Raw genomic sequence first — 57,671 nt, 5'->3', positions numbered from 1 at the left:
CATGCCCAGCATCATAATTCTTTTTATCTCTCTCATATAGTATCAAATATTCTATGAACGAAAACCGTTAATATTTATTCCTACAACAACAGTTGCATAAACAATCTTTTATCATGGGCACAAAAATAATCTTCTTTCACAGAATCAACAAGAGTTTAAAGATATTAGTTTTCCATATTTACTATTTTTTAATATTTGCATTCATTTCGCATCATATCATAAAAACCGGCACAGCTACAATAATGCTCTTTTATCACTGTCCATCCGCAAATTAATACACAAAAACAGCTTTATCAAATTTATTTTTTTATTGAACCTCTACCCTATATCTTTTTCCCTTAAAAATATTTTAATAATACAAACCTTATCTAAATCATTTTTATACTTATATTAACATTAAAACCATAAAAAATGTTTTATCTACATACAAACATAAAATATAATATATTACTAATTAACAAAATATTAATTGCATTCTATTTAAAATATCTTGCCAATTTATCATTTTCAAGAATGTTAATATAATAAAATATCTTGATTCTCTGTTTTGATTAGTATATATTTGTTTCAATTAAAAAAATATACCAACAATAGTAAAAATAATACTAACAAAAATACCGGCATTTATATTTTGCTTAACAAAAAATCATTTTAAACCTATCTATAATTAATTATTTTATTAATTAAATTACAAACGAAAATGAAAAAACTAATGCTTGTTTTAGTAGTTTGCCTGTTCGCATCTACTTATTCTTTTGCACAGTACCAACCTGAAGAAGGAACAGTAACAACAGAACTTAAATTTGCTCCTTTTAAAACAGACAAAAACACTTTTGCCGTTGACGGTCTTCGTCTCCGCTATTTCTTAAATGAAAAACACGCTCTTCGTCTGGATCTCGATCTGGGCTATAGAAATGGAAAATTAAGCGACGAAACAACAGATGAAACACCGAATACAAAAGAGGAAGGCAAATGGAATACATTCAACTTCGGCCTTAACTTAGGTTATGAATATCATATCAATATCGCTCCCCGTTTATCTGTTTATGTAGGTGGTGCTGCCGGTTTCGGAATTGTAAGCGCAAAAACAAAATACACAATAGAAACTATCAATAGCTCAACTACCAACAAATCAGAAATAGAAATTAGCGGTGTAGCTGTAGATGATATCGAGAATCCTGATAATATTCTGGGCCGTTCGGCTACGACGTTCAATGTAAAAGCATTTACCGGTCTTGACTTTTATGTTTACAAAGGTCTTTATGTAGGAACTGAATTCAGTTTCGGTTTGAACTCCATCAGTTATGGCAAACTTAAAACCACTACGACTACCGATAATAAGAAAGAAGAAGTTAAGAGCAACTTTAAAGAATCATATTTGAATTTATTATTCGAAGCTACTCCTGAAATACGTTTAGGCTGGAGATTCTAATAAATAAAAATTTTATAAAGAAATAGCGGATAAAATGATTTTTATCCGCTATTTCTTTATCATATAAATTGTGATGACATAGCAAACATCTATTATTCTTTCGTAATAGAATAAATTTACCGAGAAAAGATTAATTCCTCCATGGAGAACATTCCCTACTCCCATACAAAGGAGAGTTCCATCATCTCTTCAAGAGTTATTACCGGAAATTTTATTTTTTCAAATTAAAAGAACGAGAACCTATACGATAGTTATCTGCAAATATCTCGACACGATAATCGCCCGGGTAAAGAAATTCTTCCACATTCCAATATAATGTTACATCGTTCAATTCTTCTCCCTCATATTCTATAAGTTTACGACAAGAATAATTAATCTCCTGGCCTTCGAAAGGAAATACGTCTGCTCTATTTTTTACCAATACATCATCATCGGGTTTCACGATCCTGACATAGATATATTTTTCTCCCACCTGTGCCGTGACATTCTTTGCAATTGAAAATGAGATTTTAAATTTATCGATCTTATTTATTTTTTTTGCAACTTTTCCTCTGGAATCAATAGGAGTAACTGTAATGCCCACCGCATCAAGTTTAGATGCCAAAGTTACTTTCTCGGATAATTCTTCTTTTTCTTTTTTCAGCATGCTTGCTGTTGCAGAAACCTCACTGTATTTCCGGCTTACCTGCTCATTCTCCGCTCTCAATTTCTGATTTGCCGCATTTAAAGAATCTATTTGTATAATATAAGAACGCATTACTCCACGTAATGTAGCCAATTCTTTCTTTAATTCATTTATACGTGCCGAACTGGTCGATTTCACGGTACGCAACTCTTCCAGCAAGCGCTGTGTCTTTATTCTTTCGGCATCTAATTTTTCTATAAGAGAATCATTATTAAAAATCATCTTCTGGCCCTCTATCTGGTCATATTGCAAAGCCAAATCGGAATACTCCTTTTCCAGGGCATCCCGTTCTTTCTCGATCTCGACCTGAGCCTTAAAATCGGACATTTCTCGGCTCTGCCTGTAAATAAAAAATGCGGCCACCGATAATGCAATTAGCAGAATAGCAATTACTATCCAAATAATATTTTTCTTCATTAAGTTGAAAATTTAAACACAAACATACTTTGCAGTCAATATATAATATGCTTCTAATTACGCGCAAATGTACATTTTTAGCCCGTACAAATCAATATTAATTAGATTTTTTAAGTTATGAATGTTAAACCGAAGTACATACCAGATTGTCTATTAATAATTTAAATCTTGTTTCCCGGATTTAACAAGGATAAAGCGGAGTGTTTAAAGTCTCATATACGTTATAAATATGTTTAAGTTAATTGTTTAACGAATCATTTTCACTATCTTTGCTTACTAAAAACATATTTTTCTTAGAGATCAAAGTGAAAAAAATATTGGATTTCATAAAGAACCACCGTATTATCAAGACATTATTGCTGATAGGAGTGACGGCAATAGTCCTGATAACTGTCCTTATGTACGGACTTGACGTTTACACCCATCATGGTGAGGGTATACCGGTTCCTAATGTAAAAAATCTTCAATTAAGTGATGCCGAAAGAATATTATCACGGCAAAATTTACGATATGAAGTTATCGATTCTGTTTATATATCCGGTGCCAGACCGGGAGCTATCGTCGAACAAATTCCGGAAGAAAGCTCGAAAGTAAAACAGAACCGGATTATATTTCTTACTTTGAATGCTTATAGTCCCCGGATGATTACCTGCCCGGAAGTAAGAGATATGTCTCAGAGACAGGCTACTGCTATTCTGGAAGGATTGGGATTCGAGTCTGTAGTAATAAACTATATAAATTCAGAATTTAAAGACCTCGTCATGGGCATGAGCTACCAGGGACGGGAAATATATAAAGGAGATAAGATCCCTGCCAGTTCCACTGTTGTTCTAAGTGTAGGAAACGGAGAAACGACTATCGAAAACGACAGCCTGTTCCTGAATACGGTAAATAATCCTGAAGAATCCGAAACATCTTGGTTTGAATGATAGAAAAAATTAAAGAATATCCGGAAGATGAAGATATCATCGTATCGGACGAAGGAGAAAGGGAATTATACGAACATTTCAGATTCGTCGCCGACAAAGGTCAAAGCTTGTTAAGGGTCGATAAATTTCTAGTCAGCCGCCTGGAAAATGCATCCAGAAACCGGATACAACAAGCAGCGGAAGCAGGATGTATATTAGTAAACGGAGTTGCCGTAAAATCCAATTATCGTGTAAAACCCCTTGATGTGGTTGCCGTGGTAATGGACAGGCCCAGATATGAATTTGAAATTATTCCCCAGGACATCCCGTTAAATGTAGTTTATGAAGACGAAGATGTACTGGTCGTTAATAAACAACCCGGACTGGTAGTGCATCCGGGACACGGGAATTATAGCGGAACTTTGGTAAATGCGTTAGCATATCATTTCCGAAATGTTCCCCAATACGATGTGAGTGATCCGCGGTTAGGATTGGTTCACCGCATCGATAAAGATACTTCAGGATTATTGGTAATAGCCAAAACGCCTGAAGCTAAAACAAATTTAGGATTACAATTCTTCCATAAAACAACTCAGAGAAAATACGTAGCTCTGGTATGGGGAACTATGGAAGAAAACGACGGACGTATAGAAGGGAATATAGGACGCAGCCTGAAAGACAGACTACAAATGACCGTATTCCCTGACGGAGACTATGGCAAGAGTGCCGTTACTCATTATACGACTCTTGAAAGACTGGGATATGTATCGGTAGTGGAATGCCGCCTGGAAACTGGACGCACTCATCAGATCAGAGTCCATATGAAATATATCGGCCATACTCTGTTCAACGACGCCCGCTATGGAGGAGACCAGATATTAAAAGGGACCACTTTTACAAAATACAAACAATTTGTACAGAATTGTTTTGAAGTATGTCCCCGGCAGGCTTTACATGCCAAGACACTGGGATTCAAGCATCCCCGCACCGGAGAAAGCATGTTCTTCGACTCGGAGATACCGGAAGATATAACTAATGTAATAGCCAAATGGCGTAACTACATGCAAAACCGGGAAGTATAAACCGCTAATGCATGAGTAACTTAAACAAGAAATAAACATTTACTATGTAGTGGTAATAAATGGATAGAACTATGGAAAAATCGTTAGAATTTGAAGACATCCGGCCTTTCTATGACGAGGAATTTCAGGAAAAAATGAAATCATTAGTCAAGGAAGATAAATTTGAACATGCAGTCAAATATGTCCTACACGATGTAGATTATAATCTTTTCAGCCAGAAGCTCTTATCTTTAAAGACAAAAAGAGATTTCCAGCTGACGGTCATGGTTCCTTTTCTGGAACACCTGGCAAAAACCACTTCGTCAGGAGTAGATGGCGGAGGATTTGAAAACATATCGCACAGCGGTAGCTATGTGTTCATGTCAAATCACCGTGACATAGTTCTGGATGCGTCTTTCCTGAACTTGCTGCTTATCAAGAAAGGTTTTGAATCCAGCGAAGTTGCTATCGGAGATAACCTGTTGATTTTTGACTGGATATCGGATCTGGTAAGGCTCAACAAAAGTTTCATCGTAAAACGGGATGTAGGTAAACGCAAAACACTGGAAGCGGCCTGCCAGCTATCAGCTTATATACATTATACCATACGGGAAAAAAAACAGTCGCTATGGATCGCCCAACGAGAAGGAAGGGCAAAAGACTCGAACGACCGTACACAGGAAAGTTTGCTCAAAATGCTCGGTCTCGCAGGCGACCGTGATCTGTTATCCAATCTGAAAGAATTAAATATCATACCCGTAACCATATCGTATGAATATGATCCCTGCGATTACCTGAAAGCAAAAGAATTTCTTTTGAAACGTGACAACCCCGAATATAAGAAAACACAGGAGGATGACCTGCACAGTATGGAAATAGGGTTATTGGGCTACAAAGGGCATATTCATTTCGAATTATCACCTTGCATCAATAAAAGCCTGGAAAGCATCTGTCCCAACGATAATAAGCCGGAAATACTGGAAGCTGCCATAAAGGTAATGGATCAGTCGATACATTCCAATTACCGGATATACCCGGGAAATTACGTCGCTTATGACCTTCTGCATGAGGGAAACTTATTCGCAAATAAATATACACGAGAAGACCATGAAACCTTCGTGACTTATATCAACAACCAATTGGCTAAAATTACCGATGTTCCCAACCGCGATGAGGAATTCCTGAGAAAAATGATGCTGACAATGTATTCCAATCCATTGAAAAATAAACTTACAGCACTCGAAACATAATCCAAATAAAATAAATCGCTCCATAAAAAAGGTATTTCTGCTTGCGCGGAAATACCTTTTTTATTTTTTAATCTTCACTTTATTATTTAGCTTCCCATCCCAATGCACTTGCACCCAGAACGGCAGCATCACTTTCTTTCAGTTCCGAAAGCAATACCTGTACCTTGCCTTTATAAATGGTAAGCAGATTTTTTTCAAGAGCTTCACGTATGGGGCGCATAATCAGTTCGCCCGACTTTGATAACCCTCCGAATAGTATAATCGCTTTAGGACTGGAAAATGCCACAAAATCGGCAAAAGTCTCTCCCAAAATAGTACCGGTATATTCAAAAATTTCCTGAGCCAGTTTATCTCCGGACGTAGCGGCGTCATACACGTCTTTGGACGTAATATCCTGAATCGGGATTTGCCGGAGAACAGACGAATCATTACGCAACTCCAGAAATTCTCTTGCCGTACGTGCCACACCAGTCGCCGAAGCATAAGCCTCCAGGCATCCCGTACGGCCACAACCACATAACCGTCCGTTATTCCGGCGCACGATAACGTGTCCAAGTTCACCGGCATTACCGTCATGTCCATAAACCAGCTGGCCGTTTATAACGATACCGCTACCCACTCCGGTACCCAAAGTTATCATTATAAAATCTTTGATACCTCGTGCAGCCCCATAAGTCATTTCACCTATCGCCGCCGCATTTGCATCGTTGGTAATAGACACCGGAATGCCAAATTTATCTCTCAGCATCTGCGCAAACGGTATAACGCCTTTCCACGGCAAATTTGCAGCTGCTTCTATATTCCCGGTAAAATAATTGGCATTTGGAGCTCCCACTCCGATTCCGGCTATCTGATCAGCTACATTCTCCTGTTCCAGCAAACGAGTCAGTTCGTTATATAAATCATTGACATAATCGCCTATGGCCGCATATTTCTGCGTTTTTATAGAACCGCTGGCCAGAACGTTTCCTCTGGCATCAACAATCCCGAATACCGTATTGGTTCCCCCAATATCAATTCCTACTACATATGGTTTGCTCATGATAATTTCTTTTTGTTTTTATTCTTATTACTACGCAAATATAAGAAACATTTCATTATTACGAATGTATTGCAATTATAAAACACAGGAAAGGAATATTCTTTTAGATAGTATTTATATCTGTTTCGAAAAATAAATAATTCCCCTAAATTGCAATATAGAGATTACAAAATAAGAAAAAATATTGTTACGTTAAAAAATAGTTGTATATTTGCCAGCCAAAAATAACACAATGTGCACAAATATGTGCAATCAAATTGAAAACTAAAAAGCTTGTATATGGCGAACAATTTATTAAAAGGTAAAAGAGGTATCATCTTTGGTGCATTGAACGATATGTCCATTGCATGGAAAGTTGCCGAAAAAGCAGTAGAAGAAGGTGCTATCATTACACTTACAAACACTCCCGTGGCGGTACGTATGGGTCAGGTATCGGAATTAGGAGAAAAACTTCATGCCGAGATTATCCCAGCGGATGCAACAAATATCGAAGATCTGGAAATGGTATTTTCCAAATCTATGGAGATTATGGGAGGTAAAATAGATTTTGTTTTACATTCCATCGGTATGTCTCCGAACGTACGAAAAAAACGCCCATACGACGATCTGGATTACGACCTGCTCGATAAAACACTCGACATATCCGCCGTTTCGTTTCATAAGATGATACAAGTTGCTAAAAAACTGGACGCCATCAACGAATATGGTTCCATCGTAGCATTGTCGTACGTTGCAGCTCAACGCACGCTTTTCGGATATAATGACATGGCCGATGCAAAAGCGTTGCTGGAATCTATTGCCCGCAGCTTCGGTTATATTTACGGACGAGAAAAGAACGTACGTATCAATACCATTTCCCAGTCTCCTACGATGACTACAGCAGGTAGCGGTGTCAAAGGCATAGACTCCCTGATGGATTTTGCCAACCGTATGTCCCCTCTGGGAAATGCCACGGCAGACGAATGCGCAGACTATTGTGTCATGATGTTCTCAGATTACACCCGCAAAGTAACCATGCAGAATTTATATCACGACGGAGGATTCTCCAGCATGGGTATGAGCTTACGCGCAATGAACCAATACAACAAAAGTTTTGACGAATTCCGCAATGAAAACGGAGATATTTGTTACGGATAACCCGGACAATTCCAAAAGATATGAAAAGGGAGAATCAATGATATCTCCCTTTTTTATATCCTTTCATTGTATAATGCTGGCGTAGCGTTACATTAAAACCGTAAGATAATGTAAAATTTAATCATCGACAGTAAATATATTCATCAGGAAAATAAAAAAGGAATTAAGCTTTCACTTAATTCCTTCTATTTGAACAGTCGGGGTGACAAGATTCGAACTTGCGACCACACGCCCCCCAGACGCGTACTCTAAACCGGGCTGAGCTACACCCCGTTCAAATGTGATGCAAAAGTACTGTTTTTTACTTTACCGGCAAAATTTTTCAGATACTTTTTTGTCCTTAAAAATGCATTTTATACTTGTCAGGAACTTAACGTTCTCAAAGTCTGGCTATAACCGGAACAAGTCCCTGTACAGGTCAAAAGCAATAAATACCGTTTCCTTATCGGCCGTTTGATTGATAACAGGTTTTCCCACTTCCGAAAGCAACGTAAAGTTAATCACTCCGGCTTCGTTTTTCTTATCATGGGTCATTAAATCATACAAATGCTCATAGTCATCGCAACTAAACGGAAATGCCCCGTAATTATCATATACATATCTGGAGAAAACAGATATTACAGCAGAAGGGAATTGTAATTTTTGGTGTGAAATCAGTAATTCGCAGACTAATCCCCAGGCCACTGCAAATCCGTGAGGAACCGGAGAGTTTTGTTCATGAGATAAACTTTCAAAGGCATGACCTACCGTATGCCCCAGATTCAGGGCTTTACGGACACCCTTCTCACAAGGATCGATTTTTACTATATGTTCTTTCACTTTCACCGATTCTTCCAGCAACCTCAGCATTTCGGTTAAAGATAAATATTCAAAATCATATGCCAAAAGCTTTTGATATACATCCTTGTTACTGATAAGTCCGTGCTTCAGCATCTCGGCATATCCCGATAAAAGTTCATGACGGGACAAGGAAGAAAAAAACTGGGTGGAGATCAATACACCTTCTGCAGGATTAAAAACGCCTATTTCATTCTTCAATCCGTTAAAATTAATTCCCGTTTTACCGCCTACCGCCGCATCTACCGCACCCAATAATGTAGTAGGAATATTGACAAACCGTATACCGCGCTTGAAGGCAGATGCCGCAAATCCTCCCAAGTCGGTAATCATTCCGCCACCCAGATTTACCAGTAAAGATTTACGGGTCGCCCCATTCCGGCTCAAAACCTGCCATACCGCAACTAAAGAATCCATATTCTTATGTACATCGCCTGCTCCGATTGTTATCTGATCAGCCAGATTCAACAAATGGGAAGAAGGAAACAACGGCAACGCGAGATTCCGGGTATGTTCGTCGGTAAGAACAAAAAGCCGGTCATAATCGCATGCATTAAGAAAATCTTGAGAAGTATTTACAATATCTTCGGTAAATAGAATCGCTTGTTCCATGAACTTCAAATTCTTATGATTTTACAATCGTATTCTTAAAAGCTTCCGATAATTCGCCGAAATGGTCGGCCAGATCCTGCATGGAATGATATAATACATCAGAGCCGGAAGCCCATAACTCTTCATCCGGCATAGGTCCTGTATTTGCTGCTATGGTAAATGCGCCGGAAGCAACACCGGCTTCCACGCCCAACGGAGCGTTTTCCACGACTATCGCTTCCCAGGGTTTCGCATGACTTTTCTTCATACCTATAAGATAAGGTTCCGGATGAGGTTTCCCGTACTTCACGTCAAAAGCCGTAACCATATATTCCGGAGCAAATACTCCCGGATAATCTTTATTCAAACTTTCCAGCAAAGATTTTTGTCCCGATCCTGTTACCAATACGGGGCGTAATCCTTCAGCAATTATTTTCTCCAGTAAAACATCTGCACCCGGCATGGGCTGAATGGGGGGCAACTCATGAAAATGACGGACTTTTTCAGCATATAATCTCTTCACATCCTCTTCTGTCGCATCACGGCCGAATTGCCTCTGAAATAATAACTTAATCGTACTGGCGCCTGTTCTACCCTCATACAAATAAAATTCCTCTTCGGTACAATCCACACCTATAGCTGTCATCGTAAGATACCAGGCCCGCACATGATTTTTCATGGAGTCGTACAAAACTCCGTCCATATCGATAAGTACGGACTTAAGCATTATCTGTCCATATCCGTTTTTACGTAAATATTTTTCAATAGAAGCAGTCAACATACACACAATCTTTTTCACTTTATAAATTACAAACTTACAAAGTATTTACGTGAAATACTTATTTTTTTCAGGAAAAAGGTTAGCTTTGTAACAAAACATACCTGTAGTTCTAATTAATTTGTCCGAAAATGAAAAGAGTACAACAATTATTTTCCGCTACTGTTTGCATGACGATTATATTTTCCTCTTGCGGCGGAGTTGCCGATGGTGATTATAAAGGAGCTTTTAATGCGCATGTAAAATCCCAGGTAAAAAATAAAACACTCACACTGCCTGTACAAGGCAAAACGGTAAAGCCGGCCAGAGCAGACGATGTGGAATATCTTTCCGATATAGAAATTAAAATAATAACGGCACAAGACAGTCTGGATTATTATAAAGAGCAAGCCGGAAAAGCATACGATGCCCTGCTGGAGTCTTATACAAAAGATGCTGAGGAAAAAAATTATGCGGCACAACTGGACGAGAAAAACCAAATAATGCGGCACAGTGAATACCTGAAAAAATATAAAGAGGCCCAAAGGAAATACGGGAATGACATGCGGCACGCCGAGACTCTGAAAAATTACCGGGATATCCTCAATGAAACTCCGAACGATCATGAATCGTATGTCAAGTTCGATAAAGAACGTTCATTCTCCTATACCAAGCAAGCAGAAGAAGCACAAAAGATTCTTGACACCCATATAGAAACCGGCAAAGATAAATATATTGCGACGAACCGTTATGTAAAACAGTATGAAACAAGAGATCTGCAACAGCCTCTTGTTTCTTTACGCAAAGTAGAATACAAAGTTTCGGGACAAACAGGCTCCGATACGTTGGCATTCCGCATACACCCAACCGAGGTTATTCAATAAATAACGAATAAAATATTCAAAAGAAAGACGGATATCTTGAAATACCCGTCTTTTTTATTTCCATCTTAATATGTTATCTCCTATTCACAACAAGTAATAGACAAACTGCCATAAAAACAAAAAAGGCTGTTTCACAACAGCCCAATTTTGTAAACCTTAAATCTAATACTATGAAAAAACATAGTACAAATGTAATCCTTCAAGAGGTCTTCTCCAAATAATTATGTGAAAATACTTCTTGATTTAACATCATTTGTGTAAAAACGCCCTTTCTGTTAACATATAAATTTAGATTTACTATTTACGGGCGTTTTCGAAATACTTTTTAAAGAATACAATCTGATAATCAATGGAATTATTCCAGTATTTCGAAGTATGTCCTCCGGGGCGAACAATAAAATCGTGCATGATGCCTCTATTCAACAATTCATTGTGCATATTATTATTTACTTTAAAAAAGAAATCGTCATATCCGCAATCGATAATCATAGCCAGGTCTCCGTTTTTCAGCGTAGGGACAAGATTAATTACCGTATGCTTTTCCCAAACTTCAGGATTCTTATTCTTTTCGCCCAATTGTACGCTCATTTTCCATTTTTCAGGGAACGGGCGTATATCTACGCCTCCGCTCATACTTCCGGCTGCACCGAATGTGTCCCGATGGCGGATAGATAACCACAAAGCACCGTGTCCGCCCATACTCAATCCGGCAATAGCACGTCCCGAACGATCGGCAACAGTACGATAATGAGCGTCCATATATCCGACAAGGTCCTTGGATACGTAGGTTTCGAATTGCATATCTTTATTGACAGGGCTATCCCAATACCAACTGCTCAATCCGTCGGGACAAACAAAGATTACTTGCTTTTCCGTTGCCAGCTGCGGCAAATCAGGTTTAATTTTAAGCCAGGAACTATAATCACCTCCGTAACCATGTAACAAATAGATAACCGGATAGAGTGCCGATTCATTATAATCCGCCGGCAAAATAACGACATTCTTCACTTCCCTGTTCATACGGCTTGCTCTCACAACGACCGTATCTACCTGTACTGCGGCAAACAAAGGCATTGCCCATAACAGGAACAATAAAAAAACTGATAACTTCTGTTTCATGGCATTTACATATTAGCGTTTTACATAGTCCAGTATAAACCTTATATTATCCTGCATAAGGTTATTTTCATCGTTAAAGAAATTCAGGGCAGGTATATCACCGGACTCATAACGTTTAAGAAAATACTCTTTCCCTATTTCATCATTCAGCACAGCCTGCCAGGCCGCATCTTCTTCACTTATCGCATCGTCACCTTCCCCCAAATCAGCCAGTACATCGTTAAGGATAATTTCCTGTTCCTCTTCCGGTAGTTCTGCCTCCGGTTCGAACAAGTTATACTCATCTTCATTCCCCGAAATTTCATCAAGCAATTCTTCGTTCTTTTCATAACTTCTCACCTGCCCGACAAACCACCAGCCAGCCGACCAGCGTATAAATCCGGCAAATAAGATCACGTCTTCGCTTTTCATCTCTTTCGGGAACCCTTTCAGTGACAACTTATTCACCTCCAATTCCGTACCTGTGGCAATATGACGAAAATAAGTATAATCGTTTTCTTCCCTTTCATACAGGAAATAACCGGAATACTTCTTTCCCAGGCTCGTCAGTCCCTTATAAGCGACATGTTCTTTTCCCAGTATTTCGGCCAGCCAACGAGGAGCGGAGAAAGAAAAGAACTCCGTAATATTGTTATAGGCAAAATCATTACAGGACATATTCACCAGATCGGGCAACTGCTCTTCCATACCGTTGGATTTAGCTTCTTCGGCAAGTTCCTCTACACTATCCTGCAACAAAAGTCCGTCACCGCAAAACAGATAAGACTCTGTCCCCAACCAGAAAAACTTACTATGTAAAGCATATATATCGGAAGCTTCTTTATCATCTACATGGAAAAAAGCCTGTAATTTATCATTCTCAGGCGCGGTCTCGTACTCCGGCTCCAGCAAAGCCATAACATCCTCCGCCATATCGGAGAAAAGAGGAGTAAGGGGAGAAAACGGAAAATCCAGATTATTCAGCTGCATATAATAATGCCATATCAGAAACTGCAGGTCTTCTTTATTTATTTCCCCTTTTACATAATCTTCCGTAATCCGGAAAAAAGGCAGAGGAGTGCCGAAACGTTCTTCATGTATGCGGACCAAAGCTGCGAACATACCCGCTTGTGATATTATATCTTCGAAATAACAAAGCAACATGCAGCTTAATTCCTTGCGTTCTTCAGAACTCAGATACAATACATCTTCTTCATATATCCCGCCCATACGGTTCGAAATAGATTCGCATGCTTTATTCGCCAGTGTCGTATAGTAAAAATCGGTCCTGGCAGAACTCTGGTAAGGATGCATAGCCAACCAATCCCGGCTATATATGACCTGTTTCATTTTACCCATTATTCTTATTTTTTATTGTTTTACAAAAATAGATATAAAAGATGAAAGATAACACCGCTTTACCTCCTTTTTACTAATTTTGCAGATATGTACGAAAACAAAGACAACGATTCACCTATAGCCCCGGAACTTATACAATGGTACCGGATACACAAAAGGGATTTACCCTGGAGGCATACGGCCGACCCGTACCGGATATGGATATCAGAGATTATTTTGCAACAAACCCGCGTAGCACAAGGACTGGATTATTATATCCGTTTTATAAGCCGGTTTCCCGATATCGTATCCCTGGCCGAAGCCGATAACGACGAGGTTATGAAATACTGGCAGGGACTGGGATATTACAGCCGTGCGCGTAATCTCCATGCCGCCGCCCGGTTCATGGCCGAAAAATATGCAGGCCGTTTCCCGAAAACATACAAAGAAGTACTCGGGCTAAAAGGTATCGGAGAATACACTGCAGCCGCTATTTGTTCTTTCTCCTACGGACTTCCTTATGCTACGGTAGACGGGAATGTTTATCGCGTACTGTCCCGGCTTTTTGCCATAGATACACCTATCGACTCCACCCAGGGAAAAAAACTGTTCTCCGGCCTGGCAAACGAATTACTCGACCGGAAAAATCCGGGTGAATACAACCAGGCCCTGATGGAGTTCGGCGCGCTCCATTGCCTTCCCCGTTCTCCCAAATGCAACGAGTGTCCCCTATCAGGCAAGTGTCTGGCTTATGCAGAAGGACAAACAGAAAAATATCCTCTAAAACAAACGAAGGCTATTGTCAAACCCCGTTATTTCAATTATTTCCATATCATCCTTGAAGACAAGACATGGATACATCGCCGCAACGGAAACGATATCTGGAGAAACCTTTATGAATTTCCCCTCATTGAAACCGACCGGGAAATGAATCTGGACGAAATTCAAAAAACACCCGGATACAAAGAATTATTCACCGGCATAAACACGCTTTACATTCAAAGTATTCCTTACGTCTGCAGACATGTCCTTTCACACCGCATCATAAACGCAAAATTCTACACAATATATATTTCATGTTCCGGTGAACACTTGGACGCTTATAAATGTATTGAGAACAGTTCCATTGGAGATTACGCAGTAGCCCGCCTCACGGAAAGCTACCTCGAAAAAGTATGGCAGGATATTTTATCTAAAAAATAATGACAGCAGGATCGCTTATCCTGACATATTTATTACCTTTGTAACATAAATATATACCTAAACCGTGTGATGCGGCGGTTTTCGTTTTTCTTTCTCAATATTAACAATGAAAAAAAGTTTCTTCATTATTGCATGATAGAAAGAGTAATCATTTTAGACAACATCGATCCGGTTGTATTTTACGGTGTAAACAACAGCAATATACAACTTATCAAAAATCTTTTCCCTAAATTACGTCTGGCAGCCCGGGGTAATGTTTTAAAAGTTATCGGCGACGAAAAAGAAACTGCAGCTTTCGAAACCAAGATCAAAGAACTGGAAGATTATTGTTCCCGGTACAACCAGCTTACAGAGGAGATCATTATCGACATCATAAGAGGTGCCGCACCTGTAGAAGTAAAACAAGACCATCTTATCATATACGGAGTAAACGGCAAACCCATCGTAGGGCGTACCCCGAATCAGCAGAAACTGGTAACGGCTTTCGGGACTAACGACCTCGTATTCGCCCTGGGACCTGCCGGATCGGGCAAAACCTACGTAGCTATCGCACTCGCCGTACGTGCGCTTAAGAACAAGGAAGTAAAGAAAATCATTCTCAGCCGCCCTGCCGTAGAAGCGGGAGAAAAATTAGGCTTCCTGCCGGGCGATATGAAAGATAAAATAGACCCTTATCTCCAGCCGCTTTACGATGCGCTGCAGGACATGATTCCGGCGGCCAAACTGAAAGAATATATGGAAAGCAATGTCATTCAAATAGCCCCGCTCGCCTTTATGAGGGGACGTACCTTGAGCGATGCTGTGATTATTCTCGACGAGGCCCAGAATACGACCACCCACCAGATAAAGATGTTCCTGACACGTCTGGGTATGAATGCCAAGATGATAATCACGGGAGATATGACACAGATAGACCTGCCGCCTACCCAGACGTCCGGCCTGATACAGGCCATACGCATACTGAAAGGCATACAAGGCATAGGAAAAGTAGAATTCAACAAAAAAGACATCGTTCGTCACAAGCTGGTTCAGCGTATCGTGGAAGCTTACGAAAAATATGACGAAAAGCAAAAAAACGAACGTGCTGAAAAGAAAAAAGAAGAAAAACAAGAATAACATTCTTCACTAAACAATAAACACATAAGTATTACAGAAATGAAAAATGCTTTAGTAAAAACAGATTTTACCTTCCCGGGTCAACAGGGAGTGTATCACGGAAAAGTACGTGATGTGTACAGTATCGACAACGATTTACTGGTCATGGTGGCCAGCGACCGTATTTCGGCTTTCGATGTCATACTTCCCGAAGGCATACCCTACAAAGGGCAGGTATTGAACCAGATTGCCGCCAAGTTCCTGGACGCGACGACAGACATTCTCCCTAACTGGAAAATCGCCACTCCCGACCCTATGGTCACGGTAGGATTACGTTGCGAACCGTTCAAAGTAGAAATGGTCGTGAGAGGTTATCTCACAGGACACGCCTGGCGGGAATACAAAGAAGGAAAAAGGAGCCTCTGCGGAGAAAAAATGCCCGAAGGAATGAAAGAGAACCAGAAGTTTCCTCACCCGATCATCACCCCTACTACTAAAGCCGAAGCCGGACACGATGAAGATATTTCGAAAAAAGAAATCATCGCACAAGGCATCGTTTCAAAAGAAGACTACGAACAACTGGAAAAATATACTCTCGCACTATATCAAAGAGGATGTGAGATGGCCGCGCAAAAAGGCCTCATCCTGGTAGACACAAAATACGAATTCGGTAAAATAGGCGACAAAATTATTCTGATGGACGAAATACACACGCCGGACTCTTCCCGTTATTTCTATGCCGACGGCTACGAAGATCGTCTCGCCAAAAGAGAAGAGCAACGTCAGTTATCCAAAGAGTTTGTGCGCCAATGGCTGATACAAAACGGTTTCCAGGGTCAAACAGGACAAAAAGTACCTGAAATGACCGAAGAATACTGCAACAGCGTATCCGGTCGTTATATAGAACTTTACGAGCATATAACCGGAGAAAAATTTGTGAAAGCGAATCTCTCCGACGTAGCCGCACGTATCGAAAAGAACGTAACCCAATTCCTCAAAGAACGCAGGAAATAAGGGTTGTTTAACTTGTGTGCCGATATGACAAAATATAAAGCGGAGGAAATTCTCCCGTACGACAAACAGAAAGAGAAGACCGAGCAGGTAAGAGACATGTTCGACTCCATCGCCCCGGCTTACGACTTCATGAACCGTGCCATGACCTTCGGGATAGACAAATGGTGGAGGAACGTAGCCGTTAAGATGCTGGCTCCTTATTCGCCGAAACGCATCCTGGACGTTGCAACAGGAACCGGAGACCTCGCCATACTATTGAACCGCCAGTTATCTCCCGACTATATCCTGGGCATAGACCTTTCCGACGGCATGCTGTCCATCGCCCGGCAAAAAGCGTCGGCAGAGGGACTGAGCGATAAAATAAAATTCGAAGTACAGGATTGCCTGGAACTGAAACCGGAAGACGACAGCTTCGACGCCGTCACCGTAGCTTATGGTGTACGTAATTTCGAACACCTTGAACAGGGATTCGCCGAAATGTACCGCGTGCTTCGTCCCGGAGGTGTACTTTCCGTCATAGAACTGTCCACCCCGGAGAAAACACCTTACAAACAACTGTACAAGTTTTACTCGTTCACTCTTATTCCTGCCGTAGGACGGCTTGTATCGAAAGACAAAGGAGCCTACAGCTACTTGCCCCGCTCTATCGCCGCCGTTCCCCAGGGAGACGCCATGCTCGGAATATTCAAGCGTGCCGGGTTTACCCGCACGCGTTGCCGCAAGCTCACGTTCGGTGCTTGCTCCATATATATGGGAGAAAAAGATTAACAACAAACCTTTTTTAGAACGCTATAAAACAGGCTGTCCGGAATACCCGACAGCCTGTTTTTTTGTTTATTATACATTTCTTTAGTTACATTATTTTAAAATTTAAATTATATACATTATTTTTGTTTTAAAAAATTACATTATTCTATACGGAATATGGGTATAACAATATTATAAGGACATTACATTACTTAAATTTTTCATGAAAAAACTATTTTTACTTCTTTTTCTGACAGAGATATGTATCTCTACCGGTCTTCAGGCTGAAACTGCTTCCGAAACGACTGTTCAACCCACGGCAGGACAGTATCCTTGTGTACTTCCTCCGTCGCCCGAAGCGTCCACTTTATGCAAATATACCGAATTTCCGGTCAGCTATTTTTACGGTTTGCCACAAATCAATATACCGTTGTACGAATTGACATATAACGACCTGACCGTTCCTATATCTATCAGCTATCACGGTGGAGGCATCAAAGCAACAGAATTATCCGGACGCGTTGGGCTGGGATGGGCACTAAACGCCGGCGGTTGTATTTCCCGCTCGGTATGCGGATATCCGGATGAGGTTCTCATTAATGTAGGCAACAGCGCCCCTCCCGCAAACCCGGAAATGCTTGATATAAGAATCCGGGGATACCATCGCCTGACAAATAGAGATTTTGAATTGCTGGAATTTATTCAAAATAAAAAATACAGTTATGAGCCCAACTTTCATAGCACCGACCATATCCTAAACGTACTACATCCGCAAAACCGCTTTTATCAGGAGTATGAAGGCGGCTATCTCGATGCGACTCCGGACAGGTACAGTTTTAACTTCCTGGGATACTCCGGAGTATTCATATTGACAGATGAACACCATGCCGTTCTGCAAACCGACAGCCCGGTGGAACTGGTCGACATCCGTTTTCCTTCCTATTTTTCCATGCGCGATAAAAAAGGAATATTATATTACTTTGATGAACCGGAATATTCGTATCATCCCTATAAAAGTTGCAGTCCGGATATAGGACCAACCGATATCCAGAATGACACTATTAAATACGTATCCTCCTGGCATTTAAGCAAAATAGTAACACCCCAAAACGATATTATCCGTTTTACTTATACCGAAAACAAGAAATACGATATAGAGTCGGGCGTTTTCGCCAGCAGAACCCGGGCCGATATCAGCGTTCCTGATTATGATAACTATTATTCATCCTATTTGAATACCAACAATATTCCCTACCGAAAAATCTCCGTGTCGCCCAAAAGACTGGACCGGATTATTGCCGAAGACGCCGTCGTGACGTTCATAACCGACAATACCGTCTCCCGGGAAGATATCCCGGAAGACCATACCCGGCTCGATAAACTCTATGTTCAGAATATGCAGGAAGAATATATCAAACGCTACAATTTCACTTATTCCTATTTCCGGTCATTTAAGAACAAAACTAAATTCGCCCTTTGTCTCGACCGTATCGACGAAGAAGCATTAGATGAAAATGGAAACGGACGGCAGCGATTATACGAATTCGGTTATTACGGCAATCACGATATGCCCTGGTATAAAGACTATTCGGCAGGTATCGACCATTGGGGATATAACAACGAATATCCTGCGACAATCCATATTCCCAAATTCAGCCATCCGGGATATAACCAAGGTAAAGGAGAAGGGGCAAACCGGGAACCGAGCCCTTCATATCCTTTGTACGGGACTCTCACAGACATTACCTATCCGACAGGAGGATCGGTTCATTTCACATGGGAACCGCACACTTATTCTTCGGAATCGTTTACTCCTATAAAACCTTACATGACTGAAGCCGTGTACGATACCATACTCACTACATTATGCGGATTAGGAAATTTCGGCCCTAACGATGTTATTTCTTCTTCTATTCATGTGGACGAATCCGAAAAAACGCCTAAAATATCTATAGACTTAAGTAAATATTATTACCTTTATATTGATGAAATTAAAACGACAAACGGATGTGAACTTAAGAACGACCACAATTTTACAGCACCGGGCACATATGACAATTCTAATGTTCCTTTTATTTCCATAAAAAAGAACGGAATCGAAACAAACAGGGTATATGTAGACTTACCTGCCGTTGAAAAGAAACCGAACGGATTTGATATCGAACTTAAGGAAGGAGGATATTATACACTGGAACTCCATAATCCGCACGCCGATTTTCCCGAAAGGCTTCGACAGGATTATAACCGGGAATGTTCCCCTTATATATTGTACGGAAAAATACATATTTCATATATCAAACAGATCAAAGCTCCTCAAAAAATGCATATGAAGCAGGGTGGAGGCCTGCGGATTAAAAAAATAAATGCGAATTTCTTCGACCGCACCGTCACCAAAAATTTTATTTACGAAGACGGGCTATATTCCCGAGGCAATTTACCCGCCTACATCGATTATTTCTCAGAATCTTTCGCCCTGATTTTATCGGTAGAGGGAGAGCAGGTTCCCGAGGTCTGTTATAGGCTTGCCACTCAATCCACTTCAGGATTATACAATACAATACAGGGAGAGCCCAAGATAGAATATCAAAAGGTAGACGAAGTATACGGGGATATCGGAAATAAAGATTTCCGGACATTACCCCGTATAACTCATTATTTTAATAGCGGGCGCGATACGGAAGACGAAGGAGAAAACGGAACTTTCTATTTAAATCCCCTGCAACCCGCAGCCAACCGTTTCTTTACGTCAAATGCGCATAAACGGGGAAATCTGGTCAAACAGGAATACTGGGATCCGCAACAACCCGACTCCATCGTAAAAACAGTAGAATATGAATATTCCGTTAAAGAAGACCCGGTAGCCCACTGGTTCTCGGCCGGTATGTTCGCAACAGCCGATTTCCGGTTAGCGGGATTGGGGGTCATTGTAGAAGAAACTGTAAAAGACGAAAATGGAAAAGACAAAGTAATAAATGTCAAAAAATCTCCTACGAAGGATTATTTTTCTTCCAACTTCAAGCTGCAGCCCTATAAAAAACTGCTAAAAATGAAAAGGGAGACGGAATACAGAGGGGGTGATAACCCCATAACCAATACGGTACGTTATACCTATCCGTATGAAAACCTTGAAAGAGACTATAACTTATATCTTATGAAGCTTCCGTTAAGTGAAGAGCGGGAGCGCTCCGACAGGAACTATGAGGTCGTTTATTATTCCTACCTGATGCCGGCGAACGGTTCTTTCTGCGATAAAGTGGAAACAGAAGTAAGAACCGTCAACGGATATATCGTGGAGGCAAAACGCATGGTTTATGATCCGCAGACCTTATTATTGCTCCGGACTTATACGGCCGACATTTCCTCTCCCGTTCCCGCATCGGGTTTCGACCTGGGAAAAACGCCGCGCGCTTCCGATGCTTTAACAGCATTTATCAATGTCCCCGAATTCGAATACCAGTATTTCCAGAACAAAATATCCCAGATATCTTACAAAGGAGAAATACTCGCCTCTTTCCTCTGGGCATATAAAGGAGCGCATCCGGTCGCCGAGATCAAAAGAAAAAGCGCACAGGAAACAGACAACATACTGGAGGCGATAGGAACGAGCCGGAACCGGCTTTTCTACCTGTCCGATATCGGGAACTGGCTGAACAAATTGCGGGACAGATTACCGGAAAACGAAATGACGACTCTTCTTTATTATCCGTCCATAGGGCCGATTTCCGAAACCGATGTAAGAGGTATCACCACGACTTACGAATACGATCCGTACGGACGGCTTAAAAATATAAGGGATTATAATTCCTACTTTATTAAAAAATACGAATATAATCTTAAACCTTAGCAGCTTAATATATTATGAAACAGTTTTATATACGATCCCTCATCCTGTATATTTCTATCCTGTACATATTCCAGGCTATAGGACAGGACAGGGGCCATAATTACATCAAAGCCATAGAACCCCTGCAGCCTTTTGCTGAGGAGAGTGCCATCGATGAGAACAAGTCGCTCGTCACCATTCAGTATTTCGACGGGTTGGGAATGCCGCGGGAAACGGTACGGAAAAATTTTACCGGAGGAAACACCGACCTTATCACCTACACCGAGTATAACGAGCGTGGACTGCCCTGCCGCGAATGGAACCCGGCTCCGGTAAGCGGAAATAACGGAAATTTCGTCACCGTACAACATTTACAAAATGTACTGTCGGGGGTTTATCCGAACGAAACACATCCCTTTTCCGAAACATTCTACGAAAATGCCATGCTTAACCGCCCCCGGGAAGAATACGGACCGGGAAAAGACTGGAGGGTGAACGGAGGCCACGCCCGCAGGACGGAATACCTGACGAATACTTCGGCCGGGGAGCTGGCGGCTCCTTATTATTATGAAGAGAACGGAGTCCTCTACAAACAGGGGAATTATGCTCCGGGAACTTTATACGTGACCCTCTCCGCCGACGAGGACGGGAATCCCTCCTACTCTTTTACCGACAAGCAGGGGCGGCTGGTGATGTTCCGGCAAATGAACGGAACGACAGCCTCCAGCACCTGCCACGTGTACGATAAAAAAGGAAACCGGGTTTTCGTGCTGTCTCCGAAGGCTTCGGATATGCTAAGGACGAACAGTAGCTGGGATGCAGACTTTGAAGTCCTTCGGGAATCGGCCTACGTGTACCGGTTCGACGGGCTGGGACGTTGTGTGGAAAGAAGGTTCCCGGGAACCGACTGGGTAAAGACAGTATATGATAAAATGTCCTATCCCGTCTTTTCCCAGGACGGAAATCAGCGCGCCAAGGGGGAATGGACCTTTAATATTCCGGACCGGATGAACCGCCAGGTCTTGTCGGGAATATGCAGGAACACCACGTTACCCGATATCGCCGGCAAAGCGGTATATGCGGAATGGAACGGAAGCGAAAACAGCTTCCAGGGTACGGGATATCTGCTCCCGGCTGATATTTCCCTGACCGGCGTGCAACTGCTCACCGTCAGTTTTTACGACGGTTATTCATTTAAAAAACTTATGGCGGACAGGACCGCTTATGCTTATAATATACCTGAAGGCATTCCGGATACCCGCCACGGAACAGACGGGAGTACCGGCGAACACCTGGGAATGCTCACCGGAAAATGGGACAGGATACTGGACAGCGAAAGCGGAGGGTTCCTGAAAACGGTATTCTATTACGACTACGAAGGTAGAGTGATACAGTCCGCCGCCAATAATCATCTGGGGGGAATGGATATCGAAAGTACGGAATATAACTTCAGGGGACAGCCCGTAAAAAAGATACACACGCAGAACATAACATCCATGATACTCCGGAATGCCCCTCAGACATCCGGAAAACAATCCCATACCGAAGTATACACCTACGAATACGACGGGGCGGGAAGACCCACGATAACGAAACATTCCATCGACGGACAACCCGAGAGGACGATCTCCTCCCTCACCTACGATAATCTGGGACGTCTCAGCCAGAGGAAACCGGGAAATCTGGCGGCCGAAACTTACTCTTACAACATAAGAGGATGGATATACAGCATACGGGCAGGGAATCACTTCTGGCAGGTAAATGCCTATACGTCCAACCCGTTCTGCAGCGACGGGCCGGTATATTATAACGGGAATATCACAGCGAGTACCATAATCAGCTTTACCCGAAACAGTTCAGGGAAAGCACAGGCCGTTACCAAACAGATGACATACCGGTACGATGGGCTCAACCGGATGACAAAGGCGGAACTAACCAATCCCAGAAGCGTTTTTTCATACTTCGACGAAGAATTCTTTTACGACCTGAACGGAAATATCACCCGCATCAACAGGCATTGGAAAGATTCCAGAGAAGACGCCATCGTATTCACCTACAAGGGGAACCAGATAAACTGGGTGAGGGACGAAGGAAACGACAGGTACCTGTCGGAACTACCGCAGATTACACAGGGAGTCTATATGCCGGGGCTGGCATACGATGCCAACGGGAATCGCATAAAAGATCTGTCCAGAGGAATACAGTCCGTATCTTTCAATCTGTTGAATCTTCCTTCCGAATTCTCTTTCGGGGGACATGACCGCATCGGTATCAGCTATGCGGCGGACGGACGAAAACTGGCGGTTTCGAAATCCTGGAGAAACACCCGCCTGCTCAGTCCCGTTCTGGACAGAGACAGCTTGCAGGAATTCCCGGGAGAACTGGAAAAGGACAGCCTGGAAACAACTCCCGTCATAGGATCGGAATCGCTGCATTACGTAAACAATTTCACGTACAAACCGTTCTCTGTTCTGGACAGGATATGTTTCGACGGAGGCTTTATCACCTACGACGAGGGGACGAAGGCGTATGTATATCACTATTACTATCGCGACCATCTGGGCAGTAATGTAATGATACTGAACGAGAACGGGACGCGCGAGCAGGTGACAGACTACTATCCGTCGGGAATCCCCACCAGCCTGTACGGACCGCTTGCTACAGACAACCGGCTGCACCTGAACATGGAGTTCGAGAGCATACTGGGCTTGCACCTCTACGACAACGGGGCGCGGTGGAGAGACCCGCTATACAACCGCTTTATCTCTATCGACCCCCTTTGCGAACAATATTACCATCTGTCGCCTTACGCTTATGCGGCGAATAATCCGCTTAAGTTTGCCGACAGGAACGGCAAATGGTTTGAATCCGCCTGGGACTTTACCAGTCTCTCCATAGGGGTAAACAGCCTGATAGATAATATCAAGACTAAAAATATAGGGGGAGCTATTGTCGATGGCATAGGAATAATGGCCGATGCCATGGCTCTGGCTTTACCGGGAATACCGGGAGGAGCCGGTGCCGGGATTAAAGCACTCAGAGGTGCTGACAAGGCGGTCGACACTGCTAAAACCATAAATAAAACATCTCAAAACTCCCAAAAAGCTAGATTCATTGGAGATACTGACGGCAAAATTATTGATACAAAAACTACACAAAAAGGATCATATACTCATCCAGATGGCAGCCGTACCGATATTTTACAGGATAAAACACATTTCGATAAAAAGACTCAAATCAATCACGGAACTAGTCATACCCATAAATCATACTCAAATAAACTACCAGATGGAACGGTTAAAACCGGAATATCAAATAAAGACACCCATGTTCCAACTTATGAAGAAATTGAAAGAATTAAAAATGGTACTGCTATAAAAACGAAATAATTATGAAAAAACTCATTTACAAAAATGAAGAAATTGATAAAATAGTACTGGAAGAGTCTGGTATTAAAGGAATAAAATGGATAGAAGATACTAATACCCATCCTGTTAACATAGAGATAGAAATAGATTGGAATGGTCAACAAGATTTAGTTGAATCTTTCGATTTTATGAATATAAGAACAAAACTTTTCTTTTCTTTGGTTCATAATGCAAGGTTCGATTTTGAATTTAAAAATCCATATACAATCGGAAAAATAGAAATAACAAACTTTTCATATATTAAAAAAGAACATGTATATACAATAGAATTTAAATTTGACTCTTCTCCTGTAGGTTTTATTAAATTCAATTGTGTTGATTTTTATTTTGAAATTATCGAGTAAATATTTTGATTATATGACATAAACTAATATTTTAGTTATGCCAGATATTTAATTTTTCATATGATAACGTTTCTCAGAATCCATAAAAATAGGTACCTTTTAGTCCCACCTTCAAAAACTGGTAATGCTCCAACATTTAAAAAAATAGTACTACTGTTGAAATTCACCATGATGGACAGAACTAAAATGTTCTTTTTAAAGAAATGCATAAAAAGGATCATCGAAGGGTGGGAAACGATAAAGTAAATCATCCTAATAAAAAATTCGAGTGGTATTGACAGAAATGAGTTTAACAAAGCAAAAAAAAGAATATTGGAGAAATGAATACAAAGACCATCTTAATAAATAAGGTACTTGAGGAACTAATGTCCTTTTCTGATAAAATAATATCATATTTCCCCGCAGCCCAAAAAGAAGGCATTAGTCTTTTTGAGAAGAAATATAAATTAGAATTTCTTGAAGTTATAAATATTTTTATTCAAGACAAATGGATTATCAATGATGGGAGATATTATTTTAGGAATTCATAATATTCTAACAGATAAAAAATATACAGAAATAAATCTAGAAAATACCTGTATATTTGAACATTTTGAAGCAAATAATCCTATGCCTCTTCACTTAGTTCCATTCTGCCCAAATGGTTATGGAAATCATTATTGTTTTGATCTTCACAATCATAATATTGTATTTTGAGAATGGGATTGTGATTATACAAAAAGTACCCCTGAAATAATCTATCATTCTTTAGGAGAATTAATACAAGAAATTTTTATTACTTGGACTTTGGAAAATTACAATTACGATGAAAGCTTAAAATAGGACGGAGATATACACCAACCAAATTCTTATAATATACAATTACACTAATAAGATCAATGTTGTTTCAAAACGATTATAAACATTATCAATCATTTCGAAAAAAGAGGACCGAAACATCAAGGGGAAAATTAAAGAAATGGAAATAAAATTAAAAGACAAAGGATTTGATGTTACCAATGAAAAATACATTCAGACACCCAATGGAAAGAAACGGGGAAGGTTCGTGGATGTTTTCGGTAAACACCCTGAAACAAAAGAAGAACGGTATATACAAGTAGGTAAAGAGAACAAGAACGGCACACCTGTAATAAGGGAAAGAGATGCCATAAAAGACATAGAACAGGAAGTAAAAAACGTAAAAGTGGAATTCGTTCCCTATAACAAATAAATTTTTAAGATTATGAGCTCACAGGTAAATTTTTATGCACTGCCCGAAGACAGACCGGCATTCAAACAATGGTTGGAAGAAAGAGAGATATTAGTTATTGGAAAACGCACAAAGAATATCAACCCGATTCCTTTTTTGGACATTAACGATTCGGATAATAGACAAGTATATTTATTATTAAAAAAATGGTTGCCTGAAATAAAATATAAATATATAAGTGAATTAAACTGCTTTTTTTTAGAATCATTTGGTAATCAAGCCGTTGAATTCAGCTTGCCCTGGATTCTTGAACAAGAATTAATGCAATGCCGTCTATATTATCAAAAAGGGGATTTCAATAAAGCTGGGCAATGGGTAGATTTCGATGAGGATTTCCTTAAATGGGCGGCGAAACTTTTCAGGGATTTTAAAAAAAATTTCCTGGTCAAATACAAGACGAGACAAGCCGATTATGCTACAAGACTTTTTGTAGAACAATATGAGAACCATAAACTAGATCACATCAAATTAGGATTATAATTATGAGCTCACAGATAAATTTTTATGCACTGCCCGAAGACAGACCGGCATTCAAACAATGGTTGGAAGAAAGAGAGATATTAGTTATTGGAAGCCGTACAAAGAATATCAACCCGATTCCTTTTTTGGACATAGCCGATGAAGAAAATTGGCAAGTACATCTTTTATTAAAAAAATGGCTACCCGTTTTACATTTTCGATATGAAAAAGATTTAAATTGTTTTTTCTTAAAAAACTATGGTAATCAAACCGTTGAATTCAACCTACCTCATTTTTTGGGAGATAAATTAATGCAATGCCGTCTATATTATCAAAAAGGGGATTTCAATAAAGCCGGGCAATGGGTAGATTTCGATGAGGATTTCCTTAAATGGGCGGCGAAACTTTTCAGAGATTTTAAAAAAGAATTCCTTATAAGATTCGAGAATCGAGGTTATAAGAATTACGCGACACGGGAGTTTCTTAGAAAATTCGAAAACCATGAATTGGGTAAGGTGGAATTTTTACTTTAAGTATCCAGAATATTAAAAACAAGCTATATTGGTATGATACCGGTACTCGATTTACAACCGCTTTATCTCTATCGACACACTTTGCGAACAGTATTACCATCTGTCGCCTTACGCTTATGTGGCGAATAACCCTATGAAGTTCGTCGATATGGACGGAAAAGTTGTTAGACAATATAATGTAACTCATTCCAATAATAGTAGTAAACTAATATCACAGCCAGGACTCTCTCCTAAAACGGAAGAGGCGATGACAGACTATATGAAGACAAAAGAAGGACGAGCCTTTATCTCTCAATTTGCTAAAGAAGGAGACGTAGTAGGAGGATACAAATTTACCGAAAATGGAGCATTAAATGATCATACATTGAATATCTGGGATTACTCATATTCCAGTGAAACAGCAAATGTTCCTGCAGAATCAGGAACAGGGAGTTATGAAGTCAGCAAAGATAAAACAAGCAAAACAGCTACAGTAACTATTAAAGTAGTTTCTTATGCGTCTTATAAAGCAGAGATAGGAGAAACTCTTGCACACGAAATGCAAATCCATGGTTATAAAGTGGCGGACCAAATTAACGGTAAAAAAGTTAACTCTCAAAATAAGGATCACCAGGCTTTGAAGAACAAAGATACCGGTCATAAAGGATATCTAAAATATAAATCCGTACAAGAGCAGTTGCTGACAATCGATAAAGACTATAAACAGGCTTTTGAACAGGCACAAAAAGAAGCAAACATTTTGTATAAATAATTATATTATGAAAACTTATATCAAAACTCTGTTCTTTGTCATGATAGGACTATTTGCTCTATCTTGCAATAACAAATTAAGCAAAGAAACATCTTATGTGTTATATTACGAACCGGATAGTTCTCATGTTACTGAAAAAAGAATGATCGGAGATAGCATAGTTATTAAAAAAATTTCTCAAGACAGTATATTAATCTCAACCCATATATCGAATATGACAGTTTACGAAAGCCTTTATTTCAGAATTGGCAATAATTTATGGGAAAAGCGATATAGATATAATGATTTCGGGGAGTTTCTCAAAATAGATTCCATTCCAACATTCTTTTTAAATGACACTTCTTTTATTTATAAATCCGCAAGAGAAATTTTTCCGGTTGTACGAACTTATTCCTACGCCGACTGCCGTTATATTATTAAGAAACAAGGAGAAGAGTATGTAACTGTAAAACAAAGTACTATTGACACAACTTATAAAGAAATCTTTTTTTACGACAAAGATTTTAATATACATAAATATATCAATACGTATAAGGATAATTACTGCGTATATATAAGAAAAGAATAAAACAAGAACGGCACCCCTGTAATCAGGGAAAGAGATGCCATAAAAGACATAGAACAGGAAGTAAAAAACGTAAAAGTGGAATTCGTTCCCTATAACAAATAAATTTTTAAGATTATGAGCTCACAGGTAAATTTTTATGCGCTGCCCGAAGACAGACCGGCATTCAAACAATGGTTGGAAGAAAGAGAGATATTAGTTATTGGAAGCCGTACAAAGAATATCAACCCGATTCCTTTTTTGGACATAGCCGATGAAGAAAATTGGCAAGTACATCTTTTATTAAAAAAATGGCTACCCGTTTTACATTTTCGATATGAAAAAGATTTAAATTGTTTTTTCTTAAAAAACTATGGTAATCAAACCGTTGAATTCAACCTACCTCATTTTTTGGGAGATGAATTAATGCAATGCCGTCTATATTATCAAAAAGGGGATTTCAATAAAGCCGGGCAATGGGTAGATTTCGATGAGGATTTCCTTAAATGGGCGGCGAAACTTTTCAGGGATTTTAAAAAAAATTTCCTGGTCAAATACGAGACAAGGCAATCCGATTATGCTACAAGACTTTTTATAGAACAATATGAGAACCATAAACTAGATCACATCGAATTAGGATTATAATTATGAGCTCACAGGTAAATTTTTATGCACTGCCCGAAGACAGACCGGCATTCAAACAATGGTTGGAAGAAAGAGAGATATTAGTTATTGGAAGCCGTACAAAGAATATCAATCCGATTCCTTTTTGCGACATTAACGATTCGGATAATTGGCAAGTATATCTTTTATTAAAAAAATGGTTGCCTGAAATAAAATATGAATATACAAGTAAATCAAACTGTTTTTTTTTAGAATCATTTGGTAATCAAACCGTTGAATTCAGCTTACCTCATTTTTTGGGAGACAAATTAATGCGATGCCGTTTATATTATAAAAAAGGATTTTTTATTGAAACAGGAGAATGGGTAGACTTCGATGAGGATTTCCTTAAATGGGCGGCGAAACTTTTCAGGGATTTTAAAAAAAATTTCCTGGTCAAATACGAGACGAGACAAGCCGATTATGCTACAAGACTTTTTGTAGAACAATATGAGAACCATAAACTAGATCACATCGAATTAGGATTATAATTATGAGCTCACAGGTAAATTTTTATGCGCTGCCCGAAGACAGACCGGCATTCAAACAATGGTTGGAAGAAAGAGAGATATTAGTTATTGAAGAACGCACAAAGAATATCAACCCGATTCCTTTTTTGGACATTAACGATTCGGATAATAGACAAGTATATTTATTATTAAAAAAATGGTTGCCTGAAATAAAATATAAATATATAAGTGAATTAAACTGCTTTTTTTTAGAATCATTTGGTAATCAAGCCGTTGAATTCAGCTTACCCTGGATTCTTGAACAAGAATTAATGCAATGCCGTTTATATTATCAAAAAGGGGATTTCAATAAAGCCGGGCAATGGGTAGACTTCGATGAGGATTTCCTTAAATGGGCGGCGAAACTTTTCAGGGATTTTAAAAAAAATTTCCTGGTCAAATACAAGACGAGACAAGCCGATTATGCTACAAGACTTTTTGTAGAACAATATGAGAACCATAAACTAGATCACATCAAATTAGGATTATAATTATGAGCTCACAGGTAAATTTTTATGCGCTGCCCGAAGACAGACCGGCATTCAAACAATGGTTGGGAGAAAGAGAGATGGCACAAAAAGAAGCAAACATTTTGTATAAATAATTATATCATGAAAACTTATAATAATATTATTTTATCTATTATCGTTGCTCTTTTGTTATTATGTTGTAATAACAGCTTAAGAAAAAAAGAATCTTTTTTATTATCTTTTAATGAAGATAGTTCTTTTGTTTCTGACAATCTATTTCCCAGAGATAGTATAATAATCGAATATTATCAAAAAGACAGCATGTTGTTTTTAAAATATTCAAATGGTGATTATAAAGAAAATTTATTCTTTTTGCATAATGGTAATTTGGTCGAACGGCATTACAGAGGTAATGATTTCGGAGAAATATTAGGAATCGATTCGATAATAACTTTTTCTACAAAAGACACTTCTTTTTTCTACAAATCTGCATTAGAATTTATTCCTATTGTTCTAGCATATTCATTTGCCGACTGCCGTTATATTATTAAGAAACAAGGAGAAGAGTATGTAACTGTAAAACAAAGTATTATTGACACAACTTATAAAGAAATCTTCTTTTACGACAAAGATTTTAATATACATAAATATATCAATACGTATAAGGATAATTACTGCGTATATATAAGAAAAGAATAAAACAAGAACGGCACACATGTAATCAGGGAAAGAGATGCCATAAAAGACATAGAACAAGGAAGTAGAAAACGTAAAAGTGGAATTCGTTTCCTATAACAAATAAATTTTTAAGATTATGAGCTCACAGGTAAATTTTTATGCGCTGCCCGAAGACAGACCGGCATTCAAACAATGGTTGGGAGAAAGAGAGATGGCACAAAAAGAAGCAAACATTTTGTATAAATAATTATATTATGAAAACTTATATCAAAACTCTGTTCTTCGTCATGATAGGACTATTTGCTCTATCTTGCAATAACAAATTAAGCAAAGAAACATCTTATGTATTATATTACGAACCGGATAGTTCTCATGTTACTGAAAAAAGAATGATCGGAGATAGCATAGTTATTAAAAAAATTTCTCAAGACAGTATATTAATCTCAACCCATATATCGAATATGACAGTTTACGAAAGCCTTTATTTCAGAATTGGCAATAATTTATGGGAAAAACGACATAGGAGTAATGACTTCGGGGAATTTCTCAAAATAGATTCCATTCCAACATTCTTTTTAAATGACACTTCTTTTATTTATAAATCCGCAAGAGAAATTTTTCCGGTTGTACGAATTTATTCATACGCCGACTGCCGTTATATTATTAAGAAACAAGGAGAAGAGTATGTAACTGTAAAACAAAGTACTATTGACACAACTTATAAAGAAATCTTTTTTTACGACAAAGATTTTAATATACATAAATATATCAATACGTATAAGGATAATTACTGCGTATATATAAGAAAAGAATAAAATATAATTGCCACCGTTTATCTCACAAGAATAATCTGTATAAACTTAACCTTAGCAGAACAAACCCTGAGCTTTCATTTATCATAAGCAAGTCCACTTTATATATAATAACGTTTGCGACCATATTATTAGTTGCATGCATAATACCGATACTTCCCAGCGCAAAATAAGAAAAACATCATATTCCCGATTATATTACGAACAAATGTCATTAAATAATTACATTGATATGGAAGATTGCCAGCCATAGGACGGTATGAAACAGCACATTTCAAATGGCTGAAATTATATTAAAACGAATATATGGAAATGATATAATTGAAAAAGAAAAACCTTTCTCACTAAATCAGAAGAACGACATTTGAATCATAGAAGGGTATCTACCTAAAAAACATTCAAGAGGAACTGCATATATGTAAATAAAAAAAGTAACGGAGAGGTATTAAAGGTTATACATACCAAATAAATTTTCTTATCTTTTCCAACCAATAAACCGCCGTTACGGAAAATTCCGTAACGGCGGTTTATTTATTTGTCCGAAGTAATCGGAACCTGTTTTTATTTCAACGCCAGATTAACATGCTGCGCTACTTCCTGATAAGCCATTACACCGGCTTGTGAAAGTTCTACGATCATATCTTCTCCGGCAGGATTATACATCTTAACATGATTATCGTCAACAAAAGTCATGAACTTGGTAGTTTCACCGTTTGCATTCAGCGACCAGGAATTATCGGCCTTGTCGAATACAAAACTGATGGTGGTATTATCGGCTTCGTTGGTAATCGTATAGCCGTTTTCATCCGTAACGACCAGATATTGTCCGTTTTCTCCTTGTATATATTTCGTATTGGCAGCAACGGGACTAGAACCGGTCCAGAACTCTATGCTGTTAAGAACCAATATGTCCGCCAGAACAGAAACTTCATATACAGGAACGATATGGAAAGCAACGAATACCAGCTCGTTAACAAATTTACTGCTTACATTTCCATTCCATCCCAACAATTTGTTAGTCAGTGAAAAAGACCCTATACACGACGAGAACATCAGGCTGCAACTAAGGATAACAGCAGCTACGGTAAGTTTACTTTTTTTCATAATGCAAATTTTTTAAAATGTTTATTTCTCAGGTTTAAATGTTTACAATCGTAAGTACAAATTTAGTGAATTATTCCAGAGAAACAATCCTGGAATGTATTTTCTCAACGATTTATCCAAGATATCGCCGATGCAAAATTATTCATCCACAAGAAACAACACTAATAAGGGATTTTTTGTTTATACATGTCGTAATAACGAAGGACCTCGGAAACATACGTTGTCGTCTGCCGTCCTTTAAAATATCCGAACTTACACACTTCGTCGTTGAAATATTCCGGATTGCTCTTCAACAGAATGAATTCTCTTACATTTCCATCCCATACATAAGGATTCTTTCCGTATTTTTCCGCCAACGCCATGGCATCGTACACGTGCCCGATACCTCCGTTATAGGCTGCCAGTATGAATTTTATCCTTTCCTGGGGATCGCTGATCTTCGAGAAACTTTTATCGAGCACTTTCATACTCCTTACCGCAGCTTTTATATTCTTCTCCGGATTCGTTATCTCCGCAGGCGAAACCCCGAATGCAGCCGCTGTCCTGGGCATCAGTTGCATAAGTCCGCGTGCCCCGGCCCAGGAAACTGCCGTAGTATCGAAATGGGATTCGTTGTATGCCTGAGATGCTATCAGCCTCCAATCCCACCCTATATCTCCGGCATATTTTTTAAATAGATGATCATAAACAGATATCTGTCCTTTCCCGAATGATAAAACGGCATTGTGAGGAAGGTTCTTGCTTAATTCGAAATAACGTTTCGTTATCGCTTTATACGAATCGGACTTATTATTCTCTTTCACCCATTCGTTTACGGCGCCGGCCAGTCCGTGAGAATTTTTTCTTACAGCCCAGGAAGAACGCTGGGGAAAGCTGACTTTAAGATGAATATCTATATTGTTGTAATAAGTTTTATTCAGGCGTGCCAGATTATTGTCGGCAAGTGTGTACGGTATCTTTCCGTCTGCCACCATTTCAATAAGCTCTTCGGTAACGACAGAGTCTTTGTCTATATGATGTATCCTGATACCTCCTCCGAGCTCGTCATTGAGGTTATTTATACGGTCTTCATATTTCGAATCTTTCTCGACATATACATCCTTACCTACCAGTTCCACTACATTATCTACGAGCTTCACTCCTTTTCCAGCGGGTTGCACCAACACCTGATGCGTGATCATCTCCTGCCCGCAGTGCATTACCACATCTTTCGTATCGCCCGTGATGGGGACATCATAAGCGATAATATCTCCTTCCCCGCGGTTCAGCATATCTATCATATTGCTCATATTACGGGCAATAACCATATTCAGTACCAAATCGTGGTCTTGTGCAAATTTTCGGATAAGCTCGTATTCGTAACCCATTTCCTCGCCTTTATACAGGAAATAAGATGTTGAACTGTAAAGTGTAAGTACATTCAGGGTATCTTTAGCCCGTATGGAATCGAAATCATCGGCTTTAGCTCCGGGAACGCTTTTATTTCCTCCGCAGGAGAAAAAAAAAGAGACCAGTAATACCAGAAAGATAGAGCATGCTTCCCTATGCTTCATAGGCAGGAGAGGATTATTTATTTAATTTATGAGAGATAAAATTAGTCATAATATCTATAGCGACCGTATTATTTCCTCCTTGCGGAATAATAAGATCGGCATACCGTTTGGTAGGTTCTATATGCTGCAAATGCATCGGCTTGAGGACTTTCTCGTAACGATCTATCACCATTTCCACAGTACGCCCCCGCTCAATAATATCCCGGTTCATTACACGAATAAGGCGGTCGTCACCGTCGGCGTCTACAAAGACTTTCATATCCATCATATTTCTCAGTTCGGGATCGCACAGGATAAGAATTCCTTCGACAATGATCACATCGCGCGGTTCTATCGTAATGGTTTCGATAGAACGGGTACAGGTAAGATAGGAATAAATCGGTTGTTCCACAGGCCGCCCGGCTTTCAGTTCTTTAAGATGTTTTACCAGCAACTCGAACTCTATTGCCGCCGGTTCGTCGAAATTGAGTTTAAGCCTGTTTTCCAATGGCATATGGCTATTATCCCTGTAATAAGAATCCTGGGGAATAACCGTTACCTCGCCTTCGGGCAGGCTCTGAATGATTTTACGTACTACTGTTGTTTTTCCCGAACCGGTACCACCGGCTATTCCAATAATAATCATATCGTTAAAATATTATTCCTTATAAGGTTATTTTCTGCAGACAACTGATTTGCGAAAACGATAATACAAATATAATAATTTTTTACGGTGACGAACTATATAGGTAAAAATATAGGGTTCTGCGGTCAATAAACGAAACGCCCTTCTTCCGACTCAATGACGAGTATATTCCTGTCGGACTCTTCCACGAATCCTACAACTTGTGAATCTATGCCGAAAGAACGGGCGACGTCTATGACGGATTGTGCATCTTCCGGAGAAACATATACTTCCATACGATGTCCCATATTGAATACTTTATACATTTCTTGCCAGTCGGTACCCGATTGTTCCCGGATCATACGGAACAACGGAGGAACCGGAAAAAGATTGTTTTTCGTGATCTTCAGGTTTTTCACAAAATGCATGACCTTGGTCTGCGCCCCTCCGGAACAATGTACCATACCATGAATACGGGGACGCATAATGTCCAGAAGTTTCTTAATAACAGGAGCATAAGTACGCGTAGGAGAAAGCACCAGCTTACCGGCATCGATATCCAGGCCTTCGATTGCGTCCGTCAATTTCATTCCGCCGGAATAAACGAGCTCGCCGGGTACGGCGGCGTCATAACTTTCGGGGTACTTAACGGCCAGATATTTAGAGAATACATCATGACGGGCCGAAGTCAGTCCGTTGCTTCCCATACCTCCGTTATATTCTTTCTCATAAGTTGCCCGTCCATAAGAAGACATTCCCACAATTACGTCTCCGGCAGCAATACGATGGTTCGAAACGACTTCGTCACGGCGCATGCGGCACGTTACCGTACTATCTACTATAATGGTACGTACAAGGTCTCCCACATCGGCTGTTTCCCCTCCGGTTCCGTAGGCATTTACTCCCAGCCCGCGAAGCTCCGCCAAAAGTTCTTCGGTTCCGTTGATGATAGAGGAAATCACTTCTCCTGGAATCAGGAGTTTATTACGTCCTATGGTAGATGATACCAGTATATTGTCCGTAGCACCTACACATAAAAGATCGTCGATGTTCATGATAAGAGCGTCTTGTGCTATGCCTTTCCATACGGAAAGGTCGCCCGTCTCCCGCCAGTACATATAAGCTAACGAAGATTTCGTACCAGCCCCGTCCGCATGCATAATATTGCAATATTCGGGATCACCACCCAATATATCGGGTATTATTTTACAAAACGCATGTGGAAAAATACCTTTGTCGATATGCCGGATTGCATTATGCACGTCTTCTTTCGAAGCGGAAACCCCGCGAAGGTTGTAACGTTGGTCGCTCATGATGAAGTATAGTTGTTATTTTCTGCAAAAATAGTGCAAATTTCAGAGTCATGCAATAAAACAAATCCATAATTCCGCCCGAAAGCGGTACAAAATAGAAGTAAGATTTATTCGGCATTTTACAGGAGCCGGATATAAAAAGCGGTATCGGACCAATATAAAAAATAAAAAGATAAAAAGTTATTTTCCCGTCCCCCCCAACAGTTATTTCAACAAAACTTTATTTCTTATATATCCTGGGCGCACAATCTCCAAAGGGATAATGAGTTCTATAATCTTACGATTCTCCGGTACTGGCAGGCATAATATTTATCCGGCACTTTTCATCGGCGGCTCCGGCCCCACCCGCACATTTCCGCCTGATATTATCCAGACGACCGGAACAAACACGGGTTTTTCGCATAATGCGTATAATCCGTACAATCGAAAAATTACTTTCGAATCCACAAATTCATTATCTTATGCTTTACCGCATAAATATTTATAACCGATATTATCCCGAACAAAAACACGCCGCTAACCACAGAAGGGAGCATACTGCCGGATTCCTGTGCACTGAAAGCCGTAAGCATAGACATATATTTCAACCGGATACACGATACCGCTATAAACGACAGGAGCAGCACTCCTGCGTTCATCACAAGTATGAGTATCTGATAAGGCCGTGCCGTCTGCCCCGGCGTATATCCCAGCAGAAGCAGATCCTCAAGTTTCTGTGTGTTCTTTTGTAACAGTAAATAGATACTGAGCATTAAAAGGAAAAAGGACAGGATGCTTATCAGTAAACCGACCGACAATACGATACCGACCAGGATCGTCAGGAAATAATTAGTTTTTCCGGCATCCAGCTTGTCACCTTCTACTTCAAGTGCATGTTCTCTAAAATAAGATGATATCGCGGAATCTCCCGGATTATCCACTTCGACAATGAGACGGGAAGGAGCTTTGGGACGGGAACCGCCGAAACGGGAATTGCTCCAGTCTATAAAACTTTGTGGGACAAGGATCGTATTCAACCGGTTCGAGAATCCTACTATACGTCCGGTAAACGATCTGCTCTCTCCATTACCGCTTACCGTAACAAGCAAACTCACCATACCTAAAACACCTTCGGAAAGCTGGGGCAAACTATGGGACTGTGCAAAACCGAAATTATAAAGATTCAGATAATTTTTGGGAATAATGATGGGAATAAAATCGTTGCGTTCACCAAAACGCCATTCTCCGCTTTGGACATCCACATACTCATCGGGAACCGACTCGAAAAAAAGCTGTGTAGAAAGATCGAGGCCGGAGCTTCCCATATTGACAGAGGCCATAACCTTGTAATCTCCTGTCTTAAATTCTCCTATCGACTTTACGAACGGTTGTTCCCGCAACGCTTGTAATTCTTCTGCCGTAAACCCGCTGTTTCCTCCAGTCAAACCACTCAGAACCTTGACCCGCTTGGAAACTATGAGATAATCTTTCTTTATCAATCCGTCATCCCCGTCAAACACCGGACGGACATCGAAATAGAATTGTATTCCGAATAAAACGATAATCATACCGATCAGATTGGCAAAGAAAAATCCCGCAAATTGCACAGGACTGATATGCTTCCGCAACAACTTCCACACGATTTTCATAACCTCAGAATATTATCATAATTCAATTCCAAATGCCGCCCTACAGAAGTAACGACTATCCCCGCTCCGCTGTTTCCGGCTTCTTCGAACAATAATTCCGACATTATTTTGCTGTTACTGTCGTCCAGATGGCTGACCGGTTCGTCTAAAAATATAAAATCGAACGGCTGGCACAGGGCACGAATAAAGGCAACCCTTTGCTGCTGCCCGAAAGACAGACGTCCCACAAGGCTATCCCATTTACCGGCAATACCCATTTTCTCAAAAAGCGATTTTAATTCTTTTTCGCTTTTACGGCAAGTTAGATTATTCTTAAGCTGCACATTCTCGCCCGCCGTTAATTCGGAAAATAAACGCAAATCCTGGAATAACAGCGAAACCGATTGCCTCCGTAAAAGAGACCATTCGTTCACCGACAAAGTACGGCTGTCCCGTTCATCAAATAAAAGCGTTCCTCTATAATCATTACGATATCCGTAAATATAACTGCACAAAGTGGTCTTTCCCGTTCCCGAAGCAGCTTCGACTAAATAGCATTTTCCTTTCCGGAACAAAATGTCCTGTTCCCATATATCCGATCCCGGAACTCCGTTCAATGCGAAGATATCAGGTATCATTTGCTTTAAAGCAATACATTCCATCTTATTTCAATTTAAGATTCCCGGAGTTAAAAACATAGTAATCTCTTCTCCGGCATTAGTCTTACGGCATTCTATATAAGAAACCGGCATATCCTTCGGAAACCCGGCATTTACAGCGTCTTCGAAGTTCATTATCATCGATAAAGGAGAATCTCTAAATACCGAAGCATACGGAGCTGCTGCAGCCGAAGGTTCATATCCTGCTACAGGAACCGACGCGAAAGAACGGTCGTTCGTAATAAAAAAATTATTTCCTTTCACTCCGAAATAATAGTCGTCACCATAGGACAATCCGTAATAATCACCATAATTGCGCAAGGCCCCGAAAACAGATGCCGTACGCATCAATGCATTCGGTAAAGCATAGCTTTTGACCTTTGCCCATAATACGAAAGAACCAGCCGGGCCGCGGCCGTTCACCGAAGAAGCAATCAGTACATCTCCGGTAAGTGAGGTTATCATTCCCCGTGCATCTCCGAACATTTCATCCATACCTTCTATAATCCCTCCCCAATGAGTCATCAGTTCATACAGCTTTTCGCTATTTACTCCTACAGATATTACCGATTGCATATTTTCCGGAACATAACGTAACAAATCTCCTGAAGCCGGTTTCAATACGCCGGCATATTCTTTCAGAATGGCTCTGGTCCGGGCATTATTTGAAGAAAAATCAGAAAGAACATGGATACGGTCTTTCCCGATATTCAGCCGGCAAATTTCATACAAAGAGGCAATGTCGAATCCCTGGGGCAATAAATCGGACAAAAAACGGTCATTCCTCCCGGCAAACATTCTGGAAGGTACTGCATATAATGTCATATCGTCCTCAGCCCTGAGCAGGGGGGCAGCAACCGTATCGGCCAGAATACTTTTATCTTTTTTCAGGCTTAGCAACTTTGCAGCTTGCTCCATTCCTTCTTTAATATCCGGAGCCCGAAAGAACAAAGCTCTGTCACCCGTATATGCACAATAATTGGATTTACCGTCATACGCCCACATAAAATTCTTCTCCTGTTTCAATGTCATTGAGCAATCATTTCCCTTTAAGTATTCTTCCAGTTTCTTGTCGTCTTTGACCTCGGCCAGGCACATAATCGCACCCATTCCTTTTTCCGGAAAGAATATCAAAGGAGCGTCATCCGATAAGCCACCTGTTCCAGGGTTAAAAATCAGTCCGGAAACACAAGCTGGCCAAAACATCTGTCGTGACAAAAAATCTTGTATAAGCGTATTTTCTTTCTGTATCTTTTTCTCTACCGAAGACATATTGACAGATAACACCCAGGAGGACTCGCGGGGAACAGAACTACGATAATCGTTTTTATTGCAGGAGGCCATCAGCAGGAACATCATAATTCCGAAGAAATACACATAAAGGGATTTTTTCATCGCTATTTTTTTATAACATTCACAAATGTAAGAAATTTACTACTTACCCTGTATATTATCGATTAATTTTAACCGGTATATTTTTTTACAGAAAAATTATCCAACAGAATTTCTCCCTGTCCCTTCAATAAGAAAAAGGAATATTTCGAAAAACGATTCCTTTCTTTTTAAAGAAAAAAATTAGTAACAAGTTAATCTATTGGCAAAATAGGGCAATAGTTTGATTTAGCCGTACAGGTTTTTTACTCTAATCCCCGAAAAAAAATTTTAGTTGGGCTCCCCTACTCTTATCATGCTGGCTTCCATACTGGTAAATTCATACCTGCTAATGTTTAATCAATTAACACGTTATATTTATGGTATATTCAATTCACATTAAGAGAATACGGGATAAAGAAGCCTCTAAAATAATTCAGCTACAATTGATTTTCCACAAATCCTTAGGCTAATGACCGATGAATTTATAATAATCCAGAGACGGAAAGCTTCCCTATAAAAGACAAAAAATGTGGTAGTTCCATTGTTATCATATATTTAGAATGTCATCAGAATAAAAATCTCATACCAATCTGACCTCTCCAACGGGAATAATAATCGTTGTAAGAATGTAATTTGTAATCAGCGTCGTGAAGGAATTGAAAATAACCATTTCCGTTCCGTTATAAGTCACAGGATTATAATAGCCGTTGGAGGCAGAAGTACGTCCCCAACTCTTATTCAGCATATTGCCGATGTTTATGATATCCAATGAAATTTCTAATCCGCGCATACTTTTCCCAATCATCAAGTTTATCCTATGAGATAAATGCAAGTCGAAATGATGTTCGAACTTTTCATTGTCTACGTTACGCTTGAAGTACTCGCCGCGATGTTTTTTCATATAATCGTCATTTGCAAGCCAAGCTTTGAAATTTTCTCTTTGTTGCTCTGAAGTGTAGGACGAAGTTGCGGTAAAGTTCATTTGATCTGCATCTGCATCTGTAGGAATATATATCAGGTCGTTGTACCCGGTATCGCCATTCAAATCGCCGTTATAGCAAACACAATAGGATATACCGCTGCTGCCGTTGTATATTAAGCCGACGGTTGTAGCTTGATTTGCTTTCCATTTCTTGGTATAGAATGCAGACGCACGGATGCTATGAGGTATATTGAATGAAGAATTAGCCAGTTCATCCGAGTTCGGGTTCCCGAAAGTATAGTTATATTGCCAGTTGGATTGGGCAACGGATGAAGTTCCGTTGTTATGCGCCTTGGATTTCATATAAGTATAAGATGCCATGATGTCCAGACCGAAATCAAAACTCCTTTTTCCTGTCAATGACAAATTGTATGTGTATCCTCTGCTGGTATTGGAAAGGGCGTAGATACCGCTATAAGTTTCTGCTCCGGCAATCTTGCTCAGCATCGGACGCTGGTCAAAACCCAGACCGGGAGTTGTTTCTCCTAAGGTCTTTCCCGTCAAATCTACTGCCAGATTCTGATAGGCGATATCATTCAGTATCTTCGAATAGATGGCTTCTGCCGTCCACACTATGCCACCCAGTTCAAAATCGACAGCGAGATTGGCACGCAGGCTCTGAGGGAATTTAAAATCTTTATCGAAAACATTGATTGTCTGGGAGCCACTGGCCGTCAGCTTGTCTGCATTTTGAGATTGTTTTGTCGGGTCAAGGATAACAGACAAATCTTTGGTAGCATCCGGATTATTGGAATCTGCACTGACGCTGTAAGCTGAAAGCTGAATGCCGGTATTGGAGAAATTGTTGCTTAACCACACAAAAGGAATACGTCCGGTGAAGATGCCTACACCACCTCGTAGTATGTACCTGCGGGTATCATTCATGTTCCATCGAAAACCGAAACGGGGAGAGAACAAGGGAGTGCTGCCCAACCTGGAGTTCGTTTTATATTCCCACCCTTTGGATGCCATGAATTCATTGAATGGGGCATTCTCAACCGGGGTATCGAAGAAAAGAGGAATATCCATGCGTACTCCCAAGGTCAAATCCAGATTATCCGTTGCACTGTAATTATCCTGTGCATAGAACCCCAGCATACCGGCACTAAAAGCCGCTGCCCAGCGAGGATTACCCGTTATTGCTACATTGGCTTCTGCAAAGCGGTATTGCTTGATGTTGCCGGCATAGAAGTCATCCGGACTGCCGAAAAAGTAGGAGCCATAAGCATCCTGAATGAATAAATTGGAGAACTTATAAAATTCATTGTGTGTGCCGAGGATAAATGTATGCCTGCCGATGTACCACGTGAGATTGTCAGTAAACGACCAAATGTCTTCATTCAGTGAATTTGCCATAGAAGAACGGTCGTTGCCGAGGTTCAATGTTCCATCGCCCACGTTGCTGACCTGAATCATAGGAAAGGGAGCACCCGGTTGGCGTTTGTCGCGTACCCGCACGTAAGAGGCACGCATTTCATTATTCAAGTTATCGGATAAACGGCTCTGTAACTCTCCTACAAACGAGTTGGTCTCGGATATAAAGTCGTAACTGTAATCGGAAGAGTTGAGGTAAGTTGCCGAACTGGCACTGCTGACTTGCCTGGCTGAAACAAGACTCCAACGGAATGAAGCCTTGTGCTTGTCGTTCATATTCCAATCTAATTTGAAGCCTGCTTTATCCGATTTCGTATAAACGTCTGCATCACCCAGACTTCCGCTGTAAGTTATTCCTTGTTCTGTAGCCATTTCCTGCAATTTTTGAAGAATGGCGGTAGCTGTCGTCGCATCGATTCGGGAGGCTGAATTACCGATAGCATAAGGGTTATGGAAAGTCTTGTGGGCTTTCTCATAATTAGCAAAGAAAAATAATTTGTTTTTGACGATCGGGCCACCCAGTGTTACTCCGGCTTGGTATTCATGTTGAGCCGGATACTTTTCGCTGATTTTTCCGTTCATCATGCGGTATTTGCGACCTATAAGACACTTATTGTTACCGAAGCCGTAGATTGTACCGTGGAACTCATTAGTACCGGATTTGGTAATAGCGTTAATTGAACCACCGGTAAAGCCTGATTGCCGGATATCAAACGGAGTAACGTTTATCTGGATCTGTTCGACAGTTTCCATCGATACCGGTTGTGTGCCGGCCTGCCCGCCATTAGAGCCATTGGCAGCCAGCCCGTATACATCATTATTCATGACACCGTCAACCTGAAAACTATTATAACGATTGTTCATACCAAGGAAATACATAGCGCCGTCGTTTGCGACCCGTACCTGCGGATTCATACGGATTACATCCGCAATGCCATGAGTAATGGACGGCATGCGGTTGATTTCGACGGAAGTAACATTCATTGCTGCTCCGGTCTTGGTAGCATCGATACCGGCTTTCCCGGTAACAATGATTTCATCAAGCAGTTCGGCCGATTCCATTAATTCTACGTCGTGCCTGAAAGCCTCACCCAATTGAAGGGTAACGCCTTTGGTTTCATCAGAATTCATACCAATGAATGAAACGACGACTTTATAGGGCCCTCCCGAACGCATTCCTTGAATGGTATATAGCCCTTCAGCATTAGTCGTTGCACTGTATTGAGTACCTGATGGTTCGTGAACAGCTAAGACATTGGCCCCTGTGACAGGTTCTCTATTGACATCAGTTACTCTGCCTCTTATAGTAGCGGTGGTGACTTGCGCATTCAGTCCAATAACGGAAGTCAAAAGCACTACTGTAATAAACAGTTTTCGTATATACGTTTTCATAGTTTGATTTTTTGTATCAAAATATTATGATACAACCGGAAGCACGATCGTGAAACAGCTTCCTTTGCCTTCTTCTGACTCGACTTCTATTTCCCCGTTCATCCGGTCTATAATGCCTCGACAGATGGAGAGCCCCAGACCGGTACCTTGGGCAAACTCGTTATGCTTATAGAAACGGGAGAAAATCATTTTCAGCTCATCTGGAGGCATGCCTATCCCGGAATCTTCCACGAAGATATGTACCACATTCTTGTCGGGGAAGTAACGGTAGCCGAGCTTTATATAGCCTGTTGAAGTAAATTTGTTGGCATTGGTCAGAAAGTTCGTGATGACTTGCTGCAGGCGCATCGTATCTACACAAATAGTAACATCTTCTTCCGGAAAGTCCCGGAGAAATTTCAACGAAGGTTTTACTTGCACACTGAAAGTCTGATAGCAAACGGAGACTACTGTACGTACATCCGTGTCAGTTAGGACAAAAGAGACGGCCCCCGAATCAATTCGCGACATTTCCAAAATATCGTTTATCAGATTAAGCAGGAGGTCATTATTAAGGTTAATGATATCTACAAATTCCTGCTTCTCTTCATCTGTCAGATTAGGATCCTTGATTAATATGTTCGAAAAACCGACAATGGCATTCAGCGGCGTGCGTATTTCATGACTCATGTTGTTGAGGAAGGATTGTTTCAACTCAGCACGTTCGGCCAGGAGACGGGCTTGTATCAATTCAGCTTCGCGATCTTTTATCTCCTGTATGTTTTGCAACAAACCAGTCACTACAAAAGAGTTATCGCCATTGTTGATATAGCTATAACGGAATTCCCACCATTCGTATTCTCCGCTGAATTTACAACGATATTCTTCTTTATAGTTAGAGTCCTTATGGTCTTGCAGGAAACCGGCGCGAAAACGTTCTTGATCATCGGGATGGATGAAGGTGAGAATCTGCTCCAGAGTGATAAATGTATGCGGATAGGCTATCAGTTCATAAAAATGAGAATCAAAACTAAGATTGCCTTTCACCTTTCGCCAGGCAAATGTCGTACCTCCTTCTATGGATAATTTGAGTGTCTTATGTTCATAAAGCAGGTTGCGCAAAGCTTCTTTCTTCCGTTTACGCTCACGTATGAGACCATACGTCAAAAAAACAATAACCAAAACTATGAACACTCCTCCCAGAATGATACCTGTGAGTATGTAATACCAGTAACGTACCGAGAAAGGAACGTACATCACCTGGTATTCGGGAAGTAAATTCCGGTCAGAAATATTGTAACGTCGCATTACGTTCCAGTTCAGTACGTATTGCTTCCGGCTTTGAGTTATCTGTTGCTCGGGCATTTTACCTTGTAGGCGCAGACTGATACCCTTTGCCATATCTTTCAACTGGGTTTCAAGGGTAGTGAAATAACCGCCCAGCATTTTATTATTAGTTCCAAATCCTTCATTAATAACAGCAAAAGAAGGGTTTGAGAAGAAGTCCGGCGCATTCTGAGAATTATAGGTACGCGAAGTTAACATCAGAAAGGTTTCGGAACCGCGTGCCACCTGCTGAATTGTACGGAGAGGCATCGTCTCGCTCATTAGGCGCATTACAATCGTTGTATCTATTTTTTCATTATAGAATGACTCTTTCTTTTCTTTGTAAGCATCTTTGATGACACGATGGGCAAAAATATGTTGCAATATGTCTCCTTCAAAAGTTTCTATCTTCGCATTATGACATTGTTCCTCCATATTAGCCCACATCTGGCTGTCAATCATACCGCTGCCGCTCATTACTACGATGCGCGATTTTCCCATAATATGTTCTATCATACGTATGGTACTGGTATAATCGGGTATATCGACGTAACCGGTGACGTTAGGATATTCACGAATCAATTCTATATCAGGATGATATACGCCGCTGAATACGACTGGTATATGGCGAAGTCTGGGATTCCCGCACTTCAACAGGGAATAGGTTGCCTGATTGTTGAATATGCCAATAGCGTCAACTCCCCATTTGTCCAATTCATCGATAAAAAAGGAGGCACGTGCCATTTCATCATGGTAAAGCAGTTCGTCGCTATTCATGAACAGTTCCTTCATTTCGAATGACACTCCATTGGTTTTCAGTTCTTTTTCCAGAATATGACGGTATCGGTCGGCATCATAATAATTTTTCTCATAAGAATGTATAATGGCTATTTTATAGCGACGGGCTGCACAAGTATATAGTGTTGACCCCAGAAAACAGGACAATAAAACAAATGTGCGAATTAATATTTTCATTCGCAGTATGTTCTTTATATTTATATTTCTTTTAGTAAAATACATATTTTAAGTTATTCGTCCGTTTCAGCTTAGTAAAGGACATTCGTGTTTAGATGAAATAATTCCACCAAATTTCATAAAAAGGAAACTATCCGTTAGGATATCTGAAGCCTCACAGCGAGCATCTCTTCAATTTTTTTGTACAGCAGATCAGGATTAATCGGTTTGGCTATATATCCATCGAATCCGGACTTTAAGATTTCTTGTTCATCCGAAGCAAAAGCATATGCTGTTACGGCAATTATGGGGACGTCAGGTGAAAAGTTGCGAATGCTGCCCTTAGCACCATATCCATCCAGAATGGGCATATTGATATCCATTAAAATAAGATTAGGCTTATGTTCTTTATAAAGTTCGACAGCCTCTTGTCCGTCCCAAGCATGCAGGATATTATATTCCTTTTTTAGAATGGCGTTCATAAACTTGAAATTACTGGGATTGTCTTCTGCAATGAGAATTGTGATATCTTTTTTGTGTATATGAACGCGTTCATGCTCAAGAATTGACTTTCTGATCTTTTTCTCCTCTTGCCGGTTCGGAACAGTAAACCAAAAAGTTGCTCCGTTGCCCACTTCCGACTCTACGCTAATCTCTCCTCCCATCCGCTCTACAATAGTCTGGCAGATAGGTAACCCCAGTCCCGTACCCTGTACAAAACGGTTAAGTTTGATAAATCGGGTGAAAATATCTTTCTGTTTATCTTTAGGAATACCACATCCGGTATCGGAAACGTAGAACCTGAGCATATTACCGGGTTGCAATGTATAGCCGATTGTAATCGTGCCACTATCGGTAAATTTGAGTGCATTGGTCATCAGATTAGTCATCACCTGATGCAGGCGGTTACGATCGGAGAGAATACAACACTCGGGTAAGCAGTCTTTGAATCGTACTTCTACTCCTTTAGGTTCGGCCCTCAATGTCATTGCATGAGTAATTTCCTCCAGCATTTCGTTAACGTCCACCGGTGCCTCAACGAATTCCATTGTTCCGGTTTCAATCTTCGAAAGGTCCAGTATATCGCTAATTAACTGAAGTAACAGGTCGTTATTATTCTCTATGATTTGAATATATTCTTCTTTTTCACTTTCATTATCCACCGTTGCGAGTAACCTCGAAAAACCGACAATGGCATTGAGCGGCGTGCGTATTTCATGACTCATATTTGCCAGAAATACAGATTTGAGACGGTTCGATTCTTCGGCCTGTTCTTTGGTCTCAATTAATTCCTGTTCCATCTGCTTCCGCTTAGTAATAATGTGCAGGGAACCGACTATCGTCAGCGGTTCACCGTTTTCAGAACGACCTTCCACAATCGCTTGTACTTCCACCCAGTCAATCTGAGGACTGGAAGCATCAGAACCTAATATTCTATATTCCTCATGAAATTTGGGGATATTATTCTTTAGAACATCATGGAATCTCTGTTGTATTCTCTCTAAATCCTCTTTATGGATTCTTTTCAAACATTCCTTTAAGGATATTGCAGTTGTACACATCTCTGGAATTGCCGTTGTGTTGTACAAGTTCAACGGAGGAACAGCATCCCAATAAATTATTTCTTCAGGTAAATTCATGTGCCAGGGAATGGTATCGGATACGCTGAGAACCAACTCCAACTTATGACTGGTCTCAACTTGCTCCTGCTGGGCTTTATTGAGTGCTTTAAGAGAACGAATGTAATTACGTATGAAGAAAGCGGCCAATAATATTACTACTGCTATTCCACAAAACAACAGCAGATATTTATGCTGCTGCCAGAAACTCTGCGGACGCCCCAGGAATACGCTGCCGGCAGGACAATCCTCTACCGAGAAATTGCGCTGTAGCAAGGATGGGTAATTGAATGTAGGAACTGGTTTTTCGGGAATGAAAAACGGAATATCCCGCGGCTGCACACCAGAACGAATTTGTGTAAAAATTTGTTGCAACCGGGCCAACAGTTCCGGTTCATCGTAAATACAGCCTCCGACCATGCCGCTGTTCTCCATTACAGCTTGCTTAAAAGCGAAAATCGGTATAGGGATATTGGCAATCACCCGAAACGAGTAGGTTTCCAGGATGGTCGCCCCTCCGACATTAGAGACACAGGACCAGGAAGAAAAAAGAACGCCTGTGGTTTCAGTATCAATGGTATTTAGCCTTGCCAGCAATTCTTCTGTAGTAATATCGGCTGCCGAAATGAATTCATATTCCAGATCGGGATATTGCTTTGCCATCATACGCTTCATATCATAATGAAGCTGTTGGTTTACGTAACAACCGTCGCCGAGCAGCAGCACTTTCTTAAGAGCCGGAATCATGTGTTTCAGCAGTTCAATATTATCACGCGGAAACAACCTGCTTTGAAGAAATGTGAGGTTGTATTTGTCGGCCAGTTCCGATATGAGAATACGCTTTTCTTCGGGTAACGCCGTTGTCTGTAATCTTGTCATATCCGGTGATACAAAGTCCATCTCGGCAGTTGCTATAACAGGTACATCACCCCAACGGGCACGGATATCTTTTAAAAGGATCAATACCGGATTGCCAATCAGCAATACAATCTTCGGCGCTCCGGAGGCATATTTAGCAAAGATATTTTGTTTGACCTTGTTGAATTCTTCCTGACTATCTATTAGCAGCGTATTAAGATGTTCAACATAGACAGCGGTCGTATTATCAACCGATAATTGTTTCTGCACCGAGTTAATTATAGCGTTGCTACATGGTGCATTTGAGGAATAAGTGTTGATAATTAACAAATAGTTGTCTTTAAAACCAGAAGTATCCCCCAACTGGGCATGAACTGTCACACCGAACCATAATCCAAAAATTAATATTATATATTTTTTCCAAGATGAAAGAATATTAGATATGTAGTATTGTCTCATAAAATTAACAAGTATAAAATATCCGTATAAATATATATATAGTAAACTTATTATTAATAAAAAACAAATGTAATCTAATATTTATTAACAGTAAAATACAGCAGATTATTCTATTTTAAACATGTTTAGCTCCGGTGAGAATTACTACAAGTAAACAACTGTATATTAATATTTTATTTTGAAATATGGAAAGCTGTACGGCATATTCTCCCAAATAAGCATATTAATCTTCTAATTCGACCCATCTCCAGAAAACATTAAAAAAAAGCGTATGTGTATCTTTAGTCCAGACTACATACGCTTTTCTTATCTATTCATTTAAAATCTGCTTTTCATTGCAGAAAAACTTTATTTCAAGCACTGTTAACTTCAGTAAATATGTATATTTTTACAACAGTATTAAAGATGTCAAAATCTGCTTTCACATAGTTTTTTATGTCTACTTCAATGTTCTTGGCTCAAAATAAGGCTTAAAAATCAGGAACTTTTGCAAAGAGAGGTTATCTCGCGGAAACACTCCTTCTTTATTCTCGTTCGTCATCATCAGGATTTTATGCCGGAAGTTTTGTTTACCGTCGTTCCTGTAGTATCTGAAGCATCTGCCTGAGCCGTAGTTTTATTTACTTCCCAATGGAACGGTTCGAATTGAGAATCGGGATCTTTCCAGCTGGGTTTTCTCGACGCATATATAATAAACGGAGCAGCTACCACAACGATACAGCCAATAAATAATACCGAATACCATACAGTACTGCTACCGGTAGCTATCTGGCTGGGAGGGATAAAGCTCAGCACAAAGGCCAGTAAAGAGCCGCAGAAACCTAATCCTGCAACGAACCAGATAAGGCCGTTCCCTTTATTTCCGATACGGAAAGGACGATTTGCCTTTTTCATATTATATCTCAGATAAATAGCGGCAGAGAACATGAGCAGGTACATAATTAGATATAACAGTACGGTAAGCTGAGACAATATCTGATAAAAACTTTGTACCGAAGGCATCACCACAAATAACAAACTTAAAAGAGTGACAGCAAGACCTTGCAGATACAGAATGTTCTTTTGAACGCCGATCTTATTGGATTTTTGAAAGAAAGGAGGAAGGTATCCGGCTTTTCCCACTGCAAAAATACCTTTTGACGGACCGGCGACCCATGTAAGCACCCCAGCCAATACTCCAAATGCCAGAGCGACAGCTATAACAGGAGAAAGCCACGACATGCGTATAAAATTAAAATAGTTGTCAAAACCTTCCAACAAACTCTGTGTTAGATTAATATCCTTTTGTGGAATAATAATACCGAGAGAGAAAGTTCCCAACACAAAAATCAGTACGGTCACAGCCGAACCTATGAAAACGGCTTTAGGATAGTTCTTGGAAGGATTTTCCATATCTTTCACGTGGATACCTCCCATTTCCATACCGGCATAAAACAAAAAGATACTGGAAGCGAGAACCAGATTATCGAACTTCGTGAAATCGGGAAAGAAACTACCTGAAAAATCCATATTCGACTGCCCCCCCATAGCGAGATACGCGATAGCCAATATCACCAGTAATGCCGCCGGAATAATCGTACCGACCATACCTCCGACTTTTGCAACCTTACCGACCCAATTCAAGCCTTTCATAGAAATAAAGGTAGCAAGCCAGTAAATAACCAGCACTACAGCCAGCGTATAATATTTATTCGAAGCCAGCAACATATCCTGCGAATGATCCATTCCTATAAATGCAATAGATACAGCACCGAAAGTCAATACGGTAGGATACCAGATCGTACTTTCGATCCATTGTAACCAGATAGCCAAAAAACCGAGCTTCTTGCCGAAAGCTTCTCCAACCCAGCGGAAGACACCTCCTTGCTTGTCCTGAAACATTGCCGCCAGCTCCGCTGCTACCAAAGCCGTAGGTATCAGGAAAACAATCGCTGCAAACAGATAATAAAACGCGGAACTTAATCCATATTCGGCTTCGGCAGGTAGACCTCTTAATGAAACTACTGCCGTAACATTCATGATGGCCAGGGTAAACACCCCTAACTTCACTGTTTTTCCAATATTCGCCATAAATTTAATATATTAAAGTATTCTATAATAACCTTTATCTGAGGTTATAACAAGAGAAGATTATATTAGTTTCCCAGCCATATTTTTTTAACGGTACACAGTTAATAAGGATAAATAAACAAACTGCCAGAGACAATTGTTTCTTATTCCATATCACATATATATCTATCTGATATTTATAATATTTAATTATGAAAACTGCTCTTTCTGATTTTATTTATGTTAAAAAAGGAATATACGGCATATTGCATGTCTTTATCTTACTTTTGTCCCTGTTCCTTATTATTATTATATCCATAGATACGTTCAACAATCTGCCGTTCCTTACGCAAGGTCCTTACCTTAAAATACAATTTTGGGTATGCATGTTTTTTATTCTGGATTTCCTTCTGGAGTTTTTCCTGTCACGGCATAAATGGCATTACCTGCGTACTCATCTTATATTTTTGATTGTATCCATTCCTTATGTGAACATTATCAACTATTACCACATTACTTTTTCTCCCGAAATAAACTATTTCCTGAGATTCGTACCTCTCATCCGGGGCGGATATGCCATGGCCATCGTGGTAGGCTGGCTTACGTCAAGTAAAGCCAGCAGCTTATTCATTTCTTATATAACAATGTTACTTGCGACGGTTTACTTTTCAAGTATGATATTTTTCGTACTGGAACATAAAGTAAATCCTATGGTACATCAGTACAGCGACGCTTTATGGTGGGCTTTTATGGACGTTACTACTGTGGGGTCTAATATATACGCCATGACCGTTACGGGTAAAGTCCTGTCGGTCGTATTAGCTGCTTTAGGCATGATGATGTTCCCGATCTTTACAGTATACGTTACCAGCCTCGTACAGCAGGCTAATGAAAACAGGAAAAAATATTACGAAGAAAATAAAGCCGAAACTTCCCCTGCCGATTCTCCAAACGAAAACCAAATAAAAAAGGAAGCCGACTGACTTCCTTTTTCTATAATATTTATTCGGTAATAGTTACTCTTTCGGAACGGAATACATTCAGTTCCAGCTTATTCATAATGTATTTAATAGCTAACTGGGCTTTTACAGAATTTCCTGCGTCATCGATAGGCGGTGCAAAAGCAGCAATACCGAACAGTCCGGGGAGAACACCCATTACGCCACCGCCGACACCTGTCTTAGCAGGTATACCGGAAGTATAAAGCCAATCGCCCGTATGTTCATAGAATCCTACCGTTGCGATCAACGAAACGATATTCGGCGCAAGTTTCGCATCGAACACCTGTTTTTTCGTAACAGGATTCACACCGTTAGAGGCAATCGTAGCAGCACATATAGATAACTGCGCAGCTGTAATTCCTAATGAACACTGACGTGTATACAGGTCCAGAGACATCGTGGGATCGTCATAAATACGGTTATAATTCTTCAACAACCACGCAATGGAACGGTTATTGAAATTCGTATCGGATTCCGATTTATATAATTCGTCTATGAGATGAGGTGCGCTTCCGCACAGATCGGTTATATTATCAACGATAGCTTTCCATTTTCCGTCAGAATCTCCTAACGGCTTAACCATACTATCAGCTACAATTGCACCGGCATTCACCAGCGGAGTGGACGGGTGATCATTCTCCAGCAGTATGGCAAAAATAGAATTGAAAGGCAAACCGGTCGCATCTGCACCTATCTTTTGAAGTAATTGTTCTGCTCCGTACTGCCGCAGTACAAGAATAGCAGTATGTACCTTGGAAACGGATTCAATACCGAACTGATATTCCGAATCTCCCAGTTGTATTATTTTACCGTCGGTAAGGCAAACACTGATACCGAAAAGATTTTTGTCAATGTTCGCCAGATAAGGAATATAATCGGCATTCTTGCCTTCCGTATTATTTTTATAAAGGTCATAAGCTTCTTGTACGGCTTCCTTTATTTGAGCTACGGTTATTGTTTTATCCATATATTTAATATTTGGACCAGAGCCTTGCATCTCTATAAAAAGATATAAGGCTCTGGCTGTTTCCTATTTACCGGTATGATTAAATACCTTGGTTTTTACTTTTTCATTTTTATCCTGGGCAATACGTGTAGATGTAGGATATTCCAGTTTTTCCAGCTCGCCTATAGCTGCTTTGATATCATTCAGCAACATATCGGCCATATCCCGGCTGAAACCCTGACGTACAACGACACGCATAACTACATAATTCTGTATATTTTCCGGTAACGTATAAGCCGGAACCATCCAACCGTGCTGTGACAATTTATCCTGCAGATCATAAAGCGTCCACTTAGCTTTTGCCGCATATTCGGGTTTCATGTACCAAATAAATAACGGATTTACGACTTGTTCGCTATAATTCACGAACGGTTCCATCTTGGCAATTTCGTCGTGAATATATTGAGTAATCTGCATCGAATTATATTGTACGGCTTTGTACCCTTCAAATCCCAAACGGATAAACTGATAATACTGGCCGAGTATCTGAGCGGCCGGACGTGAGAAGTTCAATCCTACCTGGGTAATATCGGCTCCCAGATAATTTACGCTGAACGACATTTCACCCGGAAGATATTTTTTGTCTTTCCATACTACCCATCCGAGACCCGGATATACGAGTCCGAACTTATGTCCAGACGTACTGATGGAGAGAACCCATTTCAAGCGGAAATCCCACTTTGTTTCAGGATTCAGGAACGGAAGTATAAATCCGCCTGTAGCGGCATCCACATGGATAGGTATTTCATAACCTGTCTTGGCGTTATATGCATCCAAAGCATTGTCCAGAGCTTCTACATCATCATTCAGGCCTGTCCAGGTAACCCCTTGGATAGGAACAATACAGATGGTATTTTCATCACACATCTTAAGTGCTTCCTCCGGATCCAATGTCGTTTTTTCCAACGTTAAAGGAACCTGACGCATCTCAATCTGCCATAACTGTGCAAATTTTTCCCATACGACCTGGAAACCGGATGAAATAACGAAATTAGGTTTATCAGTCGGTTTTCCTTGCGCTTCTCTTCTTTTACGCCAGCGTAACCAAGCAGCAACTCCTCCCAGCATACAAGCTTCGGATGAACCTATAGCCAGAGCTCCGCTTTTCCATTTTGCCTGCTCGGGTGTATTCCACAGATTAGCCACGATATTTATACACTTACCGTTCATAACGGCAATACGGGGATATTCCGTTTCGTCAATGTAATTGATATTAATAGCTTCGTTCATCAATTTAGTTGCATATTCGTCCATATAAGTGGTAACGAATGTTGCAAGATTCAATCGGGGTTGTGTTTGTGCAAAAGTCTCGTCCTTAACCATTTGATAGGCAACCTGGGGAGTTGTAGGACCATCGGGAATTTTGTCTACCGGAGCGGGTTGTAACATCTCATTAGAACCGAATACTGGTGTCTTAGCATCACCGTTTCTCAAATTTTCATCTTTCATATTACTATAATTTTACGAATAAAAAAACTCTGATTTATTTTCATTAATCCGACTAAATTGAAAACATATATACGAGCCGAAGGTTTGATGATTTTCATTATTCCTACACATTTTGAATTTTATTATCATCCAGTAAACAATACATCCGGATGAAAAATAACAGATCGTTACACCGGTCTTCTCAAACTTTCAATATTCTATTTTGTTTTTTATAATAAAATCGAAAAACAAACAGAACGGCAATATGAAAATTCAAACCGGCCAGGGAACTATTCCCCTTATTACACTTATATGTATATGGTCCATATCGGCTCTTAACGCATTACCAGGATTAGCGGTATCTCCGATACTGGGTAAACTATCGGTAATATTTCCTAAAGCATCCGAACTGGACATTCAAATGCTCACATCGCTGCCCTCCTTGTTAATAATACCGTTCATAATACTCTCGGGAAAACTGACGGAACGCATTAATAACATATGGCTGTTACAATCAGGGCTTCTTATATTTGCACTGAGCGGTCTTTTATATCTTTTATCATCCAAGATCAGCCAGCTCATTATCATAAGTGCATTACTGGGTATAGGTTCGGGGTTAATCGTACCTCTTTCTACAGGGCTCATCTCCCGGTATTTCGTTGGTCCATACCGGACTAAACAATTCGGGCTAAGCTCTTCTATTACCAATATTACCCTTGTACTGGCTACCTCCCTTACCGGATACCTGGCAGAAATTAACTGGCATCTTCCTTTCCTGGTTTATCTACTGCCTATCATTTCCTTTGTGCTTTCTTTCTACCTTAAAAAGAATTTGTCGGACGACATGAAAAAGCAATCGTCCGAGAACTCCGTTCCGGGAAGTTTATCGCCTGAATTAACTATCAACGGAAAAAAAGGAATCCAGACCGACCGCCTTATACAAATCATGCTTTTTTACGGATTAGTAACCTATTTGGTTATTATAGTCAGTTTCAATCTGCCATTCCTGATGAAAGAATACAATTTTACCAGTGGAAATTCAGGCATTATGATCTCTTGTTTTTTCCTGGCTATCATGGCTCCCGGACTTTTCCTGAACAAGATCATCGATATATGTAAACAGAAGACTAAATTCTACAGTCTGATATCTATCGCTTTAGGCATGGCTCTAATCCTTCTCACCCGTTCCGAATGGCTTATCGGCACAGGCTGTATATTAACAGGTTTGGGATACGGGGTGATACAGCCTGTTATCTATGATCAAACGACCCGCACTGCCATTCCCCAAAAAGTAACATACGCCTTAGCTTTCGTCATGGCTATGAATTATCTGGCAATTTTATTATGTCCCTTCATTATCGATTTTTTCAAATCTTTATTTCATATTCAAACTCAGCAATTCGCTTTCATATTTAACCTCATCATCACCTTAATTATGGCATTTTTTGCTTATACAAAACAAAATTCATTTTTATTCGACGACAAAAACCAATAACATATAACTATGAAAAATAAAAAGACAGAAGCTAATATCAGCATGATCGTCTCGAAAACATTCAGCGGATTAAACATGAATGCATTAAAATATCTGATGCCTTTCTGGATGGCTCCTCTTACCGGGGTAACCATCCGGTGCACGTTTGCGGCCATTGTTTTCTGGATCATCGGATTTTTTGCCCCGAAAGAAACATCTACCCGTAAAGAAAAAATTTATCTGTTTCTTCTGGGAGCTATAGCCATATATGGTTTTATGTTTTTTTATCTGAGCGGATTAAGCAAGACAACGCCTGTCTCGAGTTCCATCTTTTCTTCATTGCAACCTATATGGGTATTTGTAATAGCCGTTCTGTTTTTTAAAGAAAAGATAACGTCCATAAAACTAATAGGAATACTTACCGGGCTAGGTGGCGCATTATTATGCATTTCCACCCAAAAAAGCGACGATCTGGCTTCGGATGCGCTGACTGGCAATATTTTGTGTCTCGTAAGCTCTATCGCTTATGCCATATATCTCATCATCAGCCATCGGATATTAAAATCGGTGGGAATATTCACCATGCTGAAATATACTTTCGGTGGTGCGGCTTTTACCGGTATCATCGTCACCGGGATAACCGGTTTCGATGCGCGGGTTCTTTCGGACCCAATTTCATGGAAACCATTATCTATTTTATTATTTGTTCTCATATTCCCTACCGTTATCAGTTACCTGCTCATGCCTATAGGTTTAAAATATCTGAAAACTACACTGGTCGCAATCTATGGCTATATTATCCTTATTGTTGCGACCATCGTATCTTTAGCTCTCGGACAAGACCGGTTCAGCTGGACACAACTGGCTGCTATCCTACTTATCTGTTGCGGAGTTTATTTTGTAGAGATAGCTGAAAATAAAGATGATAAGCCTTCAGATCCTGAAAACAAGAACGTCTTATCTCAGGAAACCGGGAATGTAAATTAAAACAGATTACTTATATAAAATACAATTATATAATATGGAAACTTTCAACCAACTGGATATTCATTTTCTCATTGCGGCTATCTGTGTTATTTCATCGGCTCTGGTATTTTACACAATAGGGGTATGGGGAGAACGCCTGCAAAAGAAATTGAAAGCATGGCATCTTATCTTTTTCATAGCCGGACTTTGCTCCGATAGGAACTGCCCTGATGGAACATATAGCGCATCTTACCCATTTACACGACCGTGTACATACGATAACAGGACTGATCGCCATTATCTTAATGTTCATCCATGCCGGCTGGGCGGTATGGACTTATTTCAAAGGGACTCCTCAAGCAAAAGCTCATTTCAACAGGTTCAGCATTTTTGTATGGTGTATCTGGCTTATCCCTTATTGCATAGGTATATACATAGGTATGTCTTTACACAAATAAGCAGGTATCAACGGGAACGAACCAGTAATCGATAAATAATGTATTTGAAAAGCCGGAGAATGTTTAAATTCTCCGGCTTTCCAGCATATCTTCAGGCACGAAAAGTATCCGGGTCGGGACCTTTATGCGTATCTTTTATTTGTGAGATATAATGCATATCTTCGGGACTTAACTCGAAGTCAAATATTTTTGTATTCTCTTCGATACGAGATGGGGTAACCGACTTCGGCAATGGTATTATTCCCCGCTGTAAATGCCATCTTAAACAGATCTGGGCAATTGTCTTATGATATTTCCGTGCAAGATTCTCCAGGTCGTTCGTCTTAAACAAATGTCCCTGCCCCAGCGGCCCCCAGGCTTCCACAAGAATATC

Annotated in this window: 49 protein-coding genes, 1 tRNA gene and 2 pseudogenes (2 of these 52 running past the window's edge); 29 read left to right on the top strand and 23 right to left on the bottom strand. The window is 40.2% G+C overall.

The annotated features are described in order from the left end of the window. A protein-coding gene (locus tag OCV73_RS10895; RefSeq protein ID WP_147552137.1) for a TolC family protein crosses the window boundary here: on the bottom strand, nt 1-27 show its 5' portion. 1,368 nt of this gene lie to the left of the window's left edge; only the first 27 of its 1,395 coding nucleotides appear in the window; it begins with the start codon at nt 25-27; the stop codon falls past the left edge of the window. Between the two features lie 673 nt (nt 28-700). On the opposite strand from OCV73_RS10895, the gene OCV73_RS10890 reads away from it, so the two are divergent. Continuing rightward, nucleotides 701-1,432, top strand: a complete 732-nt coding sequence (locus OCV73_RS10890; protein ID WP_147552120.1) for an outer membrane beta-barrel protein — start codon at nt 701-703, stop codon at nt 1,430-1,432. A 211-nt stretch (nt 1,433-1,643) separates the two neighbouring features. Here the strand turns inward: OCV73_RS10890 and OCV73_RS10885 are convergent, their stop codons facing one another. Then, nucleotides 1,644-2,534, bottom strand: a complete 891-nt coding sequence (locus OCV73_RS10885) for a hypothetical protein (RefSeq protein ID WP_147552119.1) — start codon at nt 2,532-2,534, stop codon at nt 1,644-1,646. Between the two features lie 305 nt (nt 2,535-2,839). Between OCV73_RS10885 and OCV73_RS10880 the strand changes: the two genes are divergently transcribed. Genes OCV73_RS10880 through OCV73_RS10870 form a run of 3 tightly spaced genes read left to right on the top strand, consistent with a single transcriptional unit; the run spans nt 2,840 to nt 5,753 of the window. Next, nucleotides 2,840-3,463: a PASTA domain-containing protein gene (locus tag OCV73_RS10880; RefSeq protein WP_147552117.1), complete on the top strand. Its 624-nt coding sequence runs from the start codon at nt 2,840-2,842 to the stop codon at nt 3,461-3,463. Beyond that, on the top strand, nt 3,460-4,524 hold the full coding sequence (locus tag OCV73_RS10875; RefSeq protein WP_147552115.1) for an RluA family pseudouridine synthase: 1,065 nt from the start codon (nt 3,460-3,462) through the stop codon (nt 4,522-4,524). The genes OCV73_RS10880 and OCV73_RS10875 overlap by 4 nt, the downstream gene beginning before the upstream one ends. 59 nt (nt 4,525-4,583) lie before the next feature. Then, the gene (locus tag OCV73_RS10870) at nt 4,584-5,753 is read left to right on the top strand and encodes a 1-acyl-sn-glycerol-3-phosphate acyltransferase (RefSeq protein WP_394802960.1); all 1,170 of its coding nucleotides are present in this window, start codon (nt 4,584-4,586) and stop codon (nt 5,751-5,753) included. Between the two features lie 82 nt (nt 5,754-5,835). Here OCV73_RS10870 and OCV73_RS10865 read toward each other — a convergent pair whose 3' ends face one another. Further along, nucleotides 5,836-6,795 (bottom strand): ROK family protein, encoded by a 960-nt coding sequence (locus OCV73_RS10865; protein ID WP_147552112.1) that lies wholly within the window; start codon nt 6,793-6,795, stop codon nt 5,836-5,838. Nucleotides 6,796-7,074: 279 nt separating this feature from the next. Between OCV73_RS10865 and OCV73_RS10860 the strand changes: the two genes are divergently transcribed. Then, a complete protein-coding gene (locus OCV73_RS10860; protein ID WP_147552110.1) occupies nt 7,075-7,932 on the top strand; it encodes an enoyl-ACP reductase FabI in 858 nt (285 codons plus the stop codon). Between the two features lie 197 nt (nt 7,933-8,129). Here the strand turns inward: OCV73_RS10860 and OCV73_RS10855 are convergent. The 3 genes from OCV73_RS10855 to OCV73_RS10845 form a co-directional block, all read right to left on the bottom strand. After that, nucleotides 8,130-8,205 (bottom strand) — tRNA-Pro (locus OCV73_RS10855). A 117-nt stretch (nt 8,206-8,322) separates the two neighbouring features. Beyond that, nucleotides 8,323-9,381, bottom strand: a complete 1,059-nt coding sequence (aroB, locus tag OCV73_RS10850; RefSeq protein WP_147552108.1) for a 3-dehydroquinate synthase — start codon at nt 9,379-9,381, stop codon at nt 8,323-8,325. A gap of 13 nt (nt 9,382-9,394) precedes the next feature. Further along, a complete protein-coding gene (locus OCV73_RS10845) occupies nt 9,395-10,141 on the bottom strand; it encodes an HAD family hydrolase (RefSeq protein ID WP_147552107.1) in 747 nt (248 codons plus the stop codon). A 128-nt stretch (nt 10,142-10,269) separates the two neighbouring features. Between OCV73_RS10845 and OCV73_RS10840 the strand changes: the two genes are divergently transcribed. Beyond that, nucleotides 10,270-11,001, top strand: coding sequence for a hypothetical protein (locus tag OCV73_RS10840; protein ID WP_147552105.1), 732 nt, complete (start codon nt 10,270-10,272; stop codon nt 10,999-11,001). Nucleotides 11,002-11,298: 297 nt separating this feature from the next. Here the strand turns inward: OCV73_RS10840 and OCV73_RS10835 are convergent, their stop codons facing one another. Both OCV73_RS10835 and OCV73_RS10830 read right to left on the bottom strand, forming a co-directional pair. Continuing rightward, nucleotides 11,299-12,120 carry an alpha/beta hydrolase gene (locus OCV73_RS10835; protein WP_147552103.1) on the bottom strand — a complete coding sequence of 274 codons (822 nt, stop codon included), beginning with the start codon at nt 12,118-12,120 and terminating at the stop codon, nt 11,299-11,301. 12 nt (nt 12,121-12,132) lie between these two features. Next, nucleotides 12,133-13,458 (bottom strand): DUF3843 family protein, encoded by a 1,326-nt coding sequence (locus OCV73_RS10830; protein ID WP_147552102.1) that lies wholly within the window; start codon nt 13,456-13,458, stop codon nt 12,133-12,135. Between the two features lie 87 nt (nt 13,459-13,545). On the opposite strand from OCV73_RS10830, the gene mutY reads away from it, so the two are divergent. The 19 genes from mutY (at nt 13,546) to OCV73_RS14580 (ending at nt 32,127) form a co-directional block, all read left to right on the top strand. After that, complete coding sequence (mutY, locus tag OCV73_RS10825) at nt 13,546-14,640, top strand: A/G-specific adenine glycosylase (protein WP_147552100.1); 1,095 nt, start codon at nt 13,546-13,548, stop codon at nt 14,638-14,640. Between the two features lie 132 nt (nt 14,641-14,772). Next, on the top strand, nt 14,773-15,756 hold the full coding sequence (locus tag OCV73_RS10820; protein WP_147552098.1) for a PhoH family protein: 984 nt from the start codon (nt 14,773-14,775) through the stop codon (nt 15,754-15,756). 39 nt (nt 15,757-15,795) lie between these two features. Continuing rightward, entirely contained in the window at nt 15,796-16,749 is a 954-nt protein-coding gene (locus OCV73_RS10815) for a phosphoribosylaminoimidazolesuccinocarboxamide synthase (protein ID WP_147552096.1), read from the top strand. 24 nt (nt 16,750-16,773) lie between these two features. Then, complete coding sequence (gene ubiE / locus OCV73_RS10810; RefSeq protein ID WP_147552094.1) at nt 16,774-17,517, top strand: bifunctional demethylmenaquinone methyltransferase/2-methoxy-6-polyprenyl-1,4-benzoquinol methylase UbiE; 744 nt, start codon at nt 16,774-16,776, stop codon at nt 17,515-17,517. Between the two features lie 202 nt (nt 17,518-17,719). Further along, nucleotides 17,720-21,340: an RHS repeat domain-containing protein gene (locus OCV73_RS10805; protein WP_147552092.1), complete on the top strand. Its 3,621-nt coding sequence runs from the start codon at nt 17,720-17,722 to the stop codon at nt 21,338-21,340. A 14-nt stretch (nt 21,341-21,354) separates the two neighbouring features. Continuing rightward, the gene (locus tag OCV73_RS10800; RefSeq protein ID WP_147552091.1) at nt 21,355-24,708 is read left to right on the top strand and encodes a DUF6443 domain-containing protein; all 3,354 of its coding nucleotides are present in this window, start codon (nt 21,355-21,357) and stop codon (nt 24,706-24,708) included. A 2-nt stretch (nt 24,709-24,710) separates the two neighbouring features. Beyond that, nucleotides 24,711-25,091 carry a hypothetical protein gene (locus OCV73_RS10795; protein WP_147552089.1) on the top strand — a complete coding sequence of 127 codons (381 nt, stop codon included), beginning with the start codon at nt 24,711-24,713 and terminating at the stop codon, nt 25,089-25,091. 468 nt (nt 25,092-25,559) lie between these two features. Next, nucleotides 25,560-25,787: an SMI1/KNR4 family protein gene (locus tag OCV73_RS10790; RefSeq protein ID WP_394802961.1), complete on the top strand. Its 228-nt coding sequence runs from the start codon at nt 25,560-25,562 to the stop codon at nt 25,785-25,787. A 262-nt stretch (nt 25,788-26,049) separates the two neighbouring features. Then, nucleotides 26,050-26,301, top strand: a complete 252-nt coding sequence (locus OCV73_RS10785; RefSeq protein ID WP_147552086.1) for a hypothetical protein — start codon at nt 26,050-26,052, stop codon at nt 26,299-26,301. Between the two features lie 12 nt (nt 26,302-26,313). Next, nucleotides 26,314-26,820, top strand: coding sequence for a hypothetical protein (locus tag OCV73_RS10780; RefSeq protein WP_147552084.1), 507 nt, complete (start codon nt 26,314-26,316; stop codon nt 26,818-26,820). 2 nt (nt 26,821-26,822) lie between these two features. Further along, nucleotides 26,823-27,332 carry a hypothetical protein gene (locus OCV73_RS10775; RefSeq protein ID WP_147552082.1) on the top strand — a complete coding sequence of 170 codons (510 nt, stop codon included), beginning with the start codon at nt 26,823-26,825 and terminating at the stop codon, nt 27,330-27,332. A gap of 133 nt (nt 27,333-27,465) precedes the next feature. Beyond that, on the top strand, nt 27,466-28,083 hold the full coding sequence (locus OCV73_RS10770) for a hypothetical protein (protein WP_147552080.1): 618 nt from the start codon (nt 27,466-27,468) through the stop codon (nt 28,081-28,083). 7 nt (nt 28,084-28,090) lie between these two features. Next, nucleotides 28,091-28,651: a hypothetical protein gene (locus OCV73_RS10765; protein ID WP_147552078.1), complete on the top strand. Its 561-nt coding sequence runs from the start codon at nt 28,091-28,093 to the stop codon at nt 28,649-28,651. Between the two features lie 114 nt (nt 28,652-28,765). Beyond that, nucleotides 28,766-29,272 carry a hypothetical protein gene (locus tag OCV73_RS10760; protein WP_147552076.1) on the top strand — a complete coding sequence of 169 codons (507 nt, stop codon included), beginning with the start codon at nt 28,766-28,768 and terminating at the stop codon, nt 29,270-29,272. 2 nt (nt 29,273-29,274) lie between these two features. After that, the gene (locus OCV73_RS10755; RefSeq protein ID WP_147552074.1) at nt 29,275-29,781 is read left to right on the top strand and encodes a hypothetical protein; all 507 of its coding nucleotides are present in this window, start codon (nt 29,275-29,277) and stop codon (nt 29,779-29,781) included. 2 nt (nt 29,782-29,783) lie between these two features. Beyond that, the gene (locus OCV73_RS10750; protein ID WP_147552072.1) at nt 29,784-30,290 is read left to right on the top strand and encodes a hypothetical protein; all 507 of its coding nucleotides are present in this window, start codon (nt 29,784-29,786) and stop codon (nt 30,288-30,290) included. Nucleotides 30,291-30,410: 120 nt separating this feature from the next. Beyond that, nucleotides 30,411-30,968 (top strand): hypothetical protein, encoded by a 558-nt coding sequence (locus OCV73_RS10745; RefSeq protein WP_147552070.1) that lies wholly within the window; start codon nt 30,411-30,413, stop codon nt 30,966-30,968. Nucleotides 30,969-31,201: 233 nt separating this feature from the next. Further along, the gene (locus tag OCV73_RS10740) at nt 31,202-31,762 is read left to right on the top strand and encodes a hypothetical protein (protein ID WP_147552069.1); all 561 of its coding nucleotides are present in this window, start codon (nt 31,202-31,204) and stop codon (nt 31,760-31,762) included. Between the two features lie 275 nt (nt 31,763-32,037). Beyond that, nucleotides 32,038-32,127: an NTF2 fold immunity protein gene (locus OCV73_RS14580; RefSeq protein ID WP_147552067.1), complete on the top strand. Its 90-nt coding sequence runs from the start codon at nt 32,038-32,040 to the stop codon at nt 32,125-32,127. A 193-nt stretch (nt 32,128-32,320) separates the two neighbouring features. Here OCV73_RS14580 and OCV73_RS10735 read toward each other — a convergent pair whose 3' ends face one another. The 12 genes and pseudogenes from OCV73_RS10735 to gadC all read right to left on the bottom strand — a co-directional run bounded on the left by OCV73_RS10735 (nt 32,321) and on the right by gadC (nt 50,986). Further along, nucleotides 32,321-32,863 carry a DUF3332 domain-containing protein gene (locus tag OCV73_RS10735; protein ID WP_147552065.1) on the bottom strand — a complete coding sequence of 181 codons (543 nt, stop codon included), beginning with the start codon at nt 32,861-32,863 and terminating at the stop codon, nt 32,321-32,323. 161 nt (nt 32,864-33,024) lie between these two features. Then, nucleotides 33,025-34,416 carry an MltF family protein gene (locus tag OCV73_RS10730; RefSeq protein WP_147552063.1) on the bottom strand — a complete coding sequence of 464 codons (1,392 nt, stop codon included), beginning with the start codon at nt 34,414-34,416 and terminating at the stop codon, nt 33,025-33,027. Nucleotides 34,417-34,429: 13 nt separating this feature from the next. Then, a complete protein-coding gene (gene udk, locus OCV73_RS10725) occupies nt 34,430-35,041 on the bottom strand; it encodes a uridine kinase (protein ID WP_147552061.1) in 612 nt (203 codons plus the stop codon). A 125-nt stretch (nt 35,042-35,166) separates the two neighbouring features. Beyond that, entirely contained in the window at nt 35,167-36,333 is a 1,167-nt protein-coding gene (locus tag OCV73_RS10720) for an AIR synthase related protein (protein ID WP_147552059.1), read from the bottom strand. Nucleotides 36,334-36,610: 277 nt separating this feature from the next. After that, nucleotides 36,611-36,736, bottom strand: coding sequence for a hypothetical protein (locus OCV73_RS10715; protein WP_256435672.1), 126 nt, complete (start codon nt 36,734-36,736; stop codon nt 36,611-36,613). Between the two features lie 28 nt (nt 36,737-36,764). Further along, nucleotides 36,765-37,961 (bottom strand): ABC transporter permease, encoded by a 1,197-nt coding sequence (locus OCV73_RS10710; RefSeq protein ID WP_147552057.1) that lies wholly within the window; start codon nt 37,959-37,961, stop codon nt 36,765-36,767. After that, nucleotides 37,958-38,602, bottom strand: a complete 645-nt coding sequence (locus OCV73_RS10705; protein WP_147552055.1) for an ATP-binding cassette domain-containing protein — start codon at nt 38,600-38,602, stop codon at nt 37,958-37,960. Before OCV73_RS10705 ends, OCV73_RS10710 begins: the two co-directional genes overlap by 4 nt. Nucleotides 38,603-38,608: 6 nt before the next feature. After that, on the bottom strand, nt 38,609-39,994 hold the full coding sequence (locus OCV73_RS10700) for a DUF4836 family protein (protein WP_147552053.1): 1,386 nt from the start codon (nt 39,992-39,994) through the stop codon (nt 38,609-38,611). A gap of 545 nt (nt 39,995-40,539) precedes the next feature. Next, a pseudogene (locus tag OCV73_RS10695) lies at nt 40,540-43,721 on the bottom strand (TonB-dependent receptor). Between the two features lie 24 nt (nt 43,722-43,745). Then, nucleotides 43,746-46,001 carry a sensor histidine kinase gene (locus tag OCV73_RS10690; protein ID WP_167551256.1) on the bottom strand — a complete coding sequence of 752 codons (2,256 nt, stop codon included), beginning with the start codon at nt 45,999-46,001 and terminating at the stop codon, nt 43,746-43,748. Between the two features lie 137 nt (nt 46,002-46,138). Continuing rightward, the gene (locus OCV73_RS10685; protein ID WP_147552051.1) at nt 46,139-48,916 is read right to left on the bottom strand and encodes a PAS domain-containing hybrid sensor histidine kinase/response regulator; all 2,778 of its coding nucleotides are present in this window, start codon (nt 48,914-48,916) and stop codon (nt 46,139-46,141) included. Between the two features lie 543 nt (nt 48,917-49,459). Next, nucleotides 49,460-50,986: a putative glutamine/gamma-aminobutyrate antiporter GadC gene (gene gadC / locus OCV73_RS10680; protein ID WP_147552049.1), complete on the bottom strand. Its 1,527-nt coding sequence runs from the start codon at nt 50,984-50,986 to the stop codon at nt 49,460-49,462. 191 nt (nt 50,987-51,177) lie between these two features. Between gadC and OCV73_RS10675 the strand changes: the two genes are divergently transcribed. Beyond that, complete coding sequence (locus OCV73_RS10675) at nt 51,178-51,948, top strand: potassium channel family protein (RefSeq protein WP_147552047.1); 771 nt, start codon at nt 51,178-51,180, stop codon at nt 51,946-51,948. A 19-nt stretch (nt 51,949-51,967) separates the two neighbouring features. Here OCV73_RS10675 and glsA read toward each other — a convergent pair whose 3' ends face one another. Continuing rightward, nucleotides 51,968-52,933, bottom strand: a complete 966-nt coding sequence (gene glsA, locus OCV73_RS10670; RefSeq protein WP_147552046.1) for a glutaminase A — start codon at nt 52,931-52,933, stop codon at nt 51,968-51,970. Between the two features lie 63 nt (nt 52,934-52,996). Beyond that, nucleotides 52,997-54,421: a glutamate decarboxylase gene (locus tag OCV73_RS10665; RefSeq protein WP_147552044.1), complete on the bottom strand. Its 1,425-nt coding sequence runs from the start codon at nt 54,419-54,421 to the stop codon at nt 52,997-52,999. A gap of 244 nt (nt 54,422-54,665) precedes the next feature. Here OCV73_RS10665 and OCV73_RS10660 point away from each other — a divergent pair, with 244 nt between their 5' ends. From OCV73_RS10660 to OCV73_RS10650, 3 genes and pseudogenes are all read left to right on the top strand, one after another. After that, nucleotides 54,666-55,895 carry an MFS transporter gene (locus tag OCV73_RS10660; protein WP_147552042.1) on the top strand — a complete coding sequence of 410 codons (1,230 nt, stop codon included), beginning with the start codon at nt 54,666-54,668 and terminating at the stop codon, nt 55,893-55,895. Between the two features lie 9 nt (nt 55,896-55,904). Beyond that, nucleotides 55,905-56,861, top strand: coding sequence for a DMT family transporter (locus OCV73_RS10655; RefSeq protein ID WP_147552040.1), 957 nt, complete (start codon nt 55,905-55,907; stop codon nt 56,859-56,861). A 34-nt stretch (nt 56,862-56,895) separates the two neighbouring features. Beyond that, a pseudogene (locus OCV73_RS10650) lies at nt 56,896-57,298 on the top strand (HsmA family protein). 91 nt (nt 57,299-57,389) lie between these two features. Here OCV73_RS10650 and OCV73_RS10645 read toward each other — a convergent pair. Then, on the bottom strand, nt 57,390-57,671 hold the 3' portion of the coding sequence (locus OCV73_RS10645) for an aldo/keto reductase (RefSeq protein ID WP_317244123.1). The gene runs 573 nt beyond the window's last position; 282 of the gene's 855 nt are visible here — the last part of the coding sequence; its start codon lies beyond the right edge, outside the window — the gene reads right to left on this strand; its stop codon occupies nt 57,390-57,392.

Source organism: Barnesiella propionica (assembly GCF_025567045.1).
GTDB classification, from domain to species: Bacteria; Bacteroidota; Bacteroidia; order Bacteroidales; family Barnesiellaceae; genus Barnesiella_B; species Barnesiella_B propionica.
The sequence above is the reverse complement of the archived record's forward strand: the minus strand, read 5'-3'. Positions and strand labels throughout refer to the sequence as shown.

Bases quoted from the DNA above. Each gene is read 5' to 3' on its own strand.
- OCV73_RS10890 (WP_147552120.1), top strand. From the start codon at position 701: ATGAAAAAACTAATGCTTGTTTTAGTAGTTTGCCTGTTCGCATCTACT.
- OCV73_RS10885 (WP_147552119.1), bottom strand. From the start codon at position 2,534: ATGAAGAAAAATATTATTTGGATAGTAATTGCTATTCTGCTAATTGCA.
- OCV73_RS10875 (WP_147552115.1), top strand. From the start codon at position 3,460: ATGATAGAAAAAATTAAAGAATATCCGGAAGATGAAGATATCATCGTA.
- OCV73_RS10870 (WP_394802960.1), top strand. From the start codon at position 4,584: ATGGATAGAACTATGGAAAAATCGTTAGAATTTGAAGACATCCGGCCT.
- OCV73_RS10865 (WP_147552112.1), bottom strand. From the start codon at position 6,795: ATGAGCAAACCATATGTAGTAGGAATTGATATTGGGGGAACCAATACG.
- OCV73_RS10860 (WP_147552110.1), top strand. From the start codon at position 7,075: ATGGCGAACAATTTATTAAAAGGTAAAAGAGGTATCATCTTTGGTGCA.
- aroB (WP_147552108.1), bottom strand. From the start codon at position 9,381: ATGGAACAAGCGATTCTATTTACCGAAGATATTGTAAATACTTCTCAA.
- OCV73_RS10845 (WP_147552107.1), bottom strand. From the start codon at position 10,141: ATGTTGACTGCTTCTATTGAAAAATATTTACGTAAAAACGGATATGGA.
- OCV73_RS10840 (WP_147552105.1), top strand. From the start codon at position 10,270: ATGAAAAGAGTACAACAATTATTTTCCGCTACTGTTTGCATGACGATT.
- OCV73_RS10835 (WP_147552103.1), bottom strand. From the start codon at position 12,120: ATGAAACAGAAGTTATCAGTTTTTTTATTGTTCCTGTTATGGGCAATG.
- OCV73_RS10830 (WP_147552102.1), bottom strand. From the start codon at position 13,458: ATGGGTAAAATGAAACAGGTCATATATAGCCGGGATTGGTTGGCTATG.
- mutY (WP_147552100.1), top strand. From the start codon at position 13,546: ATGTACGAAAACAAAGACAACGATTCACCTATAGCCCCGGAACTTATA.
- OCV73_RS10820 (WP_147552098.1), top strand. From the start codon at position 14,773: ATGATAGAAAGAGTAATCATTTTAGACAACATCGATCCGGTTGTATTT.
- OCV73_RS10815 (WP_147552096.1), top strand. From the start codon at position 15,796: ATGAAAAATGCTTTAGTAAAAACAGATTTTACCTTCCCGGGTCAACAG.
- ubiE (WP_147552094.1), top strand. From the start codon at position 16,774: ATGACAAAATATAAAGCGGAGGAAATTCTCCCGTACGACAAACAGAAA.
- OCV73_RS10805 (WP_147552092.1), top strand. From the start codon at position 17,720: ATGAAAAAACTATTTTTACTTCTTTTTCTGACAGAGATATGTATCTCT.
- OCV73_RS10800 (WP_147552091.1), top strand. From the start codon at position 21,355: ATGAAACAGTTTTATATACGATCCCTCATCCTGTATATTTCTATCCTG.
- OCV73_RS10795 (WP_147552089.1), top strand. From the start codon at position 24,711: ATGAAAAAACTCATTTACAAAAATGAAGAAATTGATAAAATAGTACTG.
- OCV73_RS10785 (WP_147552086.1), top strand. From the start codon at position 26,050: ATGGAAATAAAATTAAAAGACAAAGGATTTGATGTTACCAATGAAAAA.
- OCV73_RS10780 (WP_147552084.1), top strand. From the start codon at position 26,314: ATGAGCTCACAGGTAAATTTTTATGCACTGCCCGAAGACAGACCGGCA.
- OCV73_RS10775 (WP_147552082.1), top strand. From the start codon at position 26,823: ATGAGCTCACAGATAAATTTTTATGCACTGCCCGAAGACAGACCGGCA.
- OCV73_RS10770 (WP_147552080.1), top strand. From the start codon at position 27,466: ATGAAGTTCGTCGATATGGACGGAAAAGTTGTTAGACAATATAATGTA.
- OCV73_RS10765 (WP_147552078.1), top strand. From the start codon at position 28,091: ATGAAAACTTATATCAAAACTCTGTTCTTTGTCATGATAGGACTATTT.
- OCV73_RS10760 (WP_147552076.1), top strand. From the start codon at position 28,766: ATGAGCTCACAGGTAAATTTTTATGCGCTGCCCGAAGACAGACCGGCA.
- OCV73_RS10755 (WP_147552074.1), top strand. From the start codon at position 29,275: ATGAGCTCACAGGTAAATTTTTATGCACTGCCCGAAGACAGACCGGCA.
- OCV73_RS10750 (WP_147552072.1), top strand. From the start codon at position 29,784: ATGAGCTCACAGGTAAATTTTTATGCGCTGCCCGAAGACAGACCGGCA.
- OCV73_RS10745 (WP_147552070.1), top strand. From the start codon at position 30,411: ATGAAAACTTATAATAATATTATTTTATCTATTATCGTTGCTCTTTTG.
- OCV73_RS10740 (WP_147552069.1), top strand. From the start codon at position 31,202: ATGAAAACTTATATCAAAACTCTGTTCTTCGTCATGATAGGACTATTT.
- OCV73_RS14580 (WP_147552067.1), top strand. From the start codon at position 32,038: ATGGCTGAAATTATATTAAAACGAATATATGGAAATGATATAATTGAA.
- OCV73_RS10735 (WP_147552065.1), bottom strand. From the start codon at position 32,863: ATGAAAAAAAGTAAACTTACCGTAGCTGCTGTTATCCTTAGTTGCAGC.
- OCV73_RS10730 (WP_147552063.1), bottom strand. From the start codon at position 34,416: ATGAAGCATAGGGAAGCATGCTCTATCTTTCTGGTATTACTGGTCTCT.
- udk (WP_147552061.1), bottom strand. From the start codon at position 35,041: ATGATTATTATTGGAATAGCCGGTGGTACCGGTTCGGGAAAAACAACA.
- OCV73_RS10720 (WP_147552059.1), bottom strand. From the start codon at position 36,333: ATGAGCGACCAACGTTACAACCTTCGCGGGGTTTCCGCTTCGAAAGAA.
- OCV73_RS10715 (WP_256435672.1), bottom strand. From the start codon at position 36,736: ATGCGAAAAACCCGTGTTTGTTCCGGTCGTCTGGATAATATCAGGCGG.
- OCV73_RS10710 (WP_147552057.1), bottom strand. From the start codon at position 37,961: ATGAAAATCGTGTGGAAGTTGTTGCGGAAGCATATCAGTCCTGTGCAA.
- OCV73_RS10705 (WP_147552055.1), bottom strand. From the start codon at position 38,602: ATGGAATGTATTGCTTTAAAGCAAATGATACCTGATATCTTCGCATTG.
- OCV73_RS10700 (WP_147552053.1), bottom strand. From the start codon at position 39,994: ATGAAAAAATCCCTTTATGTGTATTTCTTCGGAATTATGATGTTCCTG.
- OCV73_RS10690 (WP_167551256.1), bottom strand. From the start codon at position 46,001: ATGAAAATATTAATTCGCACATTTGTTTTATTGTCCTGTTTTCTGGGG.
- OCV73_RS10685 (WP_147552051.1), bottom strand. From the start codon at position 48,916: ATGAGACAATACTACATATCTAATATTCTTTCATCTTGGAAAAAATAT.
- gadC (WP_147552049.1), bottom strand. From the start codon at position 50,986: ATGGCGAATATTGGAAAAACAGTGAAGTTAGGGGTGTTTACCCTGGCC.
- OCV73_RS10675 (WP_147552047.1), top strand. From the start codon at position 51,178: ATGAAAACTGCTCTTTCTGATTTTATTTATGTTAAAAAAGGAATATAC.
- glsA (WP_147552046.1), bottom strand. From the start codon at position 52,933: ATGGATAAAACAATAACCGTAGCTCAAATAAAGGAAGCCGTACAAGAA.
- OCV73_RS10665 (WP_147552044.1), bottom strand. From the start codon at position 54,421: ATGAAAGATGAAAATTTGAGAAACGGTGATGCTAAGACACCAGTATTC.
- OCV73_RS10660 (WP_147552042.1), top strand. From the start codon at position 54,666: ATGAAAATTCAAACCGGCCAGGGAACTATTCCCCTTATTACACTTATA.
- OCV73_RS10655 (WP_147552040.1), top strand. From the start codon at position 55,905: ATGAAAAATAAAAAGACAGAAGCTAATATCAGCATGATCGTCTCGAAA.